Below are 41,596 nucleotides of genomic sequence, written 5' to 3'. Positions count from 1 at the left end.
CTCGCGGCCTCCCCCTTTTTTGCGTTTTATAAAGAGCTGTAATACAAGAACTCGCCTTCTTTTAGCTTGTCTTACTGTTTGGCTGTATTTTGAGTCCTTCTTTTGTATTTGCGCGATAATAACTCCCATTGGCGTTAGGGAGGACTTGATGTTTACCGTTTTTGTCTTGGGCAATATTGCTTCGGGTAAGTCGACTGCCTGCCGCTATCTCGAATCTCATGGCGCCATGCTTATCGATCTGGACGAGCTTGCCAAATCGCTGTATGTGCCAGGCTCCGATATCGTCAATGCCCTCGCGGAAGAATTTGGCTGGGATATTTTGGATGAGGAGGGCGGCATTCGCCGCAGCATCCTCGCTTCTCGAGCTTTCGCTTCTCCTGATTCGGTCGCACGGCTCAATGACCTTGTGCACCCCGTTCTCATTGAACAGCTTTCGCTTAGGATTCTCGATCCGGTTTGTTGTACGGTTTCATCTCCCCGTTATCCCTTTGCGGTTGTCGAGGTTTCTGCTCCGACTGGTTTTGAGGATGCATTTGGCTTGGCTGATGAAATTCTGGTCATCAGCGCCCCTTTGTCAGTTCGTCGCGAGCGTGCTATTCAGCGTGGCATGGAGCCATCTGATTTCGATGCCCGTTCTGCTTGCCAGCCCGATGAGTCTGCGCTGTGCAATCTCGCTACAACGGTGATTGATAATGCCGCAGGCGATAATTCGCTCTTTGAGCAGCTTGACTCATGGCTTGCATGCCATGGGTTTATAGACACTGCGAATAAGGAGGATGCCGATGCCTAAGACACGTTTCTTTGCGTGGTATCGCCTTATACCGCTGGCTGCCGTTTTTGCCTTCGGCCTTATCTCATTCGTTTACTCGTGTGCTCCTGCGGCTTTCTTTAAGCCGCTGTATCCCATTGACTACGAGGCGTATGTAAAGCAATCTAGTATTTCGCATAATCTGGATCCGTATCTGGTGTGCGCTGTCATTAAGTCGGAATCGAATTGGGATCCCGAGGCTGAGTCGAATCAGGGTGCTCAGGGATTGATGCAGCTGATGCCCGAGACTGCCCAGGATATGATCGCCAAGGGTCTTGTCGACGGTGGGGGGTATTCGGCCGACAACCTTAACGATCCTGCTACGAATATCGAGTTTGGCTGCGCGTATCTTTCATATCTTCTAACGTATTTTAACGGGTCGACTGACAGTGCCATTGCCGCCTATAACGCCGGCATGGGCAATGTCGACGGATGGGCGCAGCAGAGTACGTCGCTTCATAATGCAATCACCTTTCCCGAGACGCAGGCGTATCTGATTCGTGTCAATAATGCCTGGGTTCGCTATAAGACTCTCTATCCCGATTGGTTCGTATAGGACTAAGCCTACCGCCTGCGTATACTGCAGATGTATGAGTTAGGAGTATCCATGGCGGAATTTGAAGTAGAACGCGTTGGTGGTGAACTTAAGCGCTTTGGCGTTGAAGGCTCTGACGTGCCGTTTAAGGTCGTGTCTCCCTATGACCCTGCAGGCTCTCAGCCTGAAGCCATTGAGTCGCTTGTGCAGGGTGTGAGGGACGGAGATCGCTATCAGGTTTTGCTGGGCGTGACTGGTTCGGGCAAGACCTTCACGATGGCTAAGACTATTGAGGCCCTGGGGAAGCCGACGCTGGTCATGGCTCCCAATAAAACGCTCGCCGCTCAGCTTGCGAGCGAGCTCAAAGAGTTCTTTCCCAACAACGCTGTGGTCTACTTTGTCTCGTACTACGACTACTATCAGCCCGAGGCGTATGTGCCGCAAAGCGATACATATATCGAGAAAGACTCCTCGATTAACGAAGAGGTCGAGATGCTGCGACATCAGGCGACCGCCTCGTTGCTCTCTCGACGCGATGTAATCGTCGTTGCTTCGGTGTCCTGTATCTACGGTATCGGCTCTCCCGAGGACTATGCGGGGCTGGCGCCGAATGTCGACAAGAAAGTGCCGCTCGAGCGCGATGACTTTATCCATGCACTTATCGACATTCAATATGATCGCAATGACTATGACCTAGCGCGCGGCACGTTCCGCGTGCGCGGCGATGTTGTCGACGTGTATCCGCCTTATGCCGAGCATCCGTTGCGGTTTGAGTTCTTTGGCGACGAGGTTGAGCTTATTGCCGAGATCGATGAGGTTACCGGTGAGATGCTTCGTGAGTACGAGGCCATCCCCGTATGGCCGGCATCGCACTACGTGACCGAGAAGCCGAAGGTCAAGGCGGCTCTGAAATCAATCAGTGAAGAGTGCGAGAAGCGTGTGGCCGAGCTCAAGGCGACCGACAAGTTGCTCGAGGCACAGCGTCTGCAGCAGCGCACCGACTATGATCTCGAGATGCTCGAGACCATGGGTTTTTGTAACGGTATCGAGAACTACTCGCGTCATCTGGACGGTCGAAAACCGGGCGAGCCGCCGTTTACCCTGATCGATTACTTCCCTAAGGACATGCTCTGCATCATCGATGAGAGCCATGTGACGGTGCCGCAGATTCGCGGCATGCACGAAGGTGACCGCTCGCGTAAGGTGACGCTGGTGGAACACGGTTTTCGCCTTCCTTCGGCACTCGATAACCGCCCGCTTCGTTTCGATGAGTTTGAGGCAAGGATCCCCCAGTTCATCTACGTTTCGGCCACGCCGGGCGACTACGAGCTGCGGGTGAGCCAGAACGATGTTGAGCAGATTATTCGTCCGACCGGCCTGCTCGATCCCAAGATCGATGTGCGTCCGGTTCGCGGTCAGATTGACGATCTTGAGGACGAGATTCGCGAGCGCGTTGCCCGCAAGGAGCGCGTGCTGGTGACCACGTTGACCAAGCGCATGGCCGAGGACCTGACCGACCATCTGCTTGATGCGGGCATTAAGGTCAATTACATGCATTCTGATACGGCGACAATGGACCGTGTCGAGATCCTGCGAACGCTGCGCGAGGGCAAGATCGATGTTCTCGTTGGCATCAACCTGCTTCGCGAGGGCTTGGATCTTCCCGAGGTCTCACTGGTGGCAATTCTCGATGCCGATAAGGAAGGCTTCTTGCGCAACCGCCGTTCGCTGATTCAGACGATTGGCCGCGCGGCCCGTAACGCCGATGGCGAAGTCATCATGTATGCTGACGTTGTGACCGATTCGATGAAAGAGGCCATCGAGGAGACGCAGCGCCGTCGCGAGATTCAAATGGCATATAACGAAGAGCATGGCATTGTGCCCAAGACGGTGCGCAAGGCCATCAACGACATCTCAAGTTTTATTGCCGAGGCCGAAAAAACCGTGGGTTCCAAGGGACGCTCGAAGGGCGACTCTCTTGGCCATGGCGCATTCTATACGCCCGATGAGTCGGGCGAGGGTGGCGTGCCGGAAACGGTGGCGCCCGAGCAGACACTTGCGGAGCAGTTGGAAGAACTGCCGCATGACGAGCTCGTGCGGATCGTCGAAACCATGGAAGAGGATATGCGTAACGCTTCTGCCGCCATGGACTTTGAGGAGGCGGCGCGCCTGCGCGATGCCGTCGTTCAGATTCGGGCGATGCTCGAGGGTGCGTCTGAGGACGAGACGATCGAGCGCTTACGTTCGCAGGCTCGCAAGGGTTCCACGTTCGCATCGGGCAGAAAACGCCAGGGTGCACGGTTTAAGAAATAGCGAACATGCCCCGAGTTCCCTGCGGAGCTCGGGGCATGCGTCTTTTGCGCGCTGGAATTCGTGCGTTAGAGGTCTGCGATCAGGGCTTCGGCACAACGGATGCCGTCGGTGGCGGCGCTCATGATGCCGCCGGCATATCCAGCTCCCTCACCGCAAGGGTAGAGGCCCGGGGTCGACACGGCATGGCATGTTCGGTCTCGGGTGACGGTGACCGGTGAGCTCGAGCGAGTCTCCACGCCGGTAAGGACAGCATCGGAGCGGTCGTAGCCTCGTAGCTTTTTTCCAAGTAGGGGAAGTCCCAGGCGGAGCGACTCGACGATATGCTGCGGCAGGGCTTCGTCAATTGCCGTCCAGGTCACACCGAGCGGATAGGTGGGCTTTACCTTTCCGGGCGCCTTGCTGGCGCGTCCTGCGAGGAAATCTCCGACGAGCTGTGCCGGTGCGTTCCAGTTGGAACCGCCCAGGCGGTAGGCGGCCGCCTCGCAGGCGCGCTGGAGCTCGATGCCGGCGAGTGGGTCATCGTTGGGAAGGTCCTCAGGCGTGACGTTAACGAGCAGGGCGGCATTTGCGTTGCGTCCGTCGCGGGCATTGAGACTGGCGCCGTTGACGCACAAGTGGCCCTGCTCGGAAGAGGCGGCGACAACCTGCCCGCCGGGACACATGCAAAACGAGAACACGCTGCGGCCGTTGGGAAGATGGGCGACGAGCTTGTAGGGGGCTGCTCCGAGGGCAGGATGTCCCGCCGAGGCTCCGAATTGGGCTCGGTCGATGTCGCGCTGCGGATGCTCGATGCGAACGCCCATGGCAAAGGTCTTTTGTGCGAGGACCACGTTGTGGTCCTTAAGGAGCTCAAAAATATCGCGAGCAGAATGCCCGCAGGCGAGGATGAGGTGCTTTGTCTCGATTGGCTCGCAAGCGGTGTCTTGGGACGATTGGACATCAATACCGGTGATGGCGCCAGACGCGTCGATGCGAATGTCGACGAGCTTCGTTCGATAACGGACGACACCTCCGAGCTGCTCGATGCGCTGGGATATAGCGGTGACGACCGTGGGAAGGATGTCGGAGCCAATGTGCGGCTTGGCATCCCACAGAATATCGCGGGGCGCACCCGCCTCGACGAAGGTTTCGAGGATAAGGCGATGGGCGGGATTTTTGGTTCCCGTATTGAGCTTGCCGTCCGAGAAGGTCCCCGCGCCGCCCAGGCCAAACTGGATATTGCTCTCGGGGTCGATGATGCGCTCCTTTAGAAAGAGGTCGATCGCCTGCGAGCGGCGAAATGCCGGGTCGCCGCGCTCGATGAGCAAGGGCTTCAGACCTGCTTCGGCGAGCGTAAGCGCAGCGAAAAGGCCGGCGCATCCGGCGCCGACAACGACAGGGCGTTCTTGAGGTGCGTCGGAGGCGGGGGAGGGGAATGAAGGCTCATCGTCTTCTATCGCGCGTACGCGCGAGCGGTCACGCTCGGCAACGCTGTCGATCGCTTCTCGCTCGAGGTGGGGACTAGTCAGCTCAACACGAAAGCTCAGGATAAAATGGACGTCTCGTTTTTTGCGAGCGTCGATTGACTTGCGGTGGAGCTCGATGGACTTGATCTCGGAGTCCTTGCAACGTAGGACGCACTTGGCGACTCGCTTGCCAACAATGAGACAGGCATTTTCATCGCCGGCTTCATCGAGCGACGCGTTGACTTGGGTGATTTCAATCATCGAGGTCTCCTTAGAGGCAAGAAAGAGGCCGTCCGGTATCCCAGACGGCCCGAATGCGTTTTTGATTATAGACTGCGCGGCTACAGGCTGCTTGCAGCGCGAATGCCCGAGATCCAGGCCCACGCAAGGTTAAAGCCTCCGCAATCGGCGTCGATGTCGAGCGCTTCACCGCAGACGTAAAGCGGGGCGTCGACAACGCTGCGCGCGCGTAGGCTGGGTGTTGAGATGCTCTCGACAGATATGCCACCACGCGTGACCTGTGCTGAGCGCTCCTCGGCTGTTCCCTCGACGAGCAACTTAAAGTGTTTGAGGATCGAGACCAGGTGGATGACATCGTTGGAGCCTGGATGGCACTGCTCGAACGCTGTGCAGACGACGCGGGAGAGTTGCGGGGCGAGCATGCCGTCGAGCCAACGGGGATCGCGGGGTGAAAAGCGGCCGAGCAGTTCAACGCGTCGGTTGAGCGTATCGAGCAGCTCGTCTTTGGAGAGGTCGGGGAAAACGTCGAGCAGGATCGTATCGCCGTGCTGGATACGACGAGAGAGGTTGAAGACAGCGACACCCGAGATACCGAAGGTTCGAAACAGCACTTCACCGTCTTCGTGCCAGAGCTCATTATGATTGCGGGCGAGCGTCAAGCGGGCACGGACGCGCAGGCCATCCAACGTCTTGAATGCCGCCCGATCGCCAACGACCGTTGCCGATACGGGGCAGAGGATGGGGCGCAGTGAAGTGAGGGGGAGGCTAAACGTATCGGCGATACCGGTGGGGTTGCCGCCCGTGGCGATAATTACGGCATGTGCCTGCAGGGCCTCGTTCTTGCGAGGGACATCGGCGAGCGCTTTCCGAAGCGAGCGGAGCTCCGATTTTCGGTCGTCGTGCTTTTTTGCCTTGAGTGCCCGCGCTGGACGGTCTATTTGGAGTGCCCAGCCTTCGGAAGCTTTGTGCGCCGAGGCAACGTTGGCTCCGCAGATTAAGGTGATACCTAGGCGGTCGCAAACGCTGAGAAGCGCGTCGCGCACCGATTCGGCGCGAAGGGAGCGCGGGTACAGCCGGCCTTCCTCGGAGGTTGTCATGATGCCCAGCGAGGAGAAGAAACCCATAAGCTCTTGTTCGGGCTGGGGGCCCATGACGGATGTGACGAATGCTGGGTGGTTATACCGCTGAGGATCGATCGATTCGTTGGAGAGGTTGCAGCGGCCGTTACCGGTCGCAAGGAGCTTAAGGCCGCAGGCGACATCGCGCTCAACGATGCAGACGCTTTTGCCAGCGCGTGCGGCCGTAATGGCGGCGGCGAGGCCTGAAGCCCCGCCGCCGATTACCAAGACGTCATAGAGGGCGCTCGCGTTCACTTAGGCCTCGTCGGTCTCGTGCGGGGTAATAGCCTCGACGGCAGAGACTGCCTTGGGCAACATGCCATCGGGCAGCGCGGTCTCGACCTCGCCCTTATCGCAGGCCTCGGCGAGTGCCGGATTAATGGGAAGCTGGCCCAAGATGTCGAGGTTATAGCGCTCTGCGACCTCGGGGAGCTTGCTCTTGCCAAAGACCTCGATCTTCTTGCCGCAGTCGGGGCACTCAATATAGCTCATGTTCTCGACAATGCCCAGAATGGGGACGTTCATCTTCTCGGCCATGTTGACCGCCTTGGCGACGATCATCGAGACCAGATCCTGCGGGCTCGTGACGATGACGATGCCGTCGACCGGCAGCGACTGGAAGACGGTGAGCGCGACGTCGCCTGTTCCCGGAGGCATGTCGACCAGCAGGTAGTCGATGGGGCCCCACGAGGTCTCGCTCCAGAACTGCCTAATGGCGCCTGCGATGACCGGACCGCGCCAAAGGACGGGGTCGGTCTCGTTTTGGAGCAGCAGGTTGGAGCTCATGACCTTGACGCCGTGCTCGGAGATTTCGGGCAGCATAAGGTTGCCAAGGGCATGGACGTGGCGTCCACTCATACCGAACATCTTGGGGATAGAGGGACCGGTGATGTCGGCATCGAGGACGCCGACCTTGTGGCCGTGACGGGCAAGCTCGGTGGCGATGGCACCGGTGACAAATGACTTGCCGACACCGCCCTTGCCGGAAAGCACGGCGATGACGCGCTTGACCTCGGACAGCGTGTTCTCCTCAAATTGCGACGGCGACGTTTGTCCGCCGGCGGCCTGTGCGTGTTCGCAACCCATGTATGACTCCTTTGTATATGCTGGGGCCGGGGCCCCGCGATGTGACACGAGCGTCATTGTACCCTCGTTTGCGAGCGGGAGTCATTTGCGATGCGTTTGGGCCGAGCGTGCTTGCAATACGATGGGCCCAAGCGAATGGGCGGGCTTACTGAACTATGCTGGCGAACTCGAGGTATTGCATGCGCTGCAGCTTGTCGATCGTCGAGGCGTAGGGGCTGTCTTCCGATTCCAAGTCGTAGCGCAGCCCGTCGGCACCGAGATAGCCGGCGACATTGATGGTGGGCACATCTGACCTTGTCGCAAGCAGGGCCTTTTGGTAATTGGTGAGCGGGGCGCCGATCTTATTAAGGGTAATGGCTGCAATCTCGTTTGCCCCGACGGTGTCGTAGACGTTGAGCTCGGTATTGCCGGCGATCTCATAGTTAGCCCAGACGAGATATGTCGACTGATAGATACGGAAAGCGTGGCTTGCCGTATCTTCCTGAGGGTACAGCTCGTCGTTGAGAGTCGTTGCGGCGCTCGGCTGATGGTCGCCAAAAAAGACAAGAACAACCGGTCTGCCGATGTTGCGGAGCTCGTTGATAAAGTACTCGAGGTCCCGGTCGGATGCGTTGATGCAGGTGAGATAGGTGTTGAGCGCGCTGTTGGCGCCTTCGCTGGCTCCCTCGACCCAATAGTTTGTCAGCTCTTCGGCGGGAACGGTGCCATAGTCGTAGCCGCCGTGATTTTGCATCGTGACGTCAAAGATGAACTGCGGCGCTTCGTCGGTTCTAAGCAGGTCGAGTATCTTGTCGTAGGTGGCGTAGTCGCATACGCCGGCATGGTAATAGGGCGCACCTTCGAAATCGCCGATTGAAAGAAAGTCTCCAAAGCCCAGCTGCTGATAGATTTTATCTCGATGGTAGTTGACGGGGTTTTGCGGGTGCATAGCGGTAGTGGTATACCCAAGCTCTTTAAGGTCCTTTGCCAGGCTGTTTACGCCATTCATCTGATACAGCTGATAGGGGATCTTGCCTAATCCGACAAAGGCCGTTGTCGCTCCGGTCAAAAATTCGAATTCGGAGTTCGCCGTTCCGCCACCGGCGACCGAAGCGAGCATGGTGCCGCGAACAAGTGTGTCGGGAAGCGAGTTGTAGAATGCGGGGCCGGTGTACCCGGCCGCCTGGAGCTGCTCAAAGCACGAAAGGTCGCTAAAACTCTCATTCATGACGGCAACAATCGTCGGCTTGATTTCATTGAACTGGGCAACGGCCGCCGCGCGCTGCTCGCTCGAGCCATATGTGCTGTCGTAGGCGGCGGCGAGCTCCTGCTCGATGCTCTGCGCCTCATCGGGCGTATAGTCTTCGGGCTTCTCAATGGGCAACTCGTTGACCATTTCGGTGAACGAAGTGATAAAACCCTGAGACGCATACGTGGTGATGGGCTGCCAACGGTCAAATCCAAAATCCAGCGCCTGCTCCAAGTCGATGTTGGAAAAGCCTGAGAGCCCCACAACGGTCACTAGCAGAAAAGCACAGAGGTTAGTGGCGATAGCGGGGAAGACATGGGTGGGCGTACGGAGCTTTCGCGGTCGGATGAGCGAAAGAAGCCCCAGGGAAATCTCCAGCAGGGCGAGAGAGGTTACGATTCCGGCGGTAAAGGTAAACTCGTATCCCTCGCTCACTTCCATTGCGGTGCCAAGGGCCAAGATATCGCTTGGCAGGATGGCTTCGCCTTTAAACGTTATGACGAAGTGCTCGGCAATGCCAAGGATGCAGCAGACGACGGGCACGAGAGCCATGACGCCTCCATGACGCTGTCCCACCAAATAAAGGGAGAGCAGAACCGTCGCGAGCAGCCCGACGGAAAACCCGAATGAGTTGGCGGGAATGCGATAGAACGTTTCGTTGCAGGCAATTTCGAGTGAAACGAACGAGAGCGCTGAAACAGCGGCGATGACAAGGATGTCACGGCAAATACAGGCAACCGTTCCCGTCGCAAGGTCGGTGTGGTCGATAAGTCCCGAAACCAAGGGCTCGACAAGAAGCATGACGGCGGCAGCACCGAGCGCCGAATAAGAAAGGACCCATAGGGAGCTGCCCTCATTTACGAGCAATTGATTCGTAACCCATGCAGCTACCACGCCGAGCGGGATGAGGAGCGTCGCGCACCAAAAGACGCGGGCAATGGGTGGCTTTTCGTTGCGTTTGATTGAAAAATACACGCGCACGACGACGGCGGCCACGATAAGGACGGCGATGAATATGGGCAGATTGGCCATGTCGCTCGAAGTGATTTCAAGGGGGATATCTTCGGTCATGGACGTTCCTCTGGTACAGCAAATTAAGTTCAGTATTAGATTACTGTAACCTTTCCACGGCATTTCGAGAAACAAAGCGCCCGATACGCAAAGCTAAAGGTCTGCGAATCTTGTATTACGAACATCTGTGCGCGTCGAGTGCGCTAAACTCATCGGCAGTATGATTCGATGCAATAGGAGGCAAGGAGCTTCCATGTCTGATTCCTCTATCGTTATTCGCGGCGCTCGTGAGCACAACCTCCGTGATATCGATGTTTCCATTCCGCGTGACCAACTCGTGGTCATTACCGGTCTTTCTGGCTCGGGCAAGAGTTCGCTGGCATTCGACACTATCTATGCCGAGGGCCAGCGTCGATACGTCGAGAGCCTTTCGAGTTATGCGCGCCAGTTCTTGGGCCAGATGGACAAACCCGACTTGGATTCAATCGACGGCCTTTCGCCGGCGGTGTCGATCGACCAAAAGACGACATCTAAAAACCCTCGCTCGACGGTTGGCACCGTAACCGAGATTTATGACTATCTGCGTCTGCTGTTCGCCCGTGTGGGCACCCCGCACTGTCCCGAATGCGGCCGCGTCATTGAGCGCCAGACGACCGACCAGGTCGCCGATAAGGTCCTGGCGGCGGGGGAGGGCCGCCGCGCGTTTGTGCTGGCACCGGTGGTGCGCGGGCGAAAAGGCGAGTACACCAAGCTGTTTGAGGACCTTCGCGCCGAGGGCTTTAGCCGCGTGCGTGTCGACGGCGAGGTTCGCTCGCTTGATGACCCTATCGATTTGGATAAGAAATTCAAGCACGATATCGAGGTCGTGGTCGACCGCATCGTGATTCGCGAGAACTCGCTGGGCCGTATTGCCGAGTCCGTTGAACAGGCGACTGCGCTGGCGCACGGCAATGTGAACGTATACTTGCTGCCCGACCGCGACGCTCCCGAGGGGACCGAAGGCGAGTTGCTGGAGTATTCGCTGGCGTTAGCGTGCCCGGAGCATGGACACTCCATCGATGACCTGCAGCCGCGTGATTTCTCGTTCAACGCGCCCTATGGCGCGTGCCCCGAGTGCGATGGCCTGGGCTTTAAGAAGACGGTCGATGCCGAGGCCCTAATCGAAGACCCCTCGAAGTCGATCGCCGACGGGGTCTTTGGCAGCCTGTTTGGCAACTCTAACTACTATCCGCAGATTTTCGCTGCGGTCTGCAAACACTTTAAGGTGAGCGTCGATACGCCGTGGGAGGATCTGCCTCCGCGGGTGTGTCGTGCGTTTTTAGACGGCATGGGCGACCAGAAGATTTCGGTCGACTATCAAAAGCTCGATGGGCGCCGCAGCCAGTGGGACACCAAGTTCTCGGGTGTGCGCAATATCCTGTACGAGCGCTATACCGAGACGACGAATGAGAACACCAAGGCGCGCTTGGAGAAGTACATCCGCGAGGAGCCGTGCTCGAGCTGCCACGGCGCTCGTTTGCGCCCCGAGATGCTCGCCGTCACCGTGGGCGGCAAGTCCATTTACGAGGTTTGTTGTCTGTCGTGCCGTGAGTCGCTCGAGTTTTTTGAGGGCCTGGAACTCACCGAGCGCCAACAGTTTATCGGCGGACGCATCGTCAAGGAAATCCTGGAGCGCCTGCGTTTTCTGGTCGATGTCGGACTCGACTATCTGACCCTCGATCGTGCCTCGGCGACGCTTTCCGGAGGCGAGGCCCAGCGCATTCGCCTGGCAACGCAGATCGGCGCCGGCCTCATGGGTGTCCTGTACATTTTGGACGAGCCATCGATTGGCCTCCATCAGCGCGATAACGAGCGCCTGATCAAGACGCTTGAGCGCCTACGCGATATCGGCAATACCGTCATCGTCGTCGAGCATGATGAGGATACGATTCGTGCTGCCGACTATGTGATCGACATGGGCCCCGGCGCGGGCGTGAACGGCGGACACGTAGTCGCGGCGGGAACGCCTGCCGATATCATGGCGTGTCCCGAGTCGATGACGGGCGCTTATCTGACCGGCAAACGAATGATCCGGGTTCCCGATGAGCGCCGCAAGCCCGGTCGCGGCTGCCTTAAGATCACGGGCGCCCGCGCCAACAACCTCAAAAACGTTACCGCCAAGATCGAGTTTGGTACGCTTACGGTCGTTACCGGCGTGTCGGGATCGGGTAAGAGCTCCCTGGTTACCGACACTATCGCACCTGCCCTTACGAATGCCATTCACCGTTCGACGCGCCCTGTGGGTCCGTATAAGAAAATCGAGGGCATCGAGTGTATCGATAAGGTTATCGATATCGACCAGTCGCCGATTGGCCGCACGCCGCGTTCCAACCCTGCTACGTACATTGGCCTGTGGGATGATCTTCGCGCGCTGTTTGCGAGTACGCCGGAGTCGAAGGCGCGCGGCTACTCGCCGGGACGTTTCTCCTTTAACGTGAGCGGCGGTCGCTGCGAAGCATGCAAGGGCGACGGACAAATTAAGATCGAGATGCACTTCCTTCCCGATATCTATGTCCCCTGTGAGGTCTGCGGCGGCAAACGCTATAACCGCGAGACGCTTGAGGTCACCTACCGTGGTAAGACCATCTCGGACGTGCTCGACATGAGCGTCACCGAGGCACTGGCCTTCTTTGGGAATATCCCGCAGATTAAGCGCAAGCTCCAGACGCTGTACGATGTAGGCTTGGGCTACGTGAGCCTGGGCCAGCCCGCTACGACGCTCTCGGGCGGCGAGGCGCAGCGTGTGAAGCTCGCCAAGGAGCTTCATCGACGCCAGACGGGCAAGACGTTCTATATTTTGGATGAGCCGACGACCGGCCTTCATTTTGAGGACGTCCGCCAGCTGCTCGATGTGCTGCAGCGCTTGGTCGATGCGGGCAACACGGTGCTGGTGATTGAACACAACCTTGATGTCATCAAGGTTGCCGACCGCCTGATCGATATGGGCCCCGAGGGCGGTAACGGCGGCGGAACCGTCGTGGTTTCGGGCACACCGGAGCAGGTTGCGGACTGTCCGCAGAGTTATACGGGCAAGTTTTTGGCGCCGTTGCTCAGGCGTGACCGGGCGCGTCAGGCTCAACTTGATGCTCAATAAATAGGCGATTCAGTTTATGGGCGCCATCGACTCCTTGTGATTCGATGGCGCTTGCTGTGTCGAAGTGACGTATGCAGCCGAATTGGACATATACTTAATCCTTGCGTCCGAATGCGAGGGAAAGGATATGCCATGGCAAAGGCTGTAAAGACGCCAAAAACCAATGCGATGCGCGAGCTGGAAAGCGCCGGCATTTCCTATGTTCTACATACGTACGAAGACGATGGTGATGAGTCGGCGGGCCTGGGGGTCGCGATTTCGGAGCAGCTTGGCGAGGAGCCCGGACAAGGATTTAAGACCTTGGTCTGCGTGACGCCGTCCAACGACCACGTCGTGTGCTGCATCCCTGTTGCCGACGAGCTCGATCTAAAGTCCGCCGCGCGTGCCGCGGGGGAGAAGTCCTTGGCCATGGTGCATGTGAAGGATTTGCTTGCGGCGACTGGCTACGTTCGCGGCGGCTGCAGTCCGGTCGGTATGAAAAAACGCTGCCGGACGCTCATTGATGAGACATGTGTCCTTTGGGATACCATTTTTATTTCGGGAGGCAAGCGTGGTTATCAGCTTGAGCTTGCACCTGATGATTTAATTGCATTTTGCGGGGCGACGGTCGCCCCGATTACGAGAGAGGACTGAGCGATGCCGCAGGAAGAATTGAAGTGCGGAGCTCATTTTGCAAAAGAATCTGCGCCTCAGACACCCTCATCCGAAGCTTCTTCGTCGCGAGACGACACTGACGACATGGGCTCGTCGGACTACTCCACGGTTGGTCGTTCCGCCGGGCTTATGACCATCCTGACCATCGTGTCTCGCGTCACCGGTTTTATCCGCACGTGGGCAATGGCGGCCGCTATCGGCATGTCGCTGCTCTCGTCTTCCTATCAGGTCGCCAACAACCTGCCCAATATGCTCTACGAACTCGTGATGGGCGGCATGCTCGTGACGGCGTTTTTGCCCGTGTACATGGGCGTGAGGCGTGAGCAGGGTCGCGAGGCCTCTAACGAGTACGTGGGCAACCTGCTCGGTATTCTGCTATTGGTGCTGGGTGGCATTTCGTTGCTGGGGACCGTGTTCGCCCCGGGCTTTATCTGGACGCAATCGTTCCTTTCGGGTGACGGCGGCAGCATGGATACCGCTGCGTTCATGTTCCGTTTCTTTGCCATCCAGATTCTGTTTTATGGTTTGGGCTCGGTGTTTTCGGGCGTCCTCAACGCACACCGCGACTACTTCTGGTCGACGTTTGCCCCGGTCCTCAACAATGTGATCGTCATTGCGAGCTTTATGGGCTTTGCGCCCGTGTCCGCACAGTTTGGCGAACGTGCCGGCATCATCTTGATTGCGGCCGGTACGACCCTCGGTGTCTTTGTTCAGATGGCATGTCAGATCCCCGCGCTTGGCAAGCACGGCGTGCATCCCCATATCCATATCGACTTTAAGGACCCCGCACTGCGCCAGACGATTGCGCTCGGTATCCCGACGCTGCTCGCCACGGTGTGCATGTTTGTCTCGACTTCTATCACCAACGCTGCTGCGCTGGTGGTCCAGCCCGAGACTGGTCCTTCCGTCATCGCCTATGCGCGCCTGTGGTACACGCTGCCCTACGCGCTGATTGCCGCCTCGCTTTCGACGGCGCTCTATACCGAGCTCTCTCACGACGCACAGGAGAAGGATTACGACAGCGTTCGCACGGGCATTTCGCGTGGCGTCGCCCAGATGCTGTTCTTCCTGGTTCCGTTCGCGCTGTACCTGATTGTCTTCGCGCGTCCGCTCAACATGATCTACTGCGCTGGCAAGTTCGATGAGTCCGGTGTGGCGCTGGTGTCCGAGTTCCTTGTCTACCTGGCGTTCTCGCTGCCGCTCTACGGCGTGGTCGTGCTGATGCAGAAGAGCTTCTCTGCCTTGCTCGACATGAAGCCCTATAGCCGCTATTGCCTGTATTCCGCCATCGGCCAGGCCGGCTCGGTTCTGCTGTTTGGCGTTGTGCTGGGCTTCGGTATGCCGGCAATCGCGCTTTCGTATGTCGTCGACTACGTGATCTTGGTCGGCTGTTCGCTGTGGTGGCTGCGTCGCCGCCTGCGTGGTCTTCAGGTTAAATCCATCCTGCATGGCGGTTTCTTTGGCCTTTTGCTCGGTGGCCTGGGTGCTGCCGCAGGCGCCGGCGTCATGTGGGCGCTTGAACGCTTTGTCGGGGCACTTGGCGGCTCGATTCTGATTACTCTTGGCTACGTTTGCGTTGCGGGTGTCGTCTCGCTTGCTGTTACCTTTGGCCTTGCCGTCATCCTTAAGATGCCCGAGGTCTCGGCGCTGCTTCGTCGCAAGTAGGTGCGCGTGGCCGGTCACGACAACATTCCAACGCTTGCCGAGCAGGTTTCGCGCGTTCCCACGCAGCCCGGCTGCTACCTTTGGAAAGACGCCAAGGGCGATGTCATCTACGTGGGCAAGGCGAAAAACCTGCGCGCTCGTATGCGTCAGTACGTGACGCTGCAGGACGAGCGCCAGAAGATCCCGCTTATGATGCAGCTGGTGGCGAGCTTTGACTATATCGTGGTGGAGACCGAGCACGAGGCGTTGGTGCTCGAGCGCAATTTGATTGGTCAGTACCATCCGTACTTTAACGTCGACCTCAAGGATGACAAGAGCTACCCCTTTATCGCCATTACAAAGGGCGACCTGTATCCCGCTATCAAATACACGCGTGAGCGTCATAAGCCGGGAACGCGCTATTTTGGACCTTATACCGATAGCCGCGCGGCACGTGAGACGATAGATACGCTGCGCAAGGTTATCCCCATCTGCTCCGCATCCTGTGCGGAGTGGCGTCGTTGTCGCCGTATCGTCGAGTCCCACAAGGGCGAGGAAGACATCGTCAATATGATTTGCGCGCAAAACGGGCGCCCCTGCTTTGACTACCATGTCGGGCGCGGCCCGGGTGCGTGTGTCGGCGCGATTTCCCCGGCAGACTATGCCAAGAACGTCAAGCGTGTCGAGCGCTTTTTGTCGGGCCATCGCAAGGATGTCGTCGATGAGCTGACCTCCGAGATGACGGATGCCGCTGAGGCGCTCGACTTTGAGCGCGCGGCACGCGTCAAACGTCGTTTGGAGGTCATCAGGGGTCTGGACGATCGTCAGCAAGTCGTTTTTCCCTCCAGTGTCGATATAGATGTCATCGGTTTCTATCGCGAGGAGACCATCTCCGCCGCTTGCGTCTTCGTCGTTCGCGAGGGCCGAACAGTTCGCACCTGCGAGTTCATTCTCGACAAGGGTCTTGATGTTGACGAGGAAGAGCTCCAGTCGGGCTTTCTTAAGCGCTATTACGACGAGACGGCTGATATTCCAGCTGAGGTCAACCTTTCCGTCGAGCTTGAGGATGCGGAGGCGCTGGGGGAGTGGCTTGCGGGCAAGCGTGAGCGTTCCTGCCATCTCCATAGGCCGCAGCGTGGCGAAAAGCACCGTCTGCTCGATATGGCATCCAAAAATGCGCGCCATGCTCTCATGCGCTACATGATGCGAACGGGGTACGCTGACGACCGCACCAATCAAGCGCTCCTGGAGCTCGAAAGTGCGTTGGCGCTGCCATCGCCGCCGTTGCGTATCGAGTGCTTCGATATCTCTACACTGCATGGCACCTTCACGGTCGCCTCGATGGTGGTGTTTACCAACGGGCGCGCCGACAAGAGTCAGTATCGTCGTTTTAAAATTCAGGCCGAATTGGACGAGGCAAACGACTTCGTGTCGATGTCCGAGGTTTTGGGACGACGTTATGCTCCCGAGCGTATGGCCGACGAGCGCTTTGGCTCGCGCCCCGATTTGCTCGTTGTCGATGGCGGTAAGCCGCAATTGACCGCTGCGATCAAGCAACTTGAGGCTCTTGGGCTCGATATACCAGTTTGTGGCTTGGCAAAGGCCGATGAGGAGGTTTTCGTGCCTTGGGACGAGACTCCAGTCGTGCTGCCGACCGGGTCCGCGTCGCTCTATCTAATTAAACAGGTGCGCGATGAATCGCACCGTTTTGCCATCACGTTCCATCGCGAATTGCGCGATAAAGCCATGACGGTTTCGGTACTCGATGACGTTCCAGGCGTGGGACCCACCAGAAAACGTGCCCTTATGCGCCATTTTGGCTCGATGAAGCGTTTGCGCGCGGCGAGCGAGCAAGAGATCGCGGAAGTTCGAGGCATTCCTGCCGATGTCGCCAAAGCGGTTCACGAGGCGCTCGTTGCATGGAATGCCGAGCGCGCCGAGGCGGCGGCAAAGCAATCCGAAAACTAAACACGCCTCTAAACAACTGATATACATGATTGCGTGATTTTCAATCATTTATTTCACGGCGATTACCAGCCGATTCCGGGTTTAATTAACGCTAAAACGTTTGACTAGCCATGGTGAACAACCCTGCTATCCTGCGGGTTGACGAAGACTGATATCTCACCTCGTCGATACATACTGTCTGGCGAATCGTTTGTCAATGAATTCGGTGAACGGTAGTAAATACCGTTCAAGCGTATGTATGTATCGGTCGCCGAGCGCGGCACCTCAGTTGGGTTCGTCGGTAGGTAAGGTATATATCGTCCGCAAGTTGCGCGGGGGCACGTCTAGGTGCTCCCGGGTAAGATTCTCTATTGATAGGAGAAGACATGGCCATCATCAACAAGGGTATGTCCAGGCGTTCGTTCCTCGGCCTCACCGGCAGCGTCGCTGCTGTCGCAGGGCTTGGTCTCACCGGCTGCGGTGGCAGCTCCAACGACGAGGGTTCCGCTTCCGGTTCCACCGATTCCGCCAACCGTGGCGGCGGCGTGATCACCGCTGGTTCCGCTTACGCTCCGTCCAGCTTCGATCCCGCCAGCACCGGCTCCGCTGTGGGCCTGGGTGCTAACTGGCACGTCGTCGAGGGCCTCTACGGCATCGATTACCACGACTACAGCACCTTCAACGAGCTCGCCACCGACGATCCCAAGTCTGTGGACGACACCACTTTCGAGGTCACCATCCGCAAGGGCGCCAAGTTTTCCGATGGCACCGAGGTCACCGCTGACGATGTCGTTGCCTCCTACACCGCTTGCGCCGCTTCCGCTACCTATGCTCCGTTCTTCCAGCCCTTCGAGTCCATCGAGGCCAAGGACGCCAGCACCGTGACGGTCAAGACCAAGGTCCCCAACTTCTCCCTGCTCAAGGATCGTCTGGCCATCGTCCGCGTTACCCCGGCCACCCAGACCGAGGAGGATCGCGCCAAGCAGCCGATCGGCTCCGGCCCCTGGATGTACGACTCTATCTCCGATACCGAGATCACCCTGGTTCCCAACCCCGAGTACAACGGTGAGTATGCTGCCGAGGATAAGAAGATCCAGTACAGCATCCTGACCGACCCCACCGCTCGCGTTACCGCTCAGCAGGAGGGCTCCACGCTCGTTATGGAGCTCGTTACCGCTGACGCCGTCGACCAGCTCGAGAGCGCCGGCTGCAAGATCGATAACGTTCAGGGTTTCGGCACCCGCTTCATCATGTTCAACGTCGCCAAGGAGCCTTGGAACAACGTCAAGGTCCGTCAGGCTGTCATGTATGCGCTCGACACCGAGAAGATGGTCAGCAACACCTTCGCCGGCCTTGCCACCGCTGCCAGCTGCTACCTGCCCAAGAGCTTCACCAACTATCATGAGGCTTCCACGGTGTACAAGACCGACGCCAAGAAGGCTAAGAAGCTCATCGAGGAGTCTGGCATCACCCCGGGTGCCATCACCCTGCGCACCACCGACAACGAGCAGATTAAGGGCATGGCCGCCCAGGTCAAGAACGACCTCGACGCCCTCGGCTTCGATGTGACCATCCAGACCGATACCTCGCCGGCCACCTACGCTGCCATCGACGGCGGCGAGGCCTACGATATCCTCCTTGCCCCTGGCGATCCTTCCTGCTTCGGTGCCGACCCCGACCTGCTGCTCAACTGGTGGTACGGCGACAACGTCTGGATGCAGACCCGTTGCCCGTGGAAGGAGTCCGCTGAGTGGCAGAAGCTCCACGGTCTCATGGACGAGGCTCTTGCCGCCGAGGGCGACGAGCAGCAGAAGAAGTGGAACGAGTGTTTCGACATCATTGCCGACAATGCCGTTCTGTACCCCGTTGTCCACGTCAAGACCGTCTCCGCTTCCTGGGACGATCCGTCCACTGCGCCCAACGGAGAGGCCCTCGATGGCTTCAAGGGCATCGGTACGACGAGCATGTCCTTCAGGGGCGTTGCGACCGTCAAGGCGTAAGACTCGCTTGAGTCTGTATGCAGGATGTCGGTCGTTGGGACCGTATCCTCATAGTTGAAACAAAGACCCGGGCGGCAACGATGTCGCTCGGGTCTTGTAATGAGTATCCGTACTCATATACCAGTTGGTCCTACCGACAAAAGAAAGGGGAGAGAACGTGAACAACTTGCTACGTTTGATTGGAAGGCGTCTTGTGGCGCTGCCGATCATGGCATTGGGCGTCACCGTCCTGGTGTTCTTCCTTATGTCGTTCTCCAAGACCGACCCCGCCTACACGGCGTTGGGTGACGGTGCCTCGCCCGAGGCGGTTGCCGAGTACCATGAGAAGTATGGTCTGGACGACCCCTGGCCCGTGCGCTACGTGCGCTATATGGGCGATTTGATCCATGGCGACATGGGCACCTATGGTGCTGCTCGCAACTCCGTTGCCAAGCGCATCTCCACGGCCCTGCCCGTCACGATGCAGCTGACCTTCATCGGCCTTGCTATCGGTGCGGTCGTTTCGTTTTTACTCGGCGTCATCGCGGCACTGTATCGCGACAAATGGCCGGACCAAGTGATCCGCGTCTTTTCCATCGCCGGCTTGGCAACCCCGTCGTTCTGGCTTGCCGTTCTGTTGATCCTGCTGTTCTCTTCCTACCTTAAGGTGCTTCCGGCATCGGGTGCTCTGCCTCACTTCACCACGAATCCGGCTGGCTATCTGGGACGTATGATCATGCCCGCTATCGCCTTGGCATTTCCGCTGACGGGCCAGATGACTCGTATCGTGCGTACCGCCATGGTCGAGGAGCTCGATAAGGATTATGTCCGTATGGCTCGCGGCGCCGGCGTTCCCGAGAAGGTCGTCGTCGGCATCAACGTTCTTCGCAATGCGCTGATCACCCCGGTCACCACCCTCGGTCTTAAGATCGGTTACCTCATGGGCGGCGCCGTCGTCATCGAGGTTATCTTCAACCTCCCCGGCATGGGCACCGCGATTCTGCAGGGCGTTCAGGGCAACGAGGCGAACCTGGTTCAGGGCGTCGTTATCGTCGTTGCTCTTGCCTTCATCATCATCAACATCGTGGTTGACATGCTCTACCTGCTCATCAACCCGCGCATCAGGACGGTGTAGATTATGGTAAAGATTCGAGAGAAGCAAACCGAGCAGCTCGAGAAGGCTGCCTCCAAGGGGCTCAAGCTCGGTGGCTGGAAGAAGATGACGCTGTCTTCTAAGATTGCCGCCGTCGTGTTGGTGCTGGTCGCCCTGACTGCGATTCTGGCGCCCCTTCTTGCCCCCTATAGCCCGGTCGAGATTTTTACGGCTCGCCAGGCTCCCGGCAACGGATTTATCTTCGGTACCGACGATAAGGGTCGCGACATTCTGTCGCGCATGCTCTACGGTGGTCGTTACTCGCTGATTATCGGCTTTGGCGCCACTGCCATGGCTCTGGTCTGCGGCTCGGTCGTGGGCGCCCTTGCGGCGGTTTCGCGCAAGGCCGTTTCCGAGACGATCATGCGTATCCTGGACATCATCATGTCCATCCCGGGCATCGCCCTCGCGGCCGTCTTCGTCTCCATCCTGGGCAACTCCGTGCCGTCGATCATCTTCGCCATCGGCTTTATGTACACTCCGCAGATTGCCCGTATCGTGCGCGCCAACATCGTGTCCGAGTACGGCGAGGACTATGTCCGCGCGGTCATCGTTTCCGGCGCCAAGGCTCCGTGGATTTTGATCAAGCATGTTCTGCGTAACTGCATCGCCCCGATCATGGTCTTCACCGTTACCCTGGTCGCCGACGCCATCATCTTCGAGGCCTCGCTGACCTTCATCGGCGCTGGTATCCAGGAGCCCACCGCTACCTGGGGCAACATCCTCGCCGACGCCCGCGGCGGCGTGCTCGCCGGCCGTTGGTGGCAGGCGCTGTTCCCGGGCCTGGCCATCATGATCACCTGCCTGGCGCTCAACATCCTCTCCGAGGGCATTACCGACGCCATGGCCGCTGCTCCCTCCGCCGCCCTGGATCCGACCGATTCCTCCAAGCGCCGCGAGGCCGACCTGCTGGTCTCCGACCCCGTTCGCGCCTACAAGGAGCAGGCCCAGTCCCTCTCCGCTCGCCTTGGAGCCCTGCGCGATGTCGAGCTCAAGCGTGACGATCGCCATGTGCCCGACGAGTCTGTCGAACCGATCCTTTCGGTCCGCGATTTCTGCATCCAGTTTGAGCACCACGGTGACATCAACGTTGTCGACCACGTCAACTTTGATGTCCGTCCTGGCCAGACCATGGGCCTGGTCGGTGAGTCCGGCTGCGGTAAGTCCATCACCACGCTGGCCATCATGGGCCTGACCGACGATGACGAGCATCTTTCCGGCGAGGTTCTCTGGGAGGGCCGCGACCTGCTCAAGATGAGCAAGAAGGAGTGGTTCGGCCTGCGCGGTACCGATATCGCCATGGTCTATCAGGACGCCCTGTCCTCGCTCAACCCCTCCATGCTTATTTCCGCCCAGATGAAGCAGCTCACCAAGCGTGGCGGCACCCGTAGCGCCGAGGAGCTCCTGGAGCTCGTGGGCCTCGACCCCAAGCGTACGCTCGAGAGCTATCCGCACGAGCTTTCCGGTGGTCAGCGCCAGCGCGTTCTGATCGCTATGGCCCTTACCCGCGACCCCAAGCTGGTCATCTGCGACGAGCCCACGACCGCTCTGGACGTTACCGTCCAGAAGCAGGTCATCAAGCTGCTCAACGACCTTCAGGCCAAGCTCGGCTTTGCCATGATCTTCGTCTCGCATGACCTGGCGCTGGTCGCCGAGGTCGCCCATAACATCACGGTTATGTACGCCGGTCAGGTTATCGAGCAGGCGCCCACCAAGGAGCTGCTCACCAACCCGATTCACGAGTACACCCGCGGTCTTCTGGGTTCCGTTCTGTCCATCGAGAGCGGTTCGGGCCGCCTGCACCAGGTGCCCGGCGCCGTTCCGAGCCCGCGCGATTTCCCCAAGGGCGATCGCTTCGCGCCCCGCTCGAGCCATCCGCGTATTGGCCTGGACACCCGTCCGGTCTTCAAGCGCGTGCCCGGCACCGAGCACTTCTATTCCGAGCTCCCCGACGAGGTGCTCAAGGCAAATGGTTTGACCCCTCACGCGGAGGTGATGTAGATGAGCGAGACCGCAGTCAACGGCGTCGAGCCGATCATCTTCCTTGATGACGTCCACGTCACCTTTAGGACCCGTACCGGCTCGATTCTGCACCCTAACCTGGTTCACGCCGTCCAGGGTGTAACGATTAAGCTCATGCCCGGTCAGACGATCGGCATCGTCGGCGAGTCCGGTTGCGGTAAGTCCACCACCGCCAACGTCATGTGCGGCCTGCAGGCCCCCACGAGCGGCAAGGTTTACTTTAAGGGCAAGGACGTTACCAAACGTACCGCCGAGGACCGCCGCCACATGGGTCGCGTCATCTCGGTCGTGTTCCAGAACCCGGCCACGGCGCTCAACCCCCGCATGGTCGTTCGCGAGCAACTGCTCGACCCCATGCGCGTCCACAACCTGGGTACCGAGGCCGAGCAGGAGAAGCGCGTCAAGGAGCTCTTGGAGCTCACCGGTCTGCCCAGCTCCGCCGCCGAGGTTCTTCCCGGCCAGCTTTCGGGCGGCCAGCGCCAGCGCGTCGCAATTGCCCGTGCCCTGTCGCTGAACCCCGATGCCATCATCGCCGACGAGCCCACCTCGGCTCTGGACGTTTCGGTCCGCGCGCAGATTCTGAACCTGCTGACCGACCTTAAGAAGGAGCTCGGCCTGGCCATGGTGTTCATCAGCCATGACATCCAGACGGTCCGCTATATCTCTGACGACATCATCGTTATGAATGGCGGCAAGATCGTCGAACAGGGCGAGGCCAAGCAGGTCTTCCAGCACCCCCAGGACCCCTACACCAAGATGCTGCTCGGCGCTGCGCCGTCGCTGCTGCATCCCAAGCTCGGCGAGTAGTCTCGCTTTCCCTCCCGTGCGCCCGGTTCCCTTGCCGGGCGCACCTCCGTTGCGATTTCGAAAGGTTGGGTTCACGAGCCATGCCAAGTGCTCAGGAGCTACAACAGCAATTTGGTGAATATCGAGGCGCTATGCCCCGCCCATCGGATTTCGATCTCTTTTGGAAGGACCGCATGGCCGAGGCCGACGCCGTCGAGCTCGACTACGCGATTGAGGCGGCTTCGGTTGCGGATTCCGCAACCTGTCGGTTTTTCGACCTCTGGTATACCGGCATGTGTGGCGCACGCCTGCATGCTAAGTACCTTAAACCCGTCTCGGATGAGCCCGTGCCATTGGTACTTCAGTTCCATGGATATCCGGGTGCAAGCCGCAGCTGGTTTGAGCAGGCGTCGTTTGCGGGCATGGGCATGGCGCTCATCGCCCTCGACTGCCCCGGTCAAGGAGGTCCCTCCGAGGACATTGGTGGATTTGAGGGCACAACGGTCGCGGGCCATATCGTCGCCGGTATCGACGGCGACCCGGCCAACCTCTACTATGTCCGCTTGCACCAAGATATTCGCATCCTGTGCCGCATCGTTCGCGAGCTTGAGGGCATCGATCTTGCCCACGTATTTGTGAACGGCGCGTCGCAGGGCGGCGGTTTGGGCATTGCGACCTGTGCGCTTAACGGCGAGCTTATCAATCGCGCCGCCATCCTCTATCCCTTCCTGTCGGATTTCCGCCTGGTCTGGGATTTGGACGCCGACGATATTGCCTACGAGGGTCTGCGCTATTGGTCGCGTTGGTTTGACGAGGACTCGACTCGTATCGAGGAATCCTATGCCAAGCTGGCGTACTTCGATTCCAAGAATTTTGCCCCCATGGTCAAGTGCCCCGTGCTGTTTGGCACGGGCACGGCCGATACCGTCTGTCCGCCGGCAACGCAGTTTGCGGTGTACAACAACCTGTCCTGCGATAAGCGTCATGAGTTCTTTGAGGGCTTTGGCCACGAGGAGATTCAGGATTTTGACGATCTGATCATTCCGTTTTTCTGTGAGGGAGGGGAGGCTCATGTCTAAGTGCGAGAGCAATGTTGACGAGCTGATAGTCCCCGGGCTCGTGGGAATTCCCGGAACGGTTTCATCAAGGCTCGCAGAATATCGGGACTGGCACGGCGATGTCCAAGCAGATGTTTCTGATTTAGAGACATGCGCTTCGAATCTTGAGATTCAAGGCCAGGCCATTACGGCGATTGACTTTGTTAACCCCTGCGCTCGTTACTCGGAGATTTCCTTTGAGCTCGGTGACGATGCGGTCCACGCTCGCTTGATTGAGCCTGTTGGTCGTGCCCGAGTATCTGAGCGCGTGCCGCTGTGCCTGATGTTCCACGACATCGATCGGCCTGTGCGCGGCTGGCATCACATGACGAGATTTGCCGCCATGGGGTATGCCGTCCTCGCGCTGGATGACGATGTCGCTGGTGCGGACGACCTGCAGCGGGGGATTGCTTCGCCCGCTTTTGTCAAGCGCGTCCGTTGGGGTTGCGCGATGGCGAAGGTGGCGCGCAATCTTGATGGCATGGACCCCGACCGCATCTTTGCATGGGGCGAGGGTCTTGGCGGCGGAGTCGCGCTGGCGGTTTCTGCTCTGGACGAGCGGGGCCTCGCCTGCACGGCGGTTGCCAATCCGCTTCCTGGCGGCCTCGAGGCGCTGTCGTCTCGGGTGCGCGGATCGGTGCTCATGGGCACATCGCTTATGGATACCGTGAGCGATCCCAAGGATCAGTTTGCCGTATTCAACGGTTTTGAGTGTGACCGGAGGCATATCATCTATGCCAAATACGCTCATGAGCGTATCAATGCGTTCGAAAACGAAGTCGTCGACTTCTTTAACCAAACGTTCTACCCGTGTTCTTTGGCCTAGACGGCCTGGACACTGCCAACAAGAGTGGGTGGCATAGGGCCGCCCGCCAGACAACTAAGGAGATTCTTGTGGCAACTCAGAAATTCACCGGCGTTATCCCTCCCGTCGTTGTTCCCGATACCGAAGACCACCAGCTCGACGTTGCCTCCTTTGAGCGCAGCATCAACCGCATGATCGATGCCGGCGTCGATGGCCTGTTCTTCCTGGGCTCTTCGGGCGAGGTCGTTTTCTCCACCGATGAGCGTCGTCGCCAGATCATCGCCGAGGCCGTTCGTATCGTCGACCACCGCGTGCCCGTCCTGGTCGGCATCATCGATACCGAGACCGAGCGCATGATCGAGCACGGTAAGGTCGCTCAGGAGCTGGGCGCCGATGCGCTTGTCGCCACCTGCCCGTTCTATGCCCTGCAGGGCATGACCGAGGTCGAGGAGCACTTCCGCATCCTGCACGAGGAGCTCGACCTGCCCATCTTTGCCTATGACATTCCCGTCTGCGTTCACACCAAGCTCCCCTGGAAGCTCCTTGCCAAGCTCGGCGCCGAGGGCGTCCTTGCTGGCGTCAAGGATTCCTCGGGTGATGACATCTCGTTCCGCTATCTCGTTCAGGAGAACGAGAAGAACGGCCATCCGATGAGCATCCTCACCGGTCACGAGGTTGTTGTCGACGGCGCTTACCTCGGTGGCGCCGACGGTTCTGTCCCGGGCCTTGCCAACGTTGAGCCCGAGGGCTACGTGCGCCAGTGGAAGGCCGCTCAGGCCGGTGACTGGGCTACCGTCAAGGCCGAGCAGGATCGCCTCAACGAGATCTCCCACATCTGGGATGTCACCTCGGGCGTCCAGGGCTATGCCGGTGGCGTCGGCGCCTTCAAGACCGCTATGAACCTCATGGGCATCTTCGACAGCCCGACCATGCCGCGCCCGGTGAAGGCCATGACTGGCGAGAACGTCGAGGCTATTAAGAAGGTCCTCCAGGACAACGGTCTCCTGTAAAGCTTCCCCAGGCACCCGATCTTGGGGCTCAAGTGGTCGGGCGTGACCCATTAGGTCAACGCCCGACCACTTTCACCCCAACCTCGGGCACCTGGGAAACCTTTATCAACCTGTGGCGATAATTCTGCCCTCATTTCCTGTAGTTGTTTTTATCTCCGAAGGAGAGCGACATGGAGAACAAGTACGTTTGCTCCGTCGATATCGGCGGCACCAAGATTGCGACTGCCATTATGGAGTATCCGGCTGACGGTAGTGTGCCCCATCCCGTTTTTGAGGCCGAGGTTCCCACAGAGGCCCAAGAGGGCGGCGAGGCCGTCTTCCAGCGTATCGAGGCGTCCGTCAAGGCTGCTCTCGAGGCGAATCCCGATGTCGAGGTCCTTGGCGTCGGTATCGGTGCCGCCGGCGTCGTCGATCCCAAGACGGGCGCCATCGCGTATGCCAATGAGATCATGCCCGGCTGGTCCGGCGTTCAGTTGGGGCCGCGTCTGCGCGAGGATCTCGGTCTTCCCGTTGCCGTTGTAGGCGACGTGCAGGCTCATGCTCTGGGCGAGGCCCACTGGGGCGTCGGCAAGGGCAAGTTCTCCGTCTTGTGTCTTGGCATCGGTACGGGCATCGGCGGCGCATATGTCGAGAACGGCCGCGTAATGCAGGGCTTCCATGGTGCTGCCGGCCATATGGGCCACATCGAGTGCTCGGCTGCCGCCGGCATTCCCTGCGCCTGCGGGCGTTCTGGTCATCTTGAGTCGGTAGCCTCGGGCACCTCGATTGGCCGTATGTACGACGAGCGCTTCGGTCGAGTTGACCCCGGCCGTCCTTCGGTCGGTCGCGACGTGAACGACCTGTGCCGTGCTGGCGACGCAAAGGCGACCGAGGTCATCCATGACGCTGGCTTTGCGCTGGGCGCCAGCTTGGGCTCGCTCGCCAATATCCTTGACCCGGAGGTCATCGTGCTTTCGGGCGGTGTGATTCACCAGGGTCCCGATTGGCGCTCGCAGACGTGGAAGGACTCGGTGCACGAGGGCTATGCCAGCCAGGCGCTCGACCCGCTTCAGGACACGCCGATCCTCATCGGTTCTCTGGAGGGCGACGCGCCGCTCATCGGTGCCGCCGAACACCTTCTTGCGTCGTTGAAGTAAGCATAACTACCAAGTGCGCCTTCTGAGGTGCCGCAGATTGACGTGAAAGAGGAGCGAAGCGTACTTCGGTACGCGAGCGACGGTTTGAACGTCAAGGTGCGGTGTCTCAGAAGGCTATTTTGAGAAAGGTTGAGTCGAACATGACCGTTGATCCTTTGATTCAATCCCTGAAGGGCAAGCTCGTCGTGAGCGTTCAGGCCTATATGGGCGAGCCGCTTCGTACGCCCGAAACCATGGCTCAGATGTCTCGCGCCTGCGAGCTTGGCGGCGCCGCCGCTATTCGCTGCCAGGGTCTTGCTGACATCGCCGCCATTAAGGGCCGCTGCGAGGTTCCCGTCATCGGCTTGTGGAAGGATGGACACGAGGGCGTCTACATCACGCCGACGCTGCGTCATGCTCGCGCCTGCGTTGCCGCCGGTGCCGACATCGTGGCAATTGACGCCACTGATCGCCCGCGTCCCGATGGCAAGACCGTCGAGGACACCTTCCGTCCGCTGCACGAGGAGGGCGTGCTCCTGATGGCCGACTGTGCCACCATCGAGGACATTCGCCGTGCGGTTGATATGGGCTTTGACCTGGTATCCACCACGCTTTCTCACGGCGTCGCCGCCATCGACTGCACCATGGCCGATGGCCCCGATCTGCCGCTCCTGCGTCAGGCGACCGAGGAATTCCCCGGTCTTCCCATCATCTGCGAGGGCCGCGTGCACACGCCCGAGGAGGCTCGCGCCGCAATCGATGCTGGCGCCTGGGCCGTTGTCGTCGGCACCGCCATCACGCACCCCACGAGTATTACGAGTTGGTTCAAGGCTGCGCTTGAGGCGTAAGACAGGCCCTGTATCCGCTCGGGGCGGTATACTCAATATAGGCAATTGACCGCGCGGGATCCGGGTTGCTGGGTCCCGCGCTTGTTTTTGGGAGGCAGCACATGCAAAAGGGAGATGCCATGGATGCGGCGGAGCGCTCGGAGCGCATCCCCGATATCGTCATCATCACCGGAATGTCCGGATCGGGCCGCACACAGGCCATGCACGTGTTCGAGGATATGGGCTATTTTTGCATTGATAACCTGCCACCGCGTCTGATTGCCCAGCTTGCCGAGCTCGTTGGCATCAATACGGGCGTGGGCAGGCACCTTGCCGTCACCTGCGACCTGCGCAGCCAGGGCTTGTTCGATGAGCTGCTCGATGCCGTTGCCGCACTCGAGGAGCGCGAGATGAGCTGCGACATCGTTTTTCTCGAGGCCTCTGACGAGGTGCTGATCCGTCGTTATAGCGAAAACCGCCGCCGCCATCCCATTGCCAAGCCGGGGGAGACTACGGCCGATGCGATTCAGCGGGAGCGTCTGCAGCTGCGGGGTGTGCGCGATCGAGCCGATATGATCATCGACACGAGCCGTCTGCGCACCTCTGCCCTGCGTAATAAATTGCGCATGGCGTTCTCCGAGTTGTCCGACCAGCAGCTCATGGACGTTCACGTGTTCTCGTTTGGCTTTAAGCACGGTATGCCCGTCGAGGCGGACATTATGATCGACGTTCGCTTCCTGCCCAATCCGTTCTACGATCCCGAGATGCGCACCATGACCGGTCTCGATAAGAAAGTCTCCGACTTTGTTCTGGACCATCCCAAGACCCAGGAGTTCTGGAAGGCCTGGACGCAGCTGCTCGATACGGTCATGCCCGGCTATATCGCGGAGGGCAAGCCGCAGCTTTCTATCGCCATCGGTTGCACGGGCGGTCAACACCGCAGCGTTGCCATCGCCGAGGCCACGGCGCGTTATTTGGAAGGCGCCCAGTATCACGTGAGCATTTCCCATCGCGACTTGTCGCGCGCGAACACGAAAGCATAGGCCTGCATGTCGTTTACCGCCGAGGTGCGTGACGAGCTCGCGCGCTGCGAACCCGAATGTGAATACTGCGATTTGTCGACGCTTGCCGCCCTGACGCGTGTGAGCGGTACACTTTCGCTGGCCGGCTCCGGGCGGTATCGTTTGACGGTCGCGACCGAGACGGGCGCCGTCGCGCGCACGATGATCACGCTGGCGCATCGTATCCTTAAGCTCAAAACGGAATTCACCGTTCGTAAATCGGTCTTGCATAAGGTCCGTAACTATCTCATTACCCTGCCCGATCAACCCGACCTGGACAAGGCTCTGGTGCTGCTGGGCATTCTCGACCGCAGGGGAGGGCTCGTCGCCGGTGTTCCCCGGCACATCGTTGCCCGTCCCTGCTGCAGACTTGCCTACATCCGCGGCGCGCTCATCGCCGGCGGTTTCGTGGCCGATCCCCGCGGCGACTTTCATTTGGAGATTGCGGTGCAGGGCGAGCAATATGCCAAGGGGCTCTGCGATCTGCTGGAGCAGATTGGGGTCCATGCGCGCGTCAACGCACGGCGCGGGTCCTATGCCGTGTACATTAAGAGCGCCGAGGAGATCGAGCAGCTCCTAAAGCTGGTCGGAGCCAAGCGCAGCGTTGCCGAGATTGAGGAAGCGCGCGCGGTCAAATTGGTTAAGAACGACGTAAACCGTCGCGTGAATGCCGAGCTGGCCAATCAGACCAGAAGTGCGGGCGCTGCTCAGCATCAGCTTGCGTTGATCGATGAGCTCGAACAGCGGGGTTTACGCGACACGCTTCCGGACGCCTTAGCAGTCTTTTGCGACCTGCGCGAGCGCTATCCCGATCTGTCACTGCGCGATCTGGGGGAGATGGCTGACCCTCCCTTGTCGAAGTCGGCCCTCTACCATCGTGTTTTACGTCTTGAAAAGCTCATTGAAGCAAACAAGTAGTTTAAAGTATTGACGTATATACGGATTTAGCTGCTATTTTATTCTTTAAAACGTTTTAACGTAAATTTGATTTTCAATTTCGAGCATTCTCGTGAAATTCAAGTCAAAAAAAAGGTATATTAGGCGAGTGGTTAGTTTGTGGGCCTCAACGGCGGGCGCTGTAGCTTGCGGGGGCCTTACGAAAGGAGACACAATGGCAGTAAAGGTTGCTATTAACGGCTTCGGTCGCATCGGTCGTCTGGCTTTCCGTCAGATGTTCGGTCATGAGGGCTCCGAGATTGTCGCTATCAACGACCTCACCTCTCCCGATATGCTCGCTTACCTGCTGAAGTACGACTCCACGCAGGGCAACTACGCTCGCGATCACGAGGTCGTTGCTGGCGAGGATTCCATCACCGTTGACGGCAAGGAGATCAAGATCTACAAGGAGGCCGACGCCAACAACCTGCCTTGGGGCGACCTCGACGTCGACGTCGTTCTCGAGTGCACCGGCTTCTACACCAGCAAGGCTAAGGCTCAGGCCCACATCAACGCTGGCGCCAAGAAGGTCGTCATCTCCGCTCCGGCCGGCAGCGATCTGCCCACCATCGTGTACAACGTCAACCACGAGACGCTGACCGCTGAGGACAACATCATCTCCGCCGCTTCCTGCACCACCAACTGCCTCGCCCCGATGGCCAAGGGTCTGAACGACTTCGCTCCCATCGTGTCCGGCATCATGACCACCATTCACGCCTGGACCGGCGACCAGATGCCGCTCGACGGCCCGCAGCGCAAGGGCAACAAGCGTCGTAGCCGCGCCTGCGCCGTCAACATCGTCCCCAACACCACCGGTGCTGCCAAGGCTATCGGCCTGGTTCTCCCCGAGCTCAACGGTAAGCTCATCGGTGCCGCCCAGCGCGTCCCGACGCCGACCGGCTCCATCACCAACCTCTACGCTGTCGTTGACAAGAAGGTCACCGTCGACGAGGTCAACGCCGCTATGAAGGCCTACGCTTCCACCATCTCCGAGACCTTCGGTTACAACGAGGACGACATCGTCTCCACCGACATCATCGGCGAGACCCACGGCTCCATCTTCGACGCCACTCAGACCATGTGCTCTGACCTCGGCAACGGCCAGACCCTCGTTCAGGTCACCTCTTGGTACGACAACGAGAACTCTTACACCTCTCAGATGGTCCGCACCATCAAGTACTTCGAGAAGTTCGTTGCTTAATTTAGCTTTTAGCGAATAGCTCGTTGAGCGTCTAAAGAAGGGCGCGGCCTTATAGGGCTTACACCCTAGGGTCGCGCCCTTTTTATAGGAAATCGTCTGCCGTAATGGGAGGCAGACACGTACGAAAGGTAGAAGCAAACATGGCCTTTACCAAGAAGACCGTCCGCGACATCGATGTCGACGGCAAGCGCGTTCTCGTCCGCGTTGACTTCAACGTGCCTATCAAGGATGGCGTCGTTGGCGACACCACCCGCATCAAGGCTGCCCTGCCCACCATCAACTACCTCGTTGAGCACAACGCTCGCGTCATCCTCATGAGCCACCTCGGCCGTCCCGAGGGCACCGGCTTCCAGCCTGAGCTCTCCCTTGAGCCTGTCGCCAAGAAGCTCGCTGAGCTCTCTGGTCTCGATGTTGCCTTTGTCGCCGACACCTACGGCGAGAAGGCTGCTGAGGCTGTCGCCGCCGTCGAGCCGGGCAAGGTCCTCGTTCTCGAGAACGTCCGTTTCGACAAGCGTGAGAAGAAGAACGATCCCGAGATCGCCAAGAAGCTCGCTTCCTATGGTGACGTCTTCGTTCTCGATGCCTTCGGCACCGCTCACCGCGCCCAGGGTTCCGTCGTGGGCCCCGCCGCTTACCTGCCTGCCGTCGCCGGCTTCCTGCTCGAGAAGGAGGTCGACACGCTGACCGGCATCTTCGCCGAGCCCGAGCGCCCCTTCGTCGCTATCGTCGGCGGTTCCAAGGTTTCTTCCAAGATCGGCGTTCTCGATCACCTCATCGACTCCGCTGACACCCTGATCATCGGTGGCGGCATGGCCTACACCTTCTTCCTGGCTCAGGGCCTGACCGTCGGTCAGTCCCTCAAGGAAGAGGACTGGGTCGAGCGCGCCGGCGAGATGCTCAAGAAGGCCGAGGAAAAGGGCGTCAAGATCCTGCTCCCCATCGACAACCGCGTTGCCGATCACTTTGGCGAGGACGCTGTCCCCGAGGTTGTCGCTTCCGACGCTATCCCCGACGATCGTGAGGGCATGGACATCGGCCCCAAGACCGAGGAGCTCTACGCCGAGGCCGTCAAGGGCGCCAAGACCGTGTTCTGGAACGGCCCCATGGGCGTCTTCGAGTTCGACAACTTCGCTCACGGCACCCAGGCTATCGCCGAGGCCGTCGCCGAGGCCGACTGCACCTCGATCATCGGCGGTGGTGACTCTGTCGCGGCTGTCAACAAGTTCAACCTGGCCGACAAGATGAGCTGGATCTCCACCGGTGGTGGCGCTTCCATGGAGCTCGTCGAGGGTAAGGCCCTGCCCGGAGTGGAGGCGCTTCTCGATGCCTAATCGCACCCTTCTTATTGCTGGTAACTGGAAGATGAACAACGACGTCGCCGAGGCCGCCAAGCTCGCCGACGAGCTGGCTCAGGCTCTGCCCGAGGTTCCGGCTGGCGTCGAGGTGCTCGTCTGCCCTCCGACCATTGACATCACCACGGTTCATGACCGCATTCAGGCTGCCCCCATCGCCCTCGGTGCACAGAACGTGTACTGGGAGGCCAAGGGTGCCTTCACCGGTGAGTCCTCTTGCGACATGCTCAAGTCCGCTGGCTGCACCTACTGCATCATCGGTCACTCCGAGCGTCGCGACTACTTCCACGAGACCGACGAGGACCAGAACAAGAAGGCCAAGGCTCTCGTTGCCGCCGGTCTTGTTCCCGTCTTCTGCTGCGGCGAGTCCCTCGAGGTCCGCGAGGCTGGCACCTATGTCGAGCATGTCGTGAACCAGGTCAAGGCTGGCCTTGCTGGTCTTGAGATCACCTGCCCCAAGCAGGTCGTCGTCGCCTACGAGCCCATCTGGGCCATCGGCACCGGTAAGACCGCTACCGCTGAGGACGCTCAGGAGGTCTGCGGCGCTATCCGTGAGACCCTCAAGGAGATGTTCGGCGAGGAGCTCGCTAACGGCATCCGCGTTCTCTATGGTGGCTCTGCCAAGCCCGGCAACATTGCCGAGCTCGTCGCCAAGCCCGACGTTGACGGCGCCCTCGTGGGCGGCGCTTCGCTCAAGGCTGCCGACTTCGCCTCTATGGTCGTCAAGGCAGGCGAGTAGGACATATGGCACAGCGTCATCTTCCTGCACTCCTGATTATCATGGACGGCTGCGGCCTTGCTCCGGCCGATGGCGAGAACGCCGTCGCCGCTGCCAAGACGCCCTTCCTTGATAGCCTGTACGAGAAGTATCCCCACACTACGCTCGGCGCTTCGGGCGAGGACGTGGGCCTTCCCGACGGTCAGATGGGCAACTCCGAGGTGGGTCACCTCAACATCGGTGCCGGCCGCATCGTGTTCCAGGAGCTTTCGCGCATCAACAACGCCATCAAGGACGGCTCCATCGCCAAGAACGAGGTCTTCGTCAAGGCTATGGACGACGTCAAGGCCGAAGGCAAGACCCTGCACCTCATGGGCCTTATGAGCCCTGGCGGTGTTCATTCTCACATGAACCACGTCGAGGCTCTGGTCAAGATGGCTGCCGAGCATGGTGTCAAGACCGTTCGCGTCCACGCCTTCATGGATGGCCGCGACGTTGACCCGCAGTCCGGTGCCGGTTACATGAGTGAGTTCTGCGCCTTCCTGGCTAAGATCTCCGAGGAGACCGGTTGCGACGCTCGCGTTGCCACCGTCTCGGGCCGTTATTGGGCTATGGACCGCGATAATCGTTGGGAGCGCATCCAGCGCGCCTACGACGTCATGGTCAACGCGTCCGATGCTGATACCGACCCCGTTGCCGGTATCAAGGCGTACTACGAGAAGGATCCGCGCGGCGACGAGTTCGTCGAGCCCTTCGCTGCCCACAACGAGGGCATTCACGAGGGCGACGCGGCCATCTTCTTTAACTTCCGTCCCGACCGCGCTCGTCAGATGACTCGCGTGTTCACGGATAAGGAGTTCGACGGCTTTGAGCGCGAGCAGATCAAGCTTTCGCACTTTGTGACGATGACCGAGTACGACCCGACGTTTGACGTCGAGGTCGCCTTCCCCAAGACGTTCCCCGAGAACGTTCTGGCCGACGTTATCGCCGCCAATGGCCTGAAGCAGCTGCATACCGCCGAGACCGAGAAGTACGCCCACGTGACGTTCTTCCTCAACGGCGGCATCGAGGAGCCCAAGGAGGGCGAGGAGCGCGTGCTCGTCGCTTCCCCCAAGGTCGCTACCTACGATCTGCAGCCCGAGATGAGCGCTCCCGAGGTGACCGAGAAGCTCGTCGCCGCCATCAACGAGGATCGCGCTGATTTCTACATCGTGAACTTCGCGAACTGCGACATGGTTGGTCACACCGGTGTCTTCGACGCCGCCGTTAAGGCCGTCGAGGCTGTTGACGATGCCCTGTCCAAGGTTGTCCCGGCGATTCTCGCCAAGGGCGGCTTTGCGCTGATTACCGCCGACCACGGCAACGCCGATCACATGTTTGACGTTGCTTCCGACGGTTCCAAGCATCCGTTTACGGCTCACACCACCAACCGCGTGCCGTTTATCATCGTTGATGAGAAGGCCAAGCTCACCGGTATCGAGGACGGCCGTCTCTCCGATATCGCTCCGACCATGCTCACCATGGCTGGTATTGAGCCTTCCGCCGAGATGACGGGCCGCGTGCTCGCCACCGAGGCCTAAGTGAAAACTCCAAGCGTTTTCATGCGAGGGGGTTGCCCAAATTCGGGCAACCCCCTTTTTGGTATTTCTGCCATTTCTACCCCGTCCCTAAATGGCAGGTGGGGGAGTGTTGGAGGTTGTGGTACAGTACTGGAGTTTGAATTGTTCTATTAAGGAGCTTATCTATGGGTCCGTTCCAGATTCTTCTGTTTGTCGTTTGGGCTGTCTCTGCCGTGGCGCTGACGATTCTCGTCCTGATGCATTCCGGTAAGGGCACCGGCGTTTCGGATATGATCGCTAGCTCGCTGTATAACTCCAGCTCTGCCACGGGCGTCATGGAGCAGAACCTCGATCGCCTGACGGTAATTATGGCCGTTGTTTTTGCCGTGTGCGTCGTCCTGTGCATGTTCTTCTTCCCGCAGGGCATCGTCGGCTACTAAGCATCGGCGTATATACGTTTGAAAAGGGTCTCGCATGTGCGGGGCCCTTTTTGTTTACAGACTTGTAACAGAGCCAGAATATCACCACATACTTCGCCCAACTAAAGAAATTCTCGACCGTTAACCGGAATTAGCCCCAAATTGTGCATAAAATGCGCTACTGTATTGCAAAACGTTGGCCCGCATTGCATAACCAGCCATAACGGCGGACCGCGTTTGAATGGTTCGATTGGGCTGTCTCGACGTTGCCCGGCCGAATTCACTTTGTCCTATCTCATAAGGAGGATGGCATGGCTGATTCTATGTTCCACCAGCCCGTTATGGGTCGTCGCGCCTTTGTTGGCGGCACCCTCGCTGCGAGCTCCATGGCTTTTCTTGCCGCGTGCGGCAAGAAGGGCGGCGACGCTTCCGGATCTGACTCCGGTTCGACGCTGAACTTCTACATCAACAACCCGGTCTGCATCGACCCCTACAACGTCCAGGAGGATCAGGGCACTCAGGTCGAGTACCAGCTCTTCGACGCTCTGACGGAGTACGACCCCGAGAAGGGCGAGATCGTTCCGCTGGCTTGCGAGTCCTTTGAGGCTAACGACGACGCCACCGAGTTCACCTTCAAGATCAAGAAGGCTAAGTTCCACAACGGTGACGACGTTACCTCCAAGTCCTTCAAGCTCGGTTGGGAGCGTCTAGTCAACACCAAGTCGGCCATCGCCACCGAGTATGGTCCTTCCGAGGTCTCCTATCACCTTTCCATGGTTGAGGGCTATGACGATCTGCTTGCCGGCAACGCTACCGAGCTCAGCGGTGTTACTTGCCCCGACGATGAGACCCTCGTCGTCAAGCTGTCTTCCGCTTACGCCGACTTCCCCTTCGTCGCCTCTCACCCGGCTCTGTCCCCGGTTCCCGAGTGCGCCGAGTCCGATGTCAAGAGCTTCTACCTTGCCCCGGTCGGTAACGGCCCGTTCATGATGGACGGTAAGTGGGAGGATGGCCAGGAGATCAACCTCAAGAAGTTTGACGATTACTATGGCGACAAGGCCAAGATCGATGGCATCCACTTCCAGGTCATCAAGGACATGGAGACCGCTTACAAGGAGTTCCAGGCCGGTAACCTCGATGTCTGCGACGTTCCCGTTGCTCAGATCGACGCCGCCAAGAAGGACCGTGGCGAGTCCAAGGACGGCTACACCATGGGTGACGGCGAGCATATGCTGCTCGGTGCCGAGCCTTCCACGTACTATCTGACCTGCAACACCACGGCCGAGCCGTTCAATAACGCCGACCTGCGCAAGGGCATCTCCCTGGCCATCAACCGTGAGGCCATCTGCAAGACCATCTTCAAGGGCACCCGTACCCCCGCCGACGGTATTGTTCCTCCGGGAATCGCCGGCTACAAGGAGGGCGCATGGGAGTTCTGCGCCTATGACGTCGACAAGGCTAACGAGTACCTCGACAAGGTCGCTCCCGCTGGCGCTAACGGCGATCGTGGCATTAGCGTGACCCTTTCCTACAACCAGGACGGTGGTCACAAGGAGATCATGGAGTCCATCATCGGCGACCTCGCTAAGGTTGGCGTTACCGCTGTCTCCGATACCCCTGAGTGGTCTGCCCTGCTCGAGCAGTATCAGAACTTCAACTATCAGTTCGGCCGTCTGGGCTGGATCGCCGATTACCCGGTCATGGACAACTTCCTGTACCCGCTGTTCCACTCCGACTCCCTCGGTGGCGACAACCGCTCCGGTTACAGCAACCCCGAGTTCGATGCCAAGGTCGACGAGGCCCGCACCACGGTTGATGACGAGGAGCGCATCGCCAAGATGCGGGAGGCCGACGCCATGGTCGCTGCTGACTGCCCGGTTATCCCGGTGATGTTCTACACGCACACCATCGCTGGCTCTGACCGCGTCAAGCATCTCTATGTTGATCCGCAGAAGCACGCCGATCTGGGTACCGCCGAGCTCGCCTAAGGGTTTTGCAGCTTCCGTGAGGGTCAAGTATTTACGTAGACCTCATGGGAAACATACAGTTCTCCCTAACCTGGGGTAAACTGGCTGATGGTAATTTTGGGATGCCGGTCTGGCGATCGGCATCCCATTTAGGTTAATCCCTAGATAGGGGAGTGGTATGGGTAAGTACATCGTTAAACGTGTGCTTCAGTTCATCCCGGTGTTTTTGGGCGTTACGCTGATTCTGTTCGCCCTCCAGAATATCGTGCCGGGAGATCCGATCAAGCTGATCGGTGGAGACAAGGCTCTGTCCCCCGAGGTGGAGCTTCAGCTTCGCGTTCGCTATCACCTGGTCCAGACGGACGAGGACGGCAACGCGATCCTTGACGAGAACGGCGACCCCGTTCAAACGTCGCTCGTGGACCGTTACTTGTATTACATGAACGGCCTGCTTCATGGCGATCTGGGCAATTCGTACCAGCGCAAGCTGCCGGTTACGGAAATCTTTGCCCAGAAGTATCCGTATACGGTCAAACTTGCCGCGTGCGCCATCGTGCTCGAGGCAATCATGGGTATCGGTGCGGGTATCATTTCGGCGGTTAAGCGTTATTCCTTCTGGGATATTTTGGTAACGCTCACCACGTCGATTCTCGTTGCCGTCCCGGCCTTCTGGCTCGGTATGTTGCTGCAGCTGTTCTTTGGCGTCATTCTCAAGGACGCCACGGGCGGTGCATTCTCCATGCCGATCTCGGGTGCCGGCGGTTCCAGCTCTCAGTATCAGGATTGGATGCACTATGTGCTTCCGACCATTACGCTGGCTTCGGTTTCGACCGCTTATGCCGCCCGCATCATGCGCTCGCAGCTGCTTGACGTCATGAACCAGGATTACATCCGTACGGCAAAGGCCAAGGGTCTCTCCAATCGCGCGATCATTATCAAGCATGCGCTTAAGAATGCACTCATCCCCGTCGTTACCTATATTGGTGTCGACTTTGGCGGCATGCTTTCGGGCGCTATCCTGACCGAGACGGTCTTTAACTGGCCCGGTATCGGCTATGAGGTCTATCGCGCCATTAGCATGCGTGACTGGCCCATCGTTATGGGCGGCGTTACGCTCATCGTCGTCGTCGTCATGGTGATCAACCTGCTCGTCGACATTAGCTATGCATTCCTCGACCCGCGCATCCGCCTTGGCGGTCCGTCGGATAAGGCCTAAGGGAGGTACGTCTCATGCAGGAAACTGATTCTCAGTCTCAGGAGCAGGCTACCGCCACCAAGGCCGTATCTGCTCCCGCCAAGTCCCGCACGCTGTGGGGCGACGCTTTTAAGCGTCTTCGTAAGAACAAGCTCGCCGTTATCGGTGTCTGCTGGATCATCATCGTCGTTTTGGTTGCGCTGACTGCCGATCTGTGGGCTAAGCCCTGGCTCGGTTCGCCGACGGCTTCCGACTCGACCACCATGGCCGAGACGTCGCTGCTGGCTCCGTGTGCAGAGCACCCGTTTGGCACCGACGCCCTTGGTCGTGACATTCTCGTCCGCGTTATCTACGGTGCGCGCGTTTCGCTGTCCGTCGGCATTATGGCCACCGCAATCTCCACGCTGATCGGTCTGGTCATGGGTGCTCTGGCCGGTTTCTACGGCGGCATTTGGGATACGATCATCATGCGCTGTGCGGATATCTTCCTGGCGTTCCCGTACGTGCTGTTCGTTGTCGCCATGATCGCCGTTATCGGCCGTGGTCTTCAGAATGTCTTTATCGCCATCGGTATTCTCGGCTGGCCTTCTATTGCGCGCGTCTTCCGCTCTGCAATCTTGACGGTCAAGGAAAATGACTATGTTGACGCTGCGCGCGCGATGGGTGCATCTGATGCTCGTATCGTCGTGCGTCACATCTTCCCGAACTCCGTCGCCTCCATCGTGGTCTACGCAACCATGAACATTGGTGGCGCCATTCTGACCGAGTCCGCTCTGTCCTTCCTCGGCATGGGCGTTATTCCGCCTACGCCTTCGTGGGGCTCCATGATTCAGGACGGTCAGCAGTATCTTCTGACTGCTCCCTGGATGATGATCATGCCCGGTCTGGCAATTCTCTCGACGGTGCTCGCCTTCACCCTGCTGGGTGACGGTCTGCGCGACGCCCTCGACGTCAAGATGAAGGACGCATAAGGATGAAGAAGAACAAGAACTATGTGGACCTGAAGGACCAGCCGGTTCCCGAGGGCCAGCATCTGCTCGAGGTCGATGACCTTAAGATGTATTTCCACACCGAGGATGGCGTCGTTCGCGCTGTCGACGGTGTCTCCTACACACTCGATCGCGGTGAGACCCTGGGCGTCGTCGGTGAGTCCGGCTCCGGTAAGTCCGTGACCGCTATGACCATCATGGGTCTTATCTCGATGCCTCCGGGAAAGATCGAGGGCGGCGACGTTCGCTATCGCGGTCGTTCTATCCTCGAAATGACCGAGGAAGAGATGCAGCACATTCGCGGTAACGATATCGCGATGATCTTCCAGGATCCTATGACCTCTTTGAACCCGGTCTATAAGATCGGCAAGCAGGTGGGCGAGGGCCTTCGTCTGCACCGTGGCTACTCCAAGCAGGAGGCGCTCAAGCGCGCCACCGAGCTTTTGGACCTCGTGGGTATCCCCGAGCCTGAGAAGCGCGTCAATGAGTATCCGCACCAGTTCTCGGGCGGTATGCGTCAGCGCGTCATGATTGCTATGGCTCTTGCGTGCGATCCCGATATCCTGATTGCCGACGAGCCCACGACTGCCCTGGACGTTACCATTCAGGCTCAGATTATCGAGCTTATGCAGGAGATGCAGGAGAAGAACGGCAACGCCATCATCATGATTACCCATGACCTGGGCGTCGTCGCCGATATGGCCGATAAGATCATGGTTATGTACGCCGGCCGTCCCGTCGAGTTCGGTACTGCTGAGGAAATCTTCTACGAGAGCCGCCACCCCTACACCTGGGGCCTTATCCGCTCCATCCCGGAGCAGGCCATCGAAGAGAAGAAGCCTCTTACGCCGATTCACGGCAACCCGCCTTCGCTCATGAACCTGCCCGAGGGCTGCGTCTTCTCTCCTCGTTGCCCCTATGCGACGGACAAGTGCCGCAAGCAGCGCCCCGAGCGCGTTGTTACCGAGTCTGGTCATTACTCTGCGTGCCACTACTCCGGTGACCCCGAGTTCCTCAAGAACGCTCCTGAGACGTCCCGTACGCGCAAGGATTCCAAGAAGGGAGGCGAGGCGTAATGGCAGATACCAACGAGCGTACTCCGCTGCTGAAGGTCGAGCACCTCTCTAAGGAGTTTCCCGCTGAGTCCGGCATGTTCGCCAAGCGCTTCTCCAAGCGTGTCGTCTCTGCTGTGAATGACATTTCGTTCGAGATTTATCCGGGCGAGACCTTTGGCCTGGTCGGCGAGTCTGGTTGCGGTAAGTCCACCACGGGCCGCACCATCATGCGCCTGACCAAGCCGACCGCCGGTAAGGTGTTCTTCCAAGGCAAAGATGTTGCCGAGATGAGCAAGCACGAGATCAAGGATATGCGTCGCGAGATGCAGTTCATCTTCCAGGACCCCTATGCTTCGCTCAACCCTCGCATGACCATCGGTGAGATCGTCTCCGAGCCCATGACCATTCACGGCGTGGGCACCAAGGAGGAGCGCATTGAGCGCGTCCGCGAGCTTCTCGACGTCGTTGGACTGAACCCCGAGCACATCAACCGTTATCCTCATGAGTTCTCCGGCGGTCAGCGTCAGCGTGTCGGCATTGCCCGTGCATTTGCGCTGAAGCCCAAGCTGATTATCTGCGACGAGCCGGTTTCCGCTCTGGATGTGTCCATTCAGGCCCAGGTTCTGAACCTGCTCAAGGAACTGCAGGACAAGTTCGGTACCGCATATCTGTTTATCGCCCACGACCTGTCCGTCGTGCAGCACATCTCCGATCGCGTTGCCGTTATGTATCTGGGTAAGATGGTCGAGGTTTCGGACTGGAAGACGCTCTACAGCGAGCCCCACCATCCGTACACGCAGTCGCTGCTGTCTGCCGTGCCGGTTCCCGATCCTGATATCCAGAAGACCCGCAAGCGCATCATCCTCGCTGGCGATCCGCCGTCGCCGCTGGATCCGCCGACCGGCTGCCGTTTCCACACTCGCTGCCCGATCGCGCAGGGTATCTGCTCTGAGAAGCTCCCTGAGTTTAAGGAAGTTGCCCCGGGCCACTGCTGTGCCTGTCACTTTGCGGAGCCGTTCCCGATCAAGGAATCGCACATCGACCTGTAGACGGTTGTTCTCGTCCGGGCCCGTGCTGGACTTAGTTTTCAGAACGTCCTCGACCATGGAAACCCCCTTACCCTGCTCCTTCGGAGCTGCGGATAAGGGGGTTTCCTGGTCTGCGGAATGTTCTGAAAACTAAGTCCAG

At 59.0% G+C, this 41,596-nt stretch carries 32 protein-coding genes; 28 read left to right on the top strand and 4 right to left on the bottom strand.

Annotation, left to right across the window (positions count from 1 at the left end; translation table 11 throughout):
• The 3 genes from coaE to uvrB all read left to right on the top strand — a co-directional run.
• A partial coding sequence (gene coaE, locus DXC67_RS08035) for a dephospho-CoA kinase (RefSeq protein WP_233503209.1) occupies positions 1-790 on the top strand: 790 nt, incomplete at its 5' end.
• Positions 783-1,364: a lytic transglycosylase domain-containing protein gene (locus DXC67_RS08030; RefSeq protein ID WP_117638013.1), complete on the top strand. Its 582-nt coding sequence runs from the start codon at positions 783-785 to the stop codon at positions 1,362-1,364. The genes coaE and DXC67_RS08030, both read left to right, overlap by 8 nt.
• Before the next feature lie 51 nt (positions 1,365-1,415).
• A complete protein-coding gene (uvrB, locus tag DXC67_RS08025) occupies positions 1,416-3,656 on the top strand; it encodes an excinuclease ABC subunit UvrB (protein ID WP_117638012.1) in 2,241 nt (746 codons plus the stop codon).
• A 65-nt stretch (positions 3,657-3,721) separates the two neighbouring features.
• On the opposite strand, the gene DXC67_RS08020 is transcribed toward uvrB, so the two are convergent.
• From DXC67_RS08020 to DXC67_RS08005, 4 genes are all read right to left on the bottom strand, one after another.
• Positions 3,722-5,362 (bottom strand): NAD(P)/FAD-dependent oxidoreductase, encoded by a 1,641-nt coding sequence (locus tag DXC67_RS08020; protein WP_117638011.1) that lies wholly within the window; start codon positions 5,360-5,362, stop codon positions 3,722-3,724.
• Positions 5,363-5,442: 80 nt separating this feature from the next.
• A complete protein-coding gene (locus DXC67_RS08015; protein WP_117638010.1) occupies positions 5,443-6,714 on the bottom strand; it encodes an NAD(P)/FAD-dependent oxidoreductase in 1,272 nt (423 codons plus the stop codon).
• On the bottom strand, positions 6,715-7,545 hold the full coding sequence (locus tag DXC67_RS08010) for an Mrp/NBP35 family ATP-binding protein (RefSeq protein ID WP_022094864.1): 831 nt from the start codon (positions 7,543-7,545) through the stop codon (positions 6,715-6,717).
• A 145-nt stretch (positions 7,546-7,690) separates the two neighbouring features.
• Positions 7,691-9,844 (bottom strand): LTA synthase family protein, encoded by a 2,154-nt coding sequence (locus DXC67_RS08005; RefSeq protein ID WP_158551321.1) that lies wholly within the window; start codon positions 9,842-9,844, stop codon positions 7,691-7,693.
• 193 nt (positions 9,845-10,037) lie between these two features.
• On the opposite strand from DXC67_RS08005, the gene uvrA reads away from it, so the two are divergent.
• The 25 genes from uvrA to DXC67_RS07880 all read left to right on the top strand — a co-directional run bounded on the left by uvrA (position 10,038) and on the right by DXC67_RS07880 (position 41,457).
• Positions 10,038-12,917, top strand: coding sequence for an excinuclease ABC subunit UvrA (gene uvrA, locus DXC67_RS08000; protein WP_117638008.1), 2,880 nt, complete (start codon positions 10,038-10,040; stop codon positions 12,915-12,917).
• A gap of 132 nt (positions 12,918-13,049) precedes the next feature.
• Positions 13,050-13,550, top strand: coding sequence for a Cys-tRNA(Pro) deacylase (gene ybaK, locus DXC67_RS07995; RefSeq protein WP_117638007.1), 501 nt, complete (start codon positions 13,050-13,052; stop codon positions 13,548-13,550).
• Between the two features lie 105 nt (positions 13,551-13,655).
• Entirely contained in the window at positions 13,656-15,236 is a 1,581-nt protein-coding gene (murJ, locus tag DXC67_RS07990; protein WP_117638006.1) for a murein biosynthesis integral membrane protein MurJ, read from the top strand.
• A gap of 6 nt (positions 15,237-15,242) precedes the next feature.
• A complete protein-coding gene (uvrC, locus tag DXC67_RS07985) occupies positions 15,243-17,183 on the top strand; it encodes an excinuclease ABC subunit UvrC (protein WP_324249369.1) in 1,941 nt (646 codons plus the stop codon).
• Positions 17,184-17,548: 365 nt separating this feature from the next.
• On the top strand, positions 17,549-19,162 hold the full coding sequence (locus tag DXC67_RS07980; RefSeq protein WP_117638004.1) for an ABC transporter substrate-binding protein: 1,614 nt from the start codon (positions 17,549-17,551) through the stop codon (positions 19,160-19,162).
• A 157-nt stretch (positions 19,163-19,319) separates the two neighbouring features.
• On the top strand, positions 19,320-20,276 hold the full coding sequence (locus DXC67_RS07975; protein WP_055251823.1) for an ABC transporter permease: 957 nt from the start codon (positions 19,320-19,322) through the stop codon (positions 20,274-20,276).
• A gap of 3 nt (positions 20,277-20,279) precedes the next feature.
• Entirely contained in the window at positions 20,280-22,295 is a 2,016-nt protein-coding gene (locus DXC67_RS07970) for a dipeptide/oligopeptide/nickel ABC transporter permease/ATP-binding protein (RefSeq protein ID WP_035138893.1), read from the top strand.
• Positions 22,296-23,123 carry an ABC transporter ATP-binding protein gene (locus tag DXC67_RS07965; protein WP_006236159.1) on the top strand — a complete coding sequence of 276 codons (828 nt, stop codon included), beginning with the start codon at positions 22,296-22,298 and terminating at the stop codon, positions 23,121-23,123. It abuts the gene before it with no gap.
• Between the two features lie 80 nt (positions 23,124-23,203).
• Entirely contained in the window at positions 23,204-24,181 is a 978-nt protein-coding gene (locus tag DXC67_RS07960) for an acetylxylan esterase (protein WP_117638003.1), read from the top strand.
• Positions 24,174-25,025 (top strand): acetylxylan esterase, encoded by an 852-nt coding sequence (locus DXC67_RS07955; RefSeq protein ID WP_117638002.1) that lies wholly within the window; start codon positions 24,174-24,176, stop codon positions 25,023-25,025. Before DXC67_RS07960 ends, DXC67_RS07955 begins: the two co-directional genes overlap by 8 nt.
• Positions 25,026-25,093: 68 nt before the next feature.
• Entirely contained in the window at positions 25,094-26,014 is a 921-nt protein-coding gene (locus tag DXC67_RS07950) for a dihydrodipicolinate synthase family protein (RefSeq protein ID WP_035138887.1), read from the top strand.
• 170 nt (positions 26,015-26,184) lie between these two features.
• A complete protein-coding gene (locus tag DXC67_RS07945; protein ID WP_117638001.1) occupies positions 26,185-27,150 on the top strand; it encodes an ROK family protein in 966 nt (321 codons plus the stop codon).
• A 140-nt stretch (positions 27,151-27,290) separates the two neighbouring features.
• Positions 27,291-27,977 carry an N-acetylmannosamine-6-phosphate 2-epimerase gene (locus tag DXC67_RS07940; protein WP_022094877.1) on the top strand — a complete coding sequence of 229 codons (687 nt, stop codon included), beginning with the start codon at positions 27,291-27,293 and terminating at the stop codon, positions 27,975-27,977.
• Between the two features lie 101 nt (positions 27,978-28,078).
• The gene (rapZ, locus tag DXC67_RS07935; protein WP_117638000.1) at positions 28,079-28,999 is read left to right on the top strand and encodes an RNase adapter RapZ; all 921 of its coding nucleotides are present in this window, start codon (positions 28,079-28,081) and stop codon (positions 28,997-28,999) included.
• A 6-nt stretch (positions 29,000-29,005) separates the two neighbouring features.
• Positions 29,006-29,935, top strand: a complete 930-nt coding sequence (gene whiA / locus DXC67_RS07930) for a DNA-binding protein WhiA (protein WP_117637999.1) — start codon at positions 29,006-29,008, stop codon at positions 29,933-29,935.
• A gap of 193 nt (positions 29,936-30,128) precedes the next feature.
• A complete protein-coding gene (gene gap, locus DXC67_RS07925) occupies positions 30,129-31,154 on the top strand; it encodes a type I glyceraldehyde-3-phosphate dehydrogenase (RefSeq protein ID WP_099431436.1) in 1,026 nt (341 codons plus the stop codon).
• 140 nt (positions 31,155-31,294) lie between these two features.
• Positions 31,295-32,485 carry a phosphoglycerate kinase gene (pgk, locus tag DXC67_RS07920; RefSeq protein ID WP_099431437.1) on the top strand — a complete coding sequence of 397 codons (1,191 nt, stop codon included), beginning with the start codon at positions 31,295-31,297 and terminating at the stop codon, positions 32,483-32,485.
• Complete coding sequence (gene tpiA / locus DXC67_RS07915) at positions 32,478-33,245, top strand: triose-phosphate isomerase (RefSeq protein ID WP_022094882.1); 768 nt, start codon at positions 32,478-32,480, stop codon at positions 33,243-33,245. The genes pgk and tpiA overlap by 8 nt, the downstream gene beginning before the upstream one ends.
• A 5-nt stretch (positions 33,246-33,250) precedes the next feature.
• Positions 33,251-34,804: a 2,3-bisphosphoglycerate-independent phosphoglycerate mutase gene (gene gpmI, locus DXC67_RS07910; RefSeq protein WP_117637998.1), complete on the top strand. Its 1,554-nt coding sequence runs from the start codon at positions 33,251-33,253 to the stop codon at positions 34,802-34,804.
• 164 nt (positions 34,805-34,968) lie between these two features.
• Positions 34,969-35,223 carry a preprotein translocase subunit SecG gene (secG, locus tag DXC67_RS07905; protein WP_006236144.1) on the top strand — a complete coding sequence of 85 codons (255 nt, stop codon included), beginning with the start codon at positions 34,969-34,971 and terminating at the stop codon, positions 35,221-35,223.
• 290 nt (positions 35,224-35,513) lie between these two features.
• A complete protein-coding gene (locus DXC67_RS07900; protein ID WP_117637997.1) occupies positions 35,514-37,190 on the top strand; it encodes an ABC transporter substrate-binding protein in 1,677 nt (558 codons plus the stop codon).
• Positions 37,191-37,347: 157 nt separating this feature from the next.
• Positions 37,348-38,385 (top strand): ABC transporter permease, encoded by a 1,038-nt coding sequence (locus DXC67_RS07895; protein WP_117637996.1) that lies wholly within the window; start codon positions 37,348-37,350, stop codon positions 38,383-38,385.
• 14 nt (positions 38,386-38,399) lie between these two features.
• Positions 38,400-39,335 (top strand): ABC transporter permease, encoded by a 936-nt coding sequence (locus DXC67_RS07890; protein WP_117637995.1) that lies wholly within the window; start codon positions 38,400-38,402, stop codon positions 39,333-39,335.
• Between the two features lie 2 nt (positions 39,336-39,337).
• Complete coding sequence (locus tag DXC67_RS07885; RefSeq protein ID WP_022094887.1) at positions 39,338-40,429, top strand: ABC transporter ATP-binding protein; 1,092 nt, start codon at positions 39,338-39,340, stop codon at positions 40,427-40,429.
• A complete protein-coding gene (locus tag DXC67_RS07880; protein WP_022094888.1) occupies positions 40,429-41,457 on the top strand; it encodes an ABC transporter ATP-binding protein in 1,029 nt (342 codons plus the stop codon). Before DXC67_RS07885 ends, DXC67_RS07880 begins: the two co-directional genes overlap by 1 nt.
• Positions 41,458-41,596: the final 139 nt, after the last annotated feature.

This window comes from Collinsella sp. TF07-1, assembly GCF_003437235.1.
GTDB lineage: Bacteria > Actinomycetota > Coriobacteriia > Coriobacteriales > Coriobacteriaceae > Collinsella.
The sequence above is the reverse complement of the archived record's forward strand: the minus strand, read 5'-3'. Positions and strand labels throughout refer to the sequence as shown.

Bases quoted from the DNA above. Each gene is read 5' to 3' on its own strand.
- DXC67_RS08030 (WP_117638013.1), top strand. From the start codon at position 783: ATGCCTAAGACACGTTTCTTTGCGTGGTATCGCCTTATACCGCTGGCT.
- uvrB (WP_117638012.1), top strand. From the start codon at position 1,416: ATGGCGGAATTTGAAGTAGAACGCGTTGGTGGTGAACTTAAGCGCTTT.
- DXC67_RS08020 (WP_117638011.1), bottom strand. From the start codon at position 5,362: ATGATTGAAATCACCCAAGTCAACGCGTCGCTCGATGAAGCCGGCGAT.
- DXC67_RS08010 (WP_022094864.1), bottom strand. From the start codon at position 7,545: ATGGGTTGCGAACACGCACAGGCCGCCGGCGGACAAACGTCGCCGTCG.
- DXC67_RS08005 (WP_158551321.1), bottom strand. From the start codon at position 9,844: ATGACCGAAGATATCCCCCTTGAAATCACTTCGAGCGACATGGCCAAT.
- uvrA (WP_117638008.1), top strand. From the start codon at position 10,038: ATGTCTGATTCCTCTATCGTTATTCGCGGCGCTCGTGAGCACAACCTC.
- ybaK (WP_117638007.1), top strand. From the start codon at position 13,050: ATGGCAAAGGCTGTAAAGACGCCAAAAACCAATGCGATGCGCGAGCTG.
- murJ (WP_117638006.1), top strand. From the start codon at position 13,656: ATGGGCTCGTCGGACTACTCCACGGTTGGTCGTTCCGCCGGGCTTATG.
- DXC67_RS07980 (WP_117638004.1), top strand. From the start codon at position 17,549: ATGGCCATCATCAACAAGGGTATGTCCAGGCGTTCGTTCCTCGGCCTC.
- DXC67_RS07970 (WP_035138893.1), top strand. From the start codon at position 20,280: ATGGTAAAGATTCGAGAGAAGCAAACCGAGCAGCTCGAGAAGGCTGCC.
- DXC67_RS07965 (WP_006236159.1), top strand. From the start codon at position 22,296: ATGAGCGAGACCGCAGTCAACGGCGTCGAGCCGATCATCTTCCTTGAT.
- DXC67_RS07960 (WP_117638003.1), top strand. From the start codon at position 23,204: ATGCCAAGTGCTCAGGAGCTACAACAGCAATTTGGTGAATATCGAGGC.
- DXC67_RS07955 (WP_117638002.1), top strand. From the start codon at position 24,174: ATGTCTAAGTGCGAGAGCAATGTTGACGAGCTGATAGTCCCCGGGCTC.
- DXC67_RS07945 (WP_117638001.1), top strand. From the start codon at position 26,185: ATGGAGAACAAGTACGTTTGCTCCGTCGATATCGGCGGCACCAAGATT.
- DXC67_RS07940 (WP_022094877.1), top strand. From the start codon at position 27,291: ATGACCGTTGATCCTTTGATTCAATCCCTGAAGGGCAAGCTCGTCGTG.
- rapZ (WP_117638000.1), top strand. From the start codon at position 28,079: ATGCAAAAGGGAGATGCCATGGATGCGGCGGAGCGCTCGGAGCGCATC.
- whiA (WP_117637999.1), top strand. From the start codon at position 29,006: ATGTCGTTTACCGCCGAGGTGCGTGACGAGCTCGCGCGCTGCGAACCC.
- gap (WP_099431436.1), top strand. From the start codon at position 30,129: ATGGCAGTAAAGGTTGCTATTAACGGCTTCGGTCGCATCGGTCGTCTG.
- pgk (WP_099431437.1), top strand. From the start codon at position 31,295: ATGGCCTTTACCAAGAAGACCGTCCGCGACATCGATGTCGACGGCAAG.
- tpiA (WP_022094882.1), top strand. From the start codon at position 32,478: ATGCCTAATCGCACCCTTCTTATTGCTGGTAACTGGAAGATGAACAAC.
- gpmI (WP_117637998.1), top strand. From the start codon at position 33,251: ATGGCACAGCGTCATCTTCCTGCACTCCTGATTATCATGGACGGCTGC.
- secG (WP_006236144.1), top strand. From the start codon at position 34,969: ATGGGTCCGTTCCAGATTCTTCTGTTTGTCGTTTGGGCTGTCTCTGCC.
- DXC67_RS07900 (WP_117637997.1), top strand. From the start codon at position 35,514: ATGGCTGATTCTATGTTCCACCAGCCCGTTATGGGTCGTCGCGCCTTT.
- DXC67_RS07895 (WP_117637996.1), top strand. From the start codon at position 37,348: ATGGGTAAGTACATCGTTAAACGTGTGCTTCAGTTCATCCCGGTGTTT.
- DXC67_RS07890 (WP_117637995.1), top strand. From the start codon at position 38,400: ATGCAGGAAACTGATTCTCAGTCTCAGGAGCAGGCTACCGCCACCAAG.
- DXC67_RS07885 (WP_022094887.1), top strand. From the start codon at position 39,338: ATGAAGAAGAACAAGAACTATGTGGACCTGAAGGACCAGCCGGTTCCC.
- DXC67_RS07880 (WP_022094888.1), top strand. From the start codon at position 40,429: ATGGCAGATACCAACGAGCGTACTCCGCTGCTGAAGGTCGAGCACCTC.